Origin of the sequence: Microbacterium foliorum (assembly GCF_003367705.1) — a bacterium.
GTDB classification, from domain to species: domain Bacteria; phylum Actinomycetota; class Actinomycetes; order Actinomycetales; family Microbacteriaceae; genus Microbacterium; species Microbacterium foliorum.
The window spans coordinates 797,042-853,275 of record NZ_CP031425.1 but is presented as its reverse complement, the minus strand read 5'-3'; the positions used below and the strand labels follow the sequence as shown (position 1 = coordinate 853,275).

The following is a 56,234-nucleotide window of genomic DNA, read 5'->3' as shown; positions in this document are numbered from 1 at the left end:
CCGCCGCACATCAGGACCCCCGCCACCACGACCGCGACGACCGAGGCGGCACTGGCGGTCGCGCCGCCCGTCCCCGGCCCGTAGAAGGCGACGGAGAACGGGGTGAGGATGAGGAAGAGCAGCGCCGCCCCGACGATGTCGAGCACGAGCGCCGTGCGGGAGAGCGGGCGGATCACTCCCCCCACGCTACGCGGACGCGGATGCCCCCGCATCCGCCTGCAGATGTATCCGGCGGGTCAGGCGCGCGCGATGATCTCTCCGTGCGGCACGAGATACCAGCCGTCTCCGTCGTCGGCCCAGCGCGTCCATGCCTCGCTGATCGCCCGCAGGTCTGCGCCGGTCGCCATGCCGCCGTCGACGAGCTGCCGGGCGAGCGCGGACTCGAGGATGCGGTCGGCCCACATGCCGCCCCACCAGGCGCGGTCCTCGGGCGTGGCGTAGGTCCAGGCGGAGCCGGTCGCGGTGACATCGTCGAACCCGGCGGCCCGCGCCCAGGCGAGCAGGCGGCGGCCCGCGTCGGGTTCGCCGCCGTTCGCTCGTGCAGCTCGCCGATAGAGGTCGAGCCACGTGTCGAGCTCGGGAAGCATCGGGAACCAGGCGAAACCGGCGTAGTCGGCGTCCCGCGCGGCGACGACTCCGCCCGGCACCGTGACCCGACGCATCTCCCGGAGCGCCTGCACCGGGTCGCCGACATGCTGCAGCACCTGGTGCGCGTGGACGATGTCGAAGCTGTCGTCGGCGAAGCTCAGGGAGTGCACGTCTTCGACGCGGAAGTCGAGGTTCGTGAGCCCCCTGCTCGTCGCGAGGGCATGCGACAGCGAGAGTGCGTTCTCATCGATCTCGGTCGCCGTGACATGGCCCACCACACCGGCGAAGTCGACGGTGATGCTGCCCGGGCCCGCTCCGACGTCGAGGAGTCGTGCGCCCGACACGAGATGCGGTCGCAGGTACTCGGCGGAGTTCGCGATGGTGCGAGTGCTGTGCGAGCGGAGGACCGTCTCGTGGTGTCCGTGCGTGTAGGTGGCCATGCCCCAGTGTGACAGCCGCCTCGAGCGGACTCGAATCGGATCGAACGCGAAGAGGACCGACCGTCAGTCCAGCTCGGCGACGGCGCGCCTCATCGCCTCCCGGTCGGGCTTTCCCGAAGCGAGCACGTCGAGCTCGTCGACCAGGATCAGCCGCGCGGGCCTGGCGTGCTTGCCGAGCTCCTCGGCGACCATGTCGCGCGCGTGCGCGAGCTGCTCGGCTTCCGTGCGCCGCAGCGCCTCGCCACGGGGAGCGACGATCACCGAGGCCTCCCCCCAGCGCTCATCCTCGACACCCACGACGACCGCTCCGGTGAGCCCGGGCACGCGACGCACCAGCCTCTCGATGCGGTCGAGGGAGACGTTGATGCCACCCGAGACGATCACGTTGTCGGCTCGTCCGTGCACCCGCACCACGCCGTCGTCGAGAAGGCCGAGATCGCCGGTGTGGTACCAGCGGATGCCGTGTTCGTCTCGCGAGAAGTTCCTCGCCGTGAGCTCGCCGTCGCCCAGATAGCCCTCGGCGAGCATCGGGCCGGCGATGCGCAGCTCGCCGTCGACCGTGCGCACCCCGACGGTGTCGAGCGGCACTCCGTCGTACACGCATCCGCCGCTCGTCTCCGTGGAGCCGTAGGTGCGCACGAGCCGGATGCCGAGATCGGCGGCCCGCTCGCGCAGCGGCTCGGGCAGCGCCTGCCCGCCGACGAGGATCGCCCGATATGCCTGCAGGGCGGCGCGCACGGGCCGGTCGTCGGCCGCGTCGAGCAGTGTCGAGAGCTGCGCGGGTACGAGCGAGGTGTAGAGCTCGGGCAGGGAGTGCGGTGCGCTCGTCGTCGGTCGCAGCATCGACAGCGTCGACTCGGCGAAGGATGCGGGTGAGAATCGGCCGCTCAGCGTGACCGGCTGCGTGCCGGCGACCAGTGAACGCACGATGACCTGAAGCCCTGCGACGTAGCCCGCCGGCAGTGCGAGCAGCCAGCGGCCCGCGCCGATCCGCGCCGCCGTGGCCTCTGCGCTCGCCCGCAGCGCCTCGCCGCTGAGGGCGACGCGCTTGGGGATTCCACTCGACCCCGACGTGGCGATCACGACCGCCGTGCCTTCGGAGACCCAGCTCGGGGCGTCGCCGAGCATGCCGAATCCGAGCGCGGGCCCTCCGTCGAGCGCTCGCGCCAGATCAGCGAGGAGCTCCGAGGGGTCTTCGGCATCCGTCGATCTCAACGCGACCATGTGACTGCGCTCCGTCGTGTCGGGTTCAGTGTCGTGCCGGGTTCAGTAGTGCCAGGGGAACGAGGTCCAGTCCGGATCCCGCTTCTCGAGGAACGAGTCCCGCCCCTCGACGGCCTCGTCGGTGCCGTAGGCGAGCCGCGTGGCCTCTCCTGCGAACACCTGCTGTCCCACGAGCCCGTCGTCGACGGCGTTGAACGCGAACTTCAGCATGCGGATCGCGGTCGGCGACTTGGTGAGCACGGTGCGCGCCATCTTCAGTGCCTCGCGCTCGAGCTCCGCATGCGGCACGACGCGGTTCACGGCGCCGGCCTCGTACGCGCGCTGCGCCGAGTACTCCTCGGCGAGGAAGAAGACCTCCCTGGCGAACTTCTGCCCGGTCTGCCGAGCCATATATGCCGAGCCGTATCCGGCGTCGAAGCTGCCCACATCGGCGTCGGTCTGCTTGAACCGTGCCTCTTCGGCGGAGGCGATCGTGAGGTCGCACACGACATGCAGCGAGTGCCCGCCGCCCGCCGCCCAGCCGGGGACGACCGCGATGACGACCTTGGGCATGAAGCGGATGAGGCGCTGCACCTCGAGGATGTGCAGCCTGCCCGCGCGCGCCGGATCGTGCACGGTCGTCTCGTCGTCGGAGTACTTGTAGCCGTCGCGTCCGCGGATGCGCTGATCACCGCCGGAGCAGAAGGCCCAGCCGCCGTCCTTCGGACTCGGGCCGTTGCCCGTCAGCAGCACCGCCCCGATGCGGGGGTTCTGCCGCGCATCGTCGAGCGCGCGGTACAGCTCGTCGACGGTGTGCGGCCGGAAGGCGTTGCGCACCTCGGGGCGGTTGAACGCGATGCGGGCGACCCCTCCGTCGGTGCTCACATGGGCCGTGATGTCGGTGTAGTCCTCGGCACCGGGCGCGAGCACCCATTCGTCCGGGTCGAACAGGTCTGAGACGAATGCGCGGGTCACGGCATCCAGCCTATTCCCGACGGGGTTGCAGACGCAGACGGCACGGCGGATGCCCTGCCGAGGTCGTCTCAGAGCAGAATGAGCACATGCTCCCACCGCTCGCAGACCTGCTCAGCTCGGCCCGGATCGTCGCACTGCCCCTGCACACCCGGTTCCGCGGCGTCGATACCAGGGAGGCGCTGCTCTTCGAAGGACCGCAGGGGTGGGCGGAGTTCTCCCCGTTCCTCGAGTACGAAGATGCGGAGGCCGCGACCTGGCTCGCGGCCGCGATCGATTTCGCCTGGAACGTGCAGCCCGCACCGCTGCGGGAACGGATCGGCGTGAACGCGACGATCCCCGCGATCGAGGCCGCCCGCGTCGCCGAGGTCCTGGCGCGCTTCGCCGGATGCCGCACCGCCAAGGTCAAGGTCGCCGAACCGGGCCAGACGCTCGCCGACGACATCGCCCGCGTTCGGGCCGTGCGCGAGGCAATGGGCCCGGAAGGGCGCATCCGCGTCGACGCGAACGGACTGTGGAACGTCGACGAGGCCGAGCACGCCGTGCATGCCCTCAACGAGTTCGATCTCGAATACGTCGAGCAGCCCTGTGCCACCGTGCCCGAGCTCGCCGAGCTGCGCACCCGCGTGAAGTACATGGGCATCCCGGTCGCGGCAGACGAGAGCATCCGCAAGTCGTCCGACCCGCTCGCCGTCGCCCGGGAGAAAGCCGCCGACCTGCTGGTGATCAAGGCGCAGCCGCTCGGCGGCATCACCCACGCACTGCAGATCATCACGGCGGCAGGGCTCCCCGTCGTCGTCTCCAGCGCGCTCGACACGGCGATCGGGCTCTCCCAGGGTGCGGCCCTGGCGGCCGCGATCCCGGCGCTGGACTACGACTGCGGGCTGGGCACGGCATCCCTGTTCCTCGACGACGTCGCCGACCTGCGCCCGGTCGACGGGTCGATTCCGGCAGGTCGCGTGACGCCGGATGCCGACGCCCTCACCCGTCTGGCCGCATCGGCGGACCGTCGCGACTGGTGGCTCGACCGACTCGCACGCTGCTACGCCGTGCTCGAGGCCCGCTGACCGACCCTCAGCCGCCTGCATGCCTGCCAGCCAGCCAGCCGTCGCGTCGTCGCGTCACTCCGCGAGCAGCAGCTGCACCAGCCTGCCGAGCTCCTCGCTGCCCGAGTGACGGAGCTTGTCGGAGTCCTGCCCGGCCATCGCTCCGCGAACGGTCATGCCCTCCCAGATGAGCATGAGCATGCGCGCCGCGTCGTAGGCCGGGACCTTCAGCTCGAGTGAGCTCACCGACACGATGTCGCTGATGATGGTCGCGATGCTCGAGACCATCTCACGCTCCTGCGCGAGGTAGGCGGCCCCGAACTGCGCATCCCGCAGAGCGCGGATGCGGATCTCGCTCATCAGCATGACGTCGAGACGGTCCTCTTCCGCCGAATCCATGATCTGCTGCACGAGCTCGACCGGATCGCACCCCTCCGAGAGCCCTCCGTCGGCCGCGATCTCGTCGACGCGTCTGCGCACGGCGTTGATGCGCTGCTCGGCGACGCTTCCGGCGAGCATGAGGAAGAGCTCGTCCTTCGAGTCGAAGTTCGAGTAGAACGCCCCACGGGTGAAGCCTGCGCGATCGCAGACCGCCTCGACCGAGGCGCCGTCGAGACCGACCTCGGCGAAGAGCTGGGCTGCGGCGTCGAGAAGTCGCACGCGTGTGTTCTCGCGACTTCGGGTGGCGGGTGTCGTCATCGAATCCTCCTGCCTCTCATTCTCACACCCCGCACACAGGGTGCCGAGCGTCGATCACCTTACGATACATGTATGTATCGGATACAGTCGTGTATCCAAACCCGCATCTCCCGAGGAGCTCCGTGTCCACTCTCCTGTCCTCGCTCGGCCGCTGGTCGTACCGCCACCCGTGGCGCGTCCTCCTGTCCTGGCTGCTCGCGCTCGGCATCGCCGGAGCCGGAGCGCTCGTCCTCGGAGCCGGCACGGACAACTCCTTCTCGATCCCCGGCACCGAGTCGCAGGCCGGCCTCGAGCAGCTCAACCGCTCCTTCCCCGCCGTCAGCGGCACCAGCGCACAGATCATCGTGGTCGCCGCCGACGGCGATCACGTGACCGATGCCGAGTACCGAGGCGACATCGAGGATGCGGTCGACCGGCTCGCCGACCTCGACGACTCGGTGCTGTCGGCCACGTCGCCGTACGACGAGAACGTCAGCGGCATGATCAACGACGACGAGACCGCCGGCATCATCCGCCTGCAGTTCGACGGACAGGCGACCGACGTGTCGGACCAGACCCGCGACGACCTCCGCTCCGTCGTCGCGGAACTCTCGGACGAGCTTCCGTCGGGCTCGCAGACCTCGCTCGGCGGGGAGCTGTTCGCCACGTCCATCCCCGGCGTGACCCTCACCGAGGCCGTCGGCCTGCTGATCGCCCTGCTCGTGCTGATCGTCACGTTCCGCTCCTTCGTCGTGGCCGGGCTCCCGCTGCTCACCGCCGTGCTCGGCGTCGGCATCTCGATGGCGGGGATCTTCGCGGCCACGGCCTTCGCCACCGTCTCGTCGACCACCCCGCTGCTCGCACTGATGCTGGGACTCGCGGTCGGCATCGACTACGCGCTGTTCATCATGGCCAGGCACCAGGACCAGGTCCGCGACGGCGTCGACCCCGAGGAGTCGACCGCACGCGCCGTGGGCACCGCCGGCTCGGCCGTGGTCTTCGCCGGCGTCACCGTGCTGATCGCGCTGATCGGGCTCGGCTTCGCCGGCATCCCGTTCCTGACGACCATGGGCATCGCCGCGTCGGCCGCCGTCGCGGTGGCCGTCGCGATCGCCGTGACCCTCACCCCGGCACTGCTCGGGTTCATGAAGGGCCGCGTCGCCGGGCGCCCCCGCCGCGCGCCGAAGGCGAAGAAGGGCGCATCCGCCCCCGGCCCGCGCCGCCAGGCCAGCGACCGCTGGGTCACCGGGGTCACCAAGCGCCCGATCCTCGTCTCGCTCGCCGTGATCATCGGACTCGGCATCGTCGCCGTCCCCGCGCTGAGCCTGAATCTCGCACTGCCGAATGCCGGCGTGCTGCCGAAGGCCTCCGAGGCGCGCCAGACCTACGACCTCGTGGCCCAGGAGTTCGGCCCGGGGTTCAACGGCCCGCTCATCCTGACCGGAACCATCGTCACCTCGACCGATCCGCTGACCCTCATGCAGGACCTCGGCGACGACGTCGCGAAGATCGACGGCGTCAAGGAGGTCGCGCTCTCGACCCCCAATGAGACGGCGGACACCGGGATCGTGCAGCTGATCCCCGAGACCGCGCCCGACGATCCCGCGACCGCGGATCTGGTGCGCGAGCTCCGCGCCCATCACGACGAGTGGCTCAAGAAGTACGACATCGACCTCAAGGTCACCGGTTTCACCGCCGTCGGCATCGACATCTCCGACCAGCTCGGCAACGCACTTCTGCCCTTCGGCATCTTCGTGATCGGCCTGTCGCTGATCCTCCTCACGATCGTGTTCCGCTCGCTCTGGGTGCCGATCACCGCCGCCGCGGGATATCTGCTCTCGATCGTCGCCGGATTCGGCGTCGTCGGCGCGGTCTTCGAGTGGGGCTGGTTCGCCGATGCGCTGCACGTCGCGAAGGTCGGTCCGATCATCAGCTTCATGCCCATCATCCTCATGGGCGTCCTGTTCGGACTCGCCATGGACTACCAGGTCTTCCTCGTCTCGCGGATGCGGGAGGACTTCGTGCACGACCCCGATGGCAGGAGTCCCGACCGGGCGACCCGCCGCGCCGCCGCACTGCGGGCCGTGCGCAGCGGCTTCACGGGCTCGGCGAAGGTCGTCACCGCGGCGGGGCTCATCATGTTCGCCGTGTTCGTGGCCTTCGTGCCCGAGGGCGACTCGTCTCTCAAGCCCATCGCCCTCGGCCTCGCGGCGGGCATCGCGATCGACGCCTTCCTGGTGCGGATGACACTGATCCCCGCACTGATGGCGATCCTCGGCGAGCGCGCCTGGGAGATCCCGGCCTGGCTCGAGAGGATTCTGCCGAGCGTCGACATCGAGGGCGAAGCGGTCGAGCGCGAGCGCCACCTCGCGGAGTGGCCGGGCGATGACTCGGTGGTGGCCGCCGACGATCTGACGATCGAGGCTGCCGGCGTCGGTGGCCTGCACCTGCGCCTCGCTCCCGGCGGCTCCGCTGTGCTCACCGGGTCGTCCCCCGGTGCTCTGCGCGCCCTGTCGCTCGCGATCGCGGGCCGCCTCTCTGCAGATGGCGGGCGCCTGCGGGTGGCCGGCCATCTGCTGCCCGGCCGCGCGGCATGGGTGCGCGCCCACGTCGGCGCCGTCCTGACGACGGACACGGCCGATCTGTCCGCCGACCCCACCGAGGCGCTACGCGGTCGCCCGTCGGTGGTCGTCATCGACGGCGTCGATCGACTCTCCTCCGCCGAGCACGATCAGCTCGTCGCACGCCTGAGAGATGCACGCAGCTCGACCGCACTGCTGCTGACCTCGCTCGCCCCGCAGCTCGCCGAGCGACTGCTCGCGGACGCCGGGCGCACATCCGTCGCCGTGATCGACATCGACGCACCCCGACGCCCATCCGCTGCGCTGCCCGTCGCAGACGACTCCTCCGAATCGACCGAGGTGACCGCATGACCCTCCCCATCGAGCGCGCACGTTCGCGCAAGCCCATCACCTGGCTGACGATCCTCGGCATCCTGCTGCTGCCCGCGGCCGTCGGCGGCATCCTGGTCGCCGCACTGCAGAATCCGACCGAGCGTCTGGACTCGATGACCGCCGCGATCGTCAACCTCGACGAACCCGTCGAGATCGACGGGCAGCTGACGCCCCTCGGCAGGCAGCTCGCCTCAGGTCTGGTGGAGGGGTCGGACGACCTCGACTCGAACCTCACGTGGGTGATCTCGAACAAGGACGACGCCTCCGACGGACTCGCCGACGGCTCATATCAGGCCGTCATCACGATCCCGAAGGACTTCTCGAAGGCTGCCACCTCATCGGGTCAGGCGATCTCCGACGGCGGGGGCGAGGCGGCGTCCGACGCGCAGCAGGCCACCATCACGGTCACCACGCCCGACGACGGGCTCGTGGCCGACGACCTCATCACGAGCCAGATCGCGAACGTCGCCGCCTCCAGCATGGGCACCCTGCTCTCGGAGGCCACCACCGAGAACATCCTGGTCGGCTTCACGACCATCGGCGACCAGATCGGCGACGCCGCCGACGGCGCCGCCCAGCTCGCCACCGGCGCACGCGATGCCGCGACCGGTGCCACGGCGATCCCCGACGGCGCCAGCCAGCTCGCATCCGGTGCGTCCGAGCTCGGCACGGGGGCGTCCTCTCTCGCGTCCGGCCTCGACACCCTCTCGTCGAAGACGCGAGAAGCCGCCGCCGGCGCCGCGAACCTCGGACAGGGCCTGACCGCCGGGGCCACGGAACTGCAGAATCAGGCCGCAGGCGCTCAGCAGCTCGCCGCGGGATCCGCGCAGGTCGCCAGCGGTCTGCAGCAGCTCGCCGATGCGTGCGCGCCCAGCGGCTTCCCCCAGGCCTACTGCGATCAGCTCGTCGCGCTCTCGTCGGGAGCCACCCAGACGGATGCCGGTGTGCAGCAGCTCTCGACGCTTCCCGGCACCGTCGCCAGCCAGCTGAGCCAGGCCGGCGCCGGGGCGACGACGATCGCCGACGGACTGAACCAGCTCGCCTACCAGGGACTCGATCAGTCGGCCGACGGTGCCCGCGCACTGTCGAGCGGCGCAGGACAGCTCTCGAGCGGCGCCACAGATCTCGCGACCGGTGCCACCGACCTCGCCACGGGCCTCGACACCCTCGCGACGGGGACCGGAGATCTCGCGGGCGGACTGCGGACCGCGGCCGACTCGCTGCCGTCGTTCACCGACGCGCAGTCGACCTCGCTCGCCTCGGTGATCGCAGACCCGGTGGCCTCGAAGGGTGCCGACGAGTCGACGATCTTCGGTCCGACTGCGATCCCCCTGCTCACCGCGGTGGTGCTGTGGTTCGGTGCCCTCGCCTCGTTCCTGGTGATGCGCGCCCACACGGCGCGCACCCTGACCTCTCGACGGTCGTCGGCGGGGCTCGCCCTGCGCGCGTTCGCCCCGGCCGCCGCGATCGGCGCGGCACAGGGCGTGCTCGTCTCGCTCATCGTGCAGATCGTCGCGGGTTACGATGCCGGCGCGTGGTGGACGTTCGCCGGCACGGCCGTGCTGGCCGGAGTGGCCTTCGCCGCCGTCAACCAGGCATTGGTCGCCGTCTTCGGGGGAATCGGTCGCTGGGTGAGCGCACTCGTCGGCGTGCTGGCGATCGCCACGGGGCTCGTGTCGACCGTTCCCGGCTGGCTGTCCGGTCTCGCCGCGGCGCTGCCGACGGCGCCGGCCTTCAGCGGACTCATCGCCGGCAGCGGAAGCGCCCTCGCGGCGCTGATCGTCTGGGGTGTGCTGTCGCTCGTCGTGACGACGCTCGCAGTCACGCTGCGCCGCACGACCTCGGCCAGAGCCGCGTTCGCCGCCGCCTGACCATCCGTCCCGACCGTCCGTCCCGACCCGTCCGTCCTGACCTGTGCGGGCACGGCTTCGGATCTCCCCGGCTGACACGCCGCGCATCGTCCTCGATGCGCGGCGTGTCGCGTATCCGCTCCCGAATCCGTGCCCACCGCGGATGCCGTCGGACATCGGGCACCCCTCGACGCCCGTACGATCAGGAGATGCGCCGACCATTCATGTCCTCGCCCACACAGCTCGCTTCGCTGGAGGGGCAGCAGTACCTCGTGCTGCGGCCGACGAGGGCCGTCTCCGACGTGTACCGCGCTGAACAGCGGTCCGCCCTCGGCCGTGTCGACGCGCCGCACGCGCACACCGAGCACGTCACGCTTCGCGCCTTCCACGAACCCGAGCGACGCGAGGAGGTGCTCTCACTGATCCGCGAATGGGCGGTGGCACAGCATCCGATCGAGGTCATCGCCGAGGCCGTCGACGTCTTCCCGACGCCGTGGCAGGTGGTGATCCTGCGGCTGACGCGCACGTCGTCGCTCGTGTCGGCCTATGCGAAGCTCAGCACCGCGCTCGACGCCACCGACTTCCGCCGCCTCGATGAGCGCGACACCGCGGAGTGGACCTTCCACCTCTCCGTGATCTATGCGAAGACGCTCTCGGCCGCCGCCTGGTCGGAGCTGTCGCACAAGTCCCGTCGGTCGCTCAGCAAGCGCCCGGCGGAGACCATCTCGGAGGTGGAGTTCGTCTGGTACGAAGACGGCGTCGAGCATGCCGAGGTGATCCCGTTCGGACTCCGGTCGTTCCGATGACCGGGATCCGGACGCTCAGCTGAGGCCGGACGTCCAGCTGAGACTGGACGCTCAGCTGAGGCCGGAGTAGGCGTGCAGGCCCTTGAAGAAGACGTTGACGATCGTGAAGTTGAACAGCACGGCCGAGAATCCGACGATGGCGAGCCATGCCGATCTGTTGCCACGCCATCCGCGTGTCGCACGGGCGTGGATGTATCCGGCATAGAGCACCCAGATCACGAAGGTCCAGGTCTCCTTGACGTCGAAGCCCCAGAAGCGGCTCCACGCGTAGTACGCCCAGATCGACCCGGCGATGAGCGTGAACGTCCAGAGGATGAAGCCGATGATCGTGAACCGGTACGCCATGCTCTCGAGGCGCTCCGACCCGGGGAAGGTACGGAGGAATCCCGGCCCGGTCTTCTCCGCGCCCTCGGAGGTGAGGCGCTCGCGGCGCGACTGCATGAGCTGGATCACGGAGAGCGCGAAGGCGAGGGCGAAGAACGCGGTGCCCAGTGACGCCACGAAGACGTGGATCACCAGCCAGACGCTCTTGAGCGGATCCATCAGCGGCGAGACGTCGACGTAGAAGTTCGTCGCCGCGAGCCCGAGGAGCACCACGACGAGCCCGGTGATGAAGGTTCCGAGGAAGCGCAGGTCGACGCGCAGGAGCACCGCGAGGAACACCGCGACGATCAGCAGCGTGCCCATCATCGCGAACTCGTACAGGTTGGCCCACGGCACGCGGCCGGCAGCGAACCCGCGGGTGAGCGTCGCCGCGAGCTGGAAGATGAACGCCAGGATCGTGAGCGACGTGCCGATGCGCGCCATCACGAAGCGCTGCGGCGCGGAGTCGGATGCTGCGGTGCCCTTCGCGCCGCGCGCCGCGGACGAGCCACGCGCCCCGGCGCCGACGAGCTCGAACTCGCGGACGTTCGCCGAATCGGCCGACAGCTGGGATCGACGAGCGAGATCGAAGGCGTAGGCCACGAAGGCCGCCGCATAGATCGCGATCGACGTCCAGAGCAGGATCGGCGAGATCACTTCGAGGTCGAACATGGTGTCAGTCTACTTTCGGCGTGTCGGATGCGGGGCCGTCGGCCTCGCGCTCGGAGTCTGTCTGCGCGTCGGCGTCGACACGGTCGTCGGCCCCTGGCTCTTCCGCGGGCTCCCGCTCTTCCTCGGGCTCCGGCTCTTCCTCGGGCTCGGTCTCGGGCTCGGCGGCGGTGACGCCCGCTGTGTCCAGCAGTCTGGCGTGTCCTGCCACGAGGTCGTCGACCGCATGAGCAAGAGTCGGGTCCTCACCGCGGGCGAGGCCGGCGTACTCGAGCGAGACCACGCCGTCGGCGGCGGTCGCCTTGACCCAGACGCGGCGGCGCGGGATGAACAGAGCGAGCATCAGGCCGCCGAGCGCGAGGAGCGCGAAGCCGAGCACCCAGGGCCCCGAGGCGTCGCGGTGGATCTGCAGCGACGCGAACCGCTTGACCGACTGCGAGGCGTCGGTCGCCCCTGCGGGTGACTCGTCCTCGAAGGTCACGGTGCCCATGCCGTTCGGCAGATCAGCGGTCTGGCCGGGCGTCAGCTCGATCGACTCGAGGTCGGTCGAGCGCCCCGTGACCTTCGTCATCCCCGTGGTGTCGAGCACGTACACCGAGCGCGGGATGCCCTCGTTGATGCCGAGATCCCCCGTGTACACGTCGAGCGTGAGGGTCGGGTTCGTGAGCTCGGGGAAGGCCGAGAAGAACGCGCCGGTGTCGAGCACCCCAGTGGTCGGGTAGAAGAATCCGACGAGGCCGACCTGCTCGCTGAGACCGTCCGGGATCTTGAGGACTCCGAGAGAGGTCATGTTGTTGTCCTGCGGCAGGAACGGGGTGCTGTTGGTGAAGACGACATCGCCCTCGGGGTTGCGCACCGTGACCGTCGGGGCGTAGCCGTTTCCGAGCAGGAAGACGTTGTCATCGGCGACGCCGAGCGGTTCGTTGACCTTGACCGAGCCGGTGCGCTCGTCGCCGTTCTCCTGCACCGTGACGTTGGCCGAGAAGTCACCGGCCTGACCGGATCCGGGCTCGCCGAACGGCTGATAGGTCACGTCGAAGCTGTCGAGCCGCATCGAGTACGGCGCGAGCGCCCCGTCGCCGACAAAGCGACCGCGGTTCATCGAGTCGTAGTCGAGCAGCGTGTTCGCGAACGTCTCGCCCTCGACCAGCACGCGCTGGCCGGTGTACGCGAAGCCGCCGCCGACGCCGACCGTGATGAGCACACCGACCAGGGCGAGGTGGAACAGCAGGTTGCCGGTCTCGCGCCAGTAACCGCGCTCGGCCGAGACCGACGACGAGCGCTTGTCGTCATAGCGCTCGACCCGGTAGCCGAGAGCCTTGAGCTGCTTCTGCGCGATGTCGATCGACGCGGAGGCATCGGTCGCGGCATCCGTCGAGGTGCGCTCGACCGCACGGAAGTCGGCGAGCCGCTGCAGGCGGGCGGGCGTGCGCGGCGGCCGGGCCTGCAGCGCCTTGGCATGGTGCCTGATGCGCGGGATCACGCACCCCACGAGCGAGGCGAACAGCAGCAGGTAGATGGCCGAGAACCACGGCGACAGGTAGACGTCGAACAGCTTCAGGCCGTCGAGGACCGGGAAGAGATCGGGGTTCTCGCGCTCCCACTGGGTGACGCCGTTGGGGTCGGCCATCCGCTGCGGGAAGATCGAGCCGGGAATGGCGGCGATGGCCAGCACGAGGAGCAGGATCAGCGCGGTGCGCATCGACGTCAGCTGACGCCAGCCCCAGCGCAGCCAGCCCACCAGGCCGAGGCGGGGCTGGGTGATCGACTCTTCGCCGTCGACATGGTCGGACGGCCGGAGCGGATCGCTCGACCTCTCGGTTGTGGTGCTCACGGCATCCTTCCGATGCGTCTTCTTCCGATCGTCCTGATCAGAGCGGGAGGATGACACTGTTCATCACCGCCGTCAGTCTCGACATGATGTCGGTCCAGAGCCCCGTGACCATCAGCAGTCCCAGAGCGATCAGCAGCGCGCCGCCGATCACGTTGACCACGCGGATGTGACGGCGCAGGAATCCGATCGCCTTCGTCGCCCAGCCGAAGCCGAGCGCGACCAGCAGGAACGGGATGCCGAGGCCGAGCGAGTAGGCGAGTCCCAGGGACCCCGCGCGCACCGGGTCGCCCGCGTTGAAGCTCAGCGCGAAGATCGCGGCCAGCGTCGGCCCCATGCAGGGCGCCCACCCGACACCGAGGGCGACGCCGAGCAGCGGTGCGCCGATCAGTCCCGCCTTGGAATCGACGTGGAACCGCACCTCGCGCTGGGCGAAGCCGAAGAGGCCGAGGAACACCAGTCCCATCAGGATGATGACCCCGCCGAGGATGCGCGTGATGAGCTCGCCCCACTGGATGAGGAACACGTTGGCGATGCCGCCGAGCGCCGTCAACGAGACGAAGACGAGGCTGAAACCGAGGATGAACAGCAGGACGCCGACGACCAGGCGTCCGCGCGCGGGGGCGTCGACGGTCGAGGTCGGCGAACCGTTCGCCGGGCTAGGTGCACGCCGGGGCGCCACAGCTCCCCCGAGGAATCCCAGGTATCCGGGCACCAGCGGCAGCACGCAGGGCGAGAGGAACGACAGGAGTCCCGCGAGCATCGCCACGGGGATCGCGAGCCACAGGGCTCCCGATCCGATGATCGCTTCGGGGTTCACGCCGCTCCCGGGAGGATCACGAGTCCTCCGCGAGCGCGTCCTTGACGAGCGTCGAGAGGATCGACGTGCCGTCGATGGGCCCGATGATGCGCGCGGCGACCCTGCCCTGCTTGTCGAGCACCAGAGTCGTCGGCGTCGCCTGGATCGGCACGGAGGCCGCGAATGCGAGCTTCGCCTCGGCGGTGTCGACATCGATCAGGCTCGGGTAGGTCACGCCGAACTCGGCGGAGAACGCCTTGGCCGTGTCGGCCTGATCGCGGGTGTTGATGCCGAGGAAGGCGACGCCGTCGCCGCCCTGCTCCTGCCACACGGTCTCGAGGTCTTCGGCCTCGACGCGGCACGGGGCGCAGCCGGCGTACCAGAAGTTCACGACCGTGACCTTGCCCGCCAGCTCGGCGCTGTCGAAGTCCTCGCCGTCTTCCGTCACGCCGCCGAACGCCGTGACGGGCTCGCCGCGTTCCGCGACGGGGATCTCGACGATCGCGCCGTCGGCGGCCACGTATCCGGGGTTGTCTCCGCTGAGGAACGAGTCGTTCACGGGATCGGGAGCGCATGCGCTCAGACCGATGGCGAGCACCGCGGCGAGCGCGACACCGACCGACCGGCGGACGGGCCGGATGCGGGAGGGGCGGCCGCTGCGGATCGGAGGAACCGTCGAGGCGAGTGGCACGATTCCCAGTTTACGCGGGGGTTCCTATGCATGGGCCGGGCGCTCGTGCGGGTCCGGCGCGAGCCGGGATGACCCCCCTGTCAGAAGCGCGCCAGCACGTCTTCGACGCCGGCGCGGAAGCGCGGACAGCTCGTGATGTCGTGCGCCCGGCAGTTCATCGCGTGCTCGGTGATCTCCCGCGAGCGCCGCATCTCCTCCATCCGACGATCCAGGTCGTCGAGGTGCCGCTGCAGCACCTCGTGCCGACCCCGGGCGCTGTCGTCGAGCAGCACCGCGATCTGCTCGAGGGTCATGCCCGCAGCCTTGCTGCGCTGGATCACGGCGACCTGCACGACGTCGTCTTCGCCGTACCGCCGCCGGCCCGCGGCGTCGCGTGCGGGCCGCAGAAGCCCGACCGACTCCCAGTGCCTCAGCACGTTGGTCGGCAGATCGAACCGCGCGGCGACCTCGCCGACGGACCAGGGGTTCTGCGCGCTTGACTTCATGTTGACATGAAGTCACAGACTGAGCTCGAAAGCAAGCGAGCCCTTCGGAAGGACCCACATGTACGACGCGATCGTCATCGGCGCAGGACCCGCCGGCCTGCAGGCGGCACTCACACTCGGACGGATGCATCGGTCGACGCTGCTGCTGGACTCGGGCGAGTACCGCAACGGCACGGTGCAGCACATGCACAACGTGATCACGAACGACGGCGCGGCTCCCGCGGACTTCCGCGCCGTCGCCAGGACGGAACTCGCCGCCTACACGGATGTCGAGATCCGCGACGTCGGCGCGCAGAGCGTGACCCGCGCAGACGGAGGTGCCGACGGGGACTTCACGGTGCTCCTCACCGACGGCGACAGCGTCGAGGCCCGACGCGTCATCCTCGCGACGGGAGTCGCCGATGACCTCCCTGCCGTCCCCGGCCTGCAGCAGCTGTGGGGGCTGAAGGCCTTCGCCTGCCCGTTCTGCGACGGGCACGAGCACGCCGGCCGCCCGATCGGCATCCTCGGCCCCGTCGCGCGTGCCGAGCACCTGATCGGACTGCTCGGTCGCATCGTCGGAGACATCACGGTCTACCCGATCGACGAGCGCTTCACCGCGGAGGAGGCGCAGCTGCTCGAACGACTCGGCGCGACGGCGAGCACGGAGCCCGTGGCCTCCGTCGCCGCGGAGGACGACGGCGTGCGCATCTCGACCGCGTCCGGTGGCGAGCAGAGCGTGGCCGGCGTCTTCGTGGCATCCGGCACGCTCCGCCAGCGCGCGCCGTTCGTCGATGACCTCGCCCTGCGGATGCTGCCGTCCGGGTCGATCGAGATCGACGACTTCGGTCGCACCTCGCTGCCCGGGGTCTTCGCCGCCGGAGATCTCGCGCACCGAGCCTCGCTGCCGGGACCGATGGCCTCGGTGCTGCTGGCGTCCGCCGCCGGTCAGATCGCGGCGATCGGCGTCATCCAGTCACTCATCGCACACTGACCTGCACCTGCACCTGCACCTGCACCTGCATCCGCGCCGCTCGGCGGGCGGAGGGCGCGGTCAGACCGCCCCGACGTCGATCGCGCCGCCGGTCGCGGCGGGCTCCGCGTAGGCGACCTCTCGCCACACATCGCCGACGAGCTCGAACGAGGTGACGCTCGAGAGCGCGCATCGCCGGGTGCGAGGGTCGTGCTGCAACGGCAGACCCGCCACCCGGAGGTGCGTGATCCAGATCGGCGCCTGGTGCGACACCATCACCAGGTCGCCGCCGTCGACAGACCGCCAAGCCTCGGCCATCAGGCCCAGCATGCGTTCGGCGATCGAGGTGTACGGCTCGCCCCAGCTCGGCAGCGACGGCTGACGCAGGTGCCACCAGTTGAACGGGTTCATCAGCGAGCGCTTCATCTGCGTGCCCTCGAACACGTTCGTCGGCTCGATCAGACGGATGTCGATCTCGGGCACCAGATCGAATCGTGCGGCGAACGGTTCGGCGGATTCCTGCGCCCGCTCCAGCGGGGAGGCGTAGAGCGTCGTCACCTCCCGGCCGAGTCCGGCGACGTGGTCGGCGGCCGCCTGCGCCATCGTCCGACCGGCCTTGCTCAGTTGGTAATCGGGCAGCCGCCCGTAGAGGACGCGCTTCGGGTTGTGCACCTCTCCGTGGCGGACGAGGTGCAGTCGCGACGCCACCATGTCAGACCTGTCGGTAGCGGGACTCGCCGAAGCCCAGGATCAGATATCCGATGTACGGGAAGACGAACAGGAGGAAGAACGAGAACAGCCCGCCCTTGCCGAAGCGCTCGCCCATCCGGATGGCGACGAAGATGCCGAAGATGAACCCCACGATCGGGATCAGGTAGAGCAGTGCGAGCCATCCCGACATCCCGGCGATCTTCACGAGGAAGATGACGTTCACGAAGGGGACGAGCGCGAGGATGCCGGGGTATCCGGCCTTCGTGAAGACCTTCCAGAGGCCGATCACGACCAGGATGTAGAAGGCCAGGACGATCAGCCCCGAGGTTCCCGAGAAGATCGATGCGTACAGGTCGGAGATTCCGTTGGAGTCCATGCGTGCCTTTCCGTCGTGGCGATCCTACTGACCGATATGCCGCCGCAGGGGGAGGCAGGACGCCCGCGCCCGAGTCCCCGCACCCGCCCCCGTAGACTGGGCGGGTTCATCATCTCCCAGAACAGAAGGAATCCTCCGTGCTTCGCACCCACTCGGCAGGCTCACTGCGAGCCGAGCATATCGGTCAGACCGTCACCCTCTCGGGTTGGGTCGATCGCCGTCGTGATCACGGAGGAGTCGCGTTCATCGATCTGCGGGATGCATCGGGCATCGCCCAGGTCGTCATCCGCGACGAGGAGATCGCGCACCCGCTGCGCAACGAGTTCGTGCTCAAGGTCACCGGCGAGGTGTCGCGCCGCCCCGACGGCAACGCGAACCCGAACCTGCCGACCGGCGAGATCGAGCTCATCGCGACCGACGTCGAGGTTCTGAACGAGTCGGCCCCCCTGCCGTTCCAGGTGTCCACGGCTGTGGCCGACACCGAGACGGTGGGTGAAGAGGCGCGCCTCAAGTACCGCTACCTCGACCTGCGTCGCCCCGCCGCGGCATCCGCTCTGCGTCTGCGCTCGAACGTCTACAAGTCCGTGCGCGATGTGCTGCACGGCGAGGACTTCACCGAGGTCGAGACGCCGACCCTCACCCGTTCGACCCCCGAGGGCGCTCGCGACTTCGTCGTGCCCGCGCGTCTGCACCCGGGCAGCTGGTACGCCCTGCCGCAGTCGCCGCAGCTGTTCAAGCAGCTGCTCATGGTCGGCGGTGTCGAGAAGTATTACCAGATCGCGCGCTGCTACCGCGACGAGGACTTCCGCGCCGACCGCCAGCCGGAGTTCACGCAGCTCGACATCGAGATGAGCTTCGTCGACCAGGAAGACGTCATCACCCTGATGGAGTCGCTCATCCAGGCGATGTGGAAGACGATCGGCGTCGAGGTGCAGACCCCGCTGCCGCGCATGACCTACGCCGACGCGATGGCCAAGTACGGCTCCGACAAGCCCGACCTGCGCTTCGGACTCGAGCTGGTCGAGGCCACCGAGTACTTCGCCGAGACGCCGTTCCGCGTCTTCCAGGCCGAGTACGTGGGCGCCGTGCGCATGCCCGGCGGCGCCTCGCAGCCCCGCAAGCAGCTCGACGCGTGGCAGGACTGGGCGAAGCAGCGTGGAGCCCGCGGCCTCGCCTACGTGCTCTTCAACGAGGACGGCTCGCTCGGCGGCCCCGCCGCCAAGAACCTGTCGGAGGCCGAGCAGGCCGGACTCGCCGAGTTCGTCGGCGCCTCCGCCGGTGACTGCGTGTTCTTCGCCGCAGGGTCGACGAAGGAGAGCCGCGCGCTGCTCGGCGCCGCCCGCGTCGAGATCGGCCGTCGCCTGGGTCTGCTGAGCCCCGACGAGTTCGCGTTCACGTGGGTCGTCGACGCCCCGATGTTCGAGCCAGCAGCGGATGCCGTCGCATCCGGTGACGTCGCCGTCGGCGCCGGAGCCTGGACCGCCGTGCACCACGCGTTCACCGGCCCCAAGCCGGAGTTCCAGGACACGTTCGACACCGACCCCGGATCCGCTCTCGCCTACGCGTACGACATCGTCTGCAACGGCTCCGAGCTCGGCGGCGGATCGATCCGCATCCATCGCGAAGACGTGCAGAAGCGCGTGTTCGAGGTCATGGGCATCAGCGACGAGGTCGCGCAGGAGCAGTTCGGCTTCCTGCTCGACGCGTTCAAGTTCGGCGCTCCCCCGCACGGCGGGATCGCGCTCGGCATGGACCGCGTGCTGCAGCACCTGACGAAGACCGAGTCGATCCGCGACGTCATCGCGTTCCCGAAGTCCGGCAACGGCTTCGACCCGCTGACCGCCGCGCCGGCTCCGATCACGCCCGAGCAGCGCGCCGAGGCCGGCGTCGACTACGAGCCCGAGGACGACGAGGCCTGACCTCGCACCAGGAGGCCCTCTTCCGCTCACGCGGGAGGGGGCCTCTTCGCTGTGCGCCGCCGTGCCGCGGCGCGCCGTCTCACCGCAGGGCGGCGAGAGCGGGAGCGATGTTCTCGTTCCACACGTCGACGCCGAGCTTCGCGATCAGCACGACGACGACGGCGAGGAAGACGACGCGGATGAATCGCGCTCCCTTCGAGATCGCCATACGGGATCCGAGGTAGCTGCCCGCGACGTTCGCGACGGCGAGGATGCCGCCGAGCAGCCACAGCACCGCACCGTGCGGGATGAACAGCAGCAGGGCGCCGGCGTTCGTGGCGAGGTTCACGATCTTCGCCTTGGCGCTCGCCTGCAGAAAGTCGTAGCCGAGCAGCGCGACGAGCGAGATCACCAGGAACGTCCCGGTGCCGGGGCCGATGAGCCCGTCGTAGAAGCCGATCACGAGCCCCGACAGTCCGGCCATGATGTGGTGCCGGTGGCCGCTGAAGCGCAGCATCGTGGCGGCCCCCATCTGCGGCCGGAAGGCGGTGAACAGCGCGACGGCGAGAAGCGCCACGACGATGATCGGCTTGAACGCCGCAGCGGGCAGCACGGTGGCGACGGCCGCTCCCCCGAACGAGCCGACGAGGGCGATCACCGCCATCGGCAGAGCGGTGCGTATGTCGGGCTTCGCCCGCCGGTAGTACGTCACGCTGCTGGTGGCAGTGCCGAACACGGAGGCGAGCTTGTTGGTGGCGAGCGCCTGGATCGGTGACATGCCGGGGATCAACAGCAGCGCGGGCAGCTGCAGCAACCCGCCGCCACCCACGACCGCATCGATCCACCCCGCGGCGAATGCCGCGACGATCACGAGGATCAGCGTGCCCCAGGTGAGCTGCTCGAGCCCGAGCACACTGCCGATGTCCATCGGTCCAGGATGTCAGACTGAGAGCATGCTCGACGCTCTCGCCCTGCCCTTCCCCATCGATTCCCGAGCGGGCGCCGCGACCCTGCGCAGAGCCGTCGTCGACGACACGGATGCCGTGATCACCCTGCTCTCGGACGACCCGATCAGCGCATCGCGCGGCGACGTCGCGTCCGTCGAGGACCGCCCCGCCTACGCATCGGCTCTCGAGGAGATCCTCGCCGACCCGTCGAACGATCTGCTCGTGGTCGAGCTCGACGGAGCCGTCGTCGGCACCCTGCAGCTCACCTCGATCCCCGGCATGGCGCGACGCGGTGCGAGACGCCTGCTCGTCGAGGCCGTGCGCGTACGCAGCGATCTGCGCTCGTCGGGCATCGGCTCCGCCGTCATGCGCTGGGTCTCCGACGATGCGGCGCCGGCCCTGGGGGCGGCGATGGTGCAGCTCACCTCGGACGCCGCCCGCGCCGACGCGCATCGGTTCTACGAGCGACTGGGATACGTGGGCTCGCACGTCGGGTTCAAATATCAGGTGCCCCGCGGCTGAGGCCTGCTTCCATCCGCCACATCCCGGCCACCTCTCGTTCACCGGCCCAGGTCTGATCGGCAACCCGCGGCTCATAGTGTCCTCTCGCAACCCGAATCCGGCGCGCAACGCCGGGCACCGAGAGGATCCTGATGACCAACTTCCACCGCCGCGCGCGCATCGGCGCGGGCATCGCCCTGTTCACCGCCGCTGCGCTCGGTCTCACCGCCTGCGCCACAGGGGCAGAGACCCCCGCCGCCGCCGGCGAGGGCGATGCCGTCGACGCCGCCGCTGCGACGTCGGTCGACGACTTCGGCTCGTTCGCCGACCTCGAGACCGCCGCGAAGGCCGAGGGCCAGCTCAACGTCATCGCGCTTCCGCGGGACTGGGCGAACTACGGCGAGATCATCGATCTCTTCACCGAGAAGTACCCGGAGATCACGGTCAACGAGGCTTCGCCCGACGTCTCGAGCGCCGAGGAGATCCAGGCGGCGAAGACGAACGAGGGCCTGGACACCGCGCCCGACGTGTTCGACCTCGGTCTGGCGGTCGCCCTGCAGAACACCGACGTGTTCGCGCCGTACCAGGTGCAGACGTGGGACGAGATCCCGGAGGAGCTCAAGGAGCCGACCGGCCTGTTCGTCGGCGACTACGGCGGGTACATGTCGATCGGCTACGACTCGTCGAAGTTCGACGCCCCGAAGACCCTCGACGACCTGAAGGACGCGGCCTACAAGGGTGCGGTCGCCATCAACGGCGACCCTACGCAGGCAGGCGCGGCGTTCGCGGCCGTGGGCCTCGCGACCGTACAGTCCGACGGCACGCTCGACGACTTCCAGCCCGGCATCGACTTCTTCGCCGACCTGCAGAAGGCGGGCAACCTGCTCAAGGTCGACGTCACCACGGCGACCGTCGCGAGCGGCGAGACGCCGGTCGTCTTCGACTGGGACTACCTGAACGCCGCGCACGCGGCAGACAACAAGAACTGGAAGGTCGTCGTCCTCGACGGCACCGGATACGCGGGCTACTACAACCAGGCCATCAACAAGGATGCCCCGAACCCGGCAGCCGCACGCCTGTGGCAGGAGTTCCTCTACAGCGATGAGGTGCAGAACCTGTGGCTCAAGGGCGGCGCACGCCCCGCGCGCATGGAGGCCATGACAGAGGCCGGCACGATCGACGCCGACCTGGCCGCGGCCCTGCCCGAGGTCCCGAGCGAGACGGTCGTGCCGACCGAGGAGCAGTCGACGAACGCCGGCACGCTGCTCGGCGAGAAGTGGGCAGCGGCGGTCCAGTGACCACTGCCACCGCTGCGGGGGCGGATGCCACGGCATCCGCCCCCGTCTCCCCCGCAGCGCACAGCGCTGGGTCCGCGACGACGTCGCGGGCCCAGCGCTCCGCGCCGTCCGCCGCCTGGTTGGGGCTCGTGCCCTTCGCCGCGTATGTGCTGCTGTTCCTCGCCGTGCCGACCGTTCTGGCCATCGGCTCGGGGTTCTTCACGAAGGACGGCGCCTTCACCCTCGGCAACGTGTCGGCTCTGGTCGATCCCGTCGTGCTCACCACCTTCGCGAACTCCGCCGGGCTGTCGCTGCTGACCGCCGTGGTCGGCGCGATCGTCGGGGCCCTCGTCTGCTATGCCCTCCTCGGCATGAACCCCGAGGGCGTCGTCCGCTCGACGGTGGATGCCGCAGCGGGCGTGCTCGCCCAGTTCGGCGGTGTCATGCTCGCGTTCGCCTTCATCGCCACGATCGGCATCCAGGGCGTGCTGAAGCTGTTCCTGCAGGACGCGTTCGGCATCGACATCTTCGCGAACGGCACCTGGCTCTACGAGCTGCCGGGTCTGATCCTGCCTTACATCTACTTCCAGATCCCGCTCATGGTGATCACCTTCATGCCCGCCCTCGCCGCGCTCAAGCCGCAGTGGGCCGAGGCGAACCTCACGCTGGGCGGCACCCGCTCCAGCTTCTGGCTGCGCATCGGCATCCCGGTGCTCGCCCCGTCGTTCCTGGCCAGCCTGCTGCTGCTGTTCGCCAACGCGTTCTCGTCGTACGCGACCGCCGCCGCCCTCGCCAGCCAGGGTTCGCAGATCGTGCCGCTGCAGATCCGCGCGGCGCTGACGAGTGAGACAGTGCTGGGTCGAGAGAACCTCGCCGGCGCTCTCGCGCTCGGCATGATCGTCATCGTCGGAGTCGTCATGGCCCTCTACTCGCTCATCCAGCGTCGCGCAGCGAGGTGGCAGTCGTGAACCGTCTCGCTCCCTCCCCCGTGACCCGGTGGATCATCGGCATCCTCGTCGGAGCCTTCTTCGCGATCCCGCTGATCTCGACCTTTCTCTACACGCTGCGCCAGACCGACGGCAGCCTCGGCTTCGAACGCTGGGCGGCCCTGTTCGACCCGGCGAAGTCCGCCGCGATCCGACCGATCTGGATGGGGCTGGGCAACTCGCTCGTCCTCGCCCTCGTCACGGTGGCGATCGTTCTCCTGCTGCTCGCACCGACCATGATCCTGGTGAACCTGCGCTTCGGCAGGCTCCGCCCCGCCTTCGAGTTCGCCGTGCTGCTGCCGATCTCGATCCCCGCGATCGTGCTCGTGGTCGGGCTCGCACCCATCTACCTCCAGATCGGCCGCACGCTCGGCACCGGCACCTGGACGCTCGCCTTCGCCTACGGCATCACGGTTCTCCCGTTCGCCTATCGCTCGATCCAGGCATCGATAGACGCCGCCGATCTGCGCACGCTCGCCGAGGCCGCGCGTTCCCTGGGCGCGAGCTGGCCGACCGTGGTGCTCAAGGTCCTCGCACCGAACCTGCGTCAGGGACTGCTGGCGGCCTCGCTCATCTCGATCGCCGTCGTGCTCGGCGAGTTCACGATCGCCTCGCTGCTGAACCGCCAGGTGTTCCAGACCGCCATGGTCGTCGTGAACAAGCAGGATCCCTACGCTCCCGCGATCTTCACGCTGCTGGCTCTGCTGTTCGTCTTCCTGCTCCTGCTCCTCATCGGCCGCGTCGCCCGCGGCACCCGAAAGGCCCAGTCATGACCCTCCCCGAGACCGCCGACAACACGCTGCTCGCCGAAGCCGGCGAGGGCACTCGCGTGCAGCTGCAGGGCATCGTGAAGAGCTACTCCGGCACCACCGTGCTGCACGGCGTCGACCTCGACATCGCGCCGGGCGAGTTCGTGTCGCTGCTCGGCCCGTCCGGGTGCGGAAAGACGACCCTCCTGCGCGTGCTGGCCGGGCTCGAGGGCCTCGACGGCGGCGCTGTGCTCCTCGGCGGAAGCGACGTCTCCCGCGTGCCCACCAACAAGCGCGACATCGGCATGGTCTTCCAGTCGTACTCGCTCTTCCCGCATCTGCGGGTGGTCGAGAACACGGCCTTCGGTCTCCGCCGCCGTGGTGTCGGCAAAGCGGATGCCGCCGCGCGCGCCCTCGATGCCCTCGCCCTCGTCGGACTCGCCGACTTCGCCGATCGCTTCCCGCACCAGCTGTCGGGCGGGCAGCAGCAGCGCGTGGCGCTCGCCCGCGCATTGGTGACGGAGCCCAAGGTGCTGCTGCTCGACGAGCCGCTGTCGGCCCTCGACGCGAAGGTGCGTGTGCAGCTGCGCGACGAGATCCGTCGGATCCAGCTGCGCCTCGGCATCACCACCGTCTTCGTCACCCACGACCAGGAGGAGGCGCTGGCGGTGTCGGATCGGATCGCGGTGATGAACGCGGGCATGATCGAGCAGATCGGCACCCCCGAGCAGCTGTACACGTCGCCGTCGACAGCGGGAGTGGCGGCATTCGTCGGTCTCTCCAGCATCGTCTCCGGCGTCGCCGAGGGAGATCACGTCGTGGTGTGGGGACAGCGGCTGCCCCTGCGTTCGCCGGCCGACGGTCCCGTCGATGTGTTCCTTCGGCCCGAGAACGTGCACTTCGCGTCCGAGGCGGATGCCGCGACGGACGCGCTCGTGCAGGAGAGCACGTTCCTCGGCAGCATGCGCCGCACGCTCGTGCGCACCGAGTCGGGTGAGCTGGTGCGGCTGCAGCACGCCCCCGGCATCCACCCCGCGTTCGGCGATCACGTGCGGATCGCGGTCGCCCCCGAGCCGGTCGCCGTGCATCCACGGGGTTGAGCGAGCCCTATCGCTGGCCGGTACTCCGAGATACCGTGATGCTCGAGGGCCTCGTTCCCTCCTCACCGTCGAGAAAGGACACCTCATGGCAGGCAAGTTCGAGCTGTACACCGACAGCGCCGGTGGTCATCGGTTCCGGCTGAAGGCCGGCAACGGCGAGGTCATCGCGTCGAGCGAGAGCTACACCACGCTGTCCGCCGCGAAGAACGGCGTCGAGTCGGTGAAGACCAACGCGCCGGGAGCCACGGTCGTCGAACTCGACTGACCGCGACTCCGCACCGCACACACAGACCCCCTCCTGTACATCGCGCAGGAGGGGGTCTGTGTATGGTGAGGGCCGTTCGACCGCGGCTCAGAGCACGCGAGCCAGGAAGTCCTGCGTGCGCGGATGCTGCGGGTTGGCGAGCACCTCACGCGGGTCACCCTCTTCGACGATGTGTCCGCCGTCCATGAAGATCAGGCGCGACCCCACCTCCCGGGCGAAGCCCATCTCGTGCGTGACGACGAGCATCGTCATCCCCTCGTCGGCGAGCGAGCGCATGACCTGCAGCACTTCGCCCACCAGCTCGGGATCGAGGGCCGACGTCGGCTCGTCGAACAGCATCATGTCGGGATTCATGCACAACGCGCGGGCGATCGCGACGCGCTGCTGCTGGCCGCCCGACAGGTGACCGGGGAAAGCGTCCGCCTTCTCGGCGAGTCCGACACGCCCCAGCATCTCCTTCGCGATCTTCTCGGCCTCGGCCTTGGAGCGCTTCTTCACGCGCTGCTGCGCGATCATGAGGTTGCCCATCACATCGAGGTGCGGGAACAGGTTGAAGCTCTGGAACACCATGCCGATGCGTGTGCGCACCCGGTCGATGTCGACGTCGGGGTCGGTGATGTCGATCCCCTCGATCAGCACCTTGCCGCCTGTCGGCTCTTCGAGCAGGTTCACCGAGCGCAGCAGCGTCGACTTGCCGGAGCCGGAGGGGCCGATGATGCAGACCACCTCGCCCGCGGTGACGGTGAGGTCGATGCCTTTGAGCACCTCGTTGTCGCCGAAGCTCTTGACGAGCCCCTGCAGGTCGATCGCCGGAGCGTGGACATCAATCAGATCGGTGATCATCGCTGCTTCGCCATCCGTCGTTCCAGGTACGCGCTGAAGCGCGTGAGGGGGATCGTCACGATCAGGTACAGGATCGCCGCCATGATCAGCGGCGTCGCGTTCGTGTTCTGCGTCGCGGCGTCTCGGGCGAAGTTGGTGAGCTCCTTCGACCAGATGAACGTTCCCGCGACGAAGAGCAGCGACGTGTCCTTCAGCAGCAGCACGAACTCATTCGTGAGCGGCGGGATGATGATGCGGAATCCCTGCGGCACGATGATCCAGAACGTGGTCTTCATCGGAGACATGCCGAGCGAGCGCGCAGCCTCGGTCTGCCCCTTCGGGACCGCCTGGATGCCGGCGCGGATCGTCTCGGCCATGTACGCCGACGCGACGAGGATGAGGCCGACGAGACCGAGCACGACCGGACCGCCGAGGTCACGCCCCGAGATGCCCAGTGCGATCGGTAGGATGAAGGCCACGCCGAAGATCGTGAGGATCGCGGGAAGCCCGCGGAACAGCTCGATCCAGGCCGTGGCGATCCATCGGAACGGCCCGATGCTCGACAGCTTCAGCAGCGCGAGCACGACCCCCAGCAGGAGCCCGGCGACGAACGCGACAGCGGTGAACCACAGCGTGTTGACGAGTGCGGTCGTGATGATCCCGGGGAACATCTTCGCCGCGATCTCGGGGTTGAAGAACAGCGGCCCGATCTTCGCCCAGTCGGTGCTGACCGCCGCCCAGACGACGATCGCGATCAGCACCGCGTAGACGGTGTACCGGTACAGCTTGCTCTTCGTGGTGCGCCTCAACGCCATTGTCAAGGTCCTCTCTGTTCCAGCTCCAGTCCGGACCCGGTCACTTCACCGCAAGATACTTGTCAAAGATCTCCTGGTACGTGCCGTCATCCCGGAGATCCTGGAGAGCCGTATTGACCGCCTCAATGAGCGCATCTTTTTCGCCCTTTGCGAAAGCAAAGCCATAGGACTCATCGGTGGCGTAAGTCTCGACGATCTTGTATGCAGAGTCGGCCTGCTCGTGAACGTAGTTCACGGGCTGGTCCTGAAGGATGGCATCGATCTGCCCCGCCTGCATCGCCGGCCACAACTCGCCGTCGGAGGGGTACTGGACGAGCTCCGCGCCCTTGGCATTCTCGGTCGCGTACGACTCGCCCGTGGTGCCCTGCTGCACACCGACGTTCTTGCCCGACAGGTCGTCGATCGACTTAATGCCGGAATCGGTTCGGACCAACAGGGACTGCATCGAATCCACGTAAGGATCAGAGAAATCGATGTTCGCTTTGCGCTCGTCGTTGATCGTCATCGCCGACGCCCCGACATCGCAGGTGCCGGCCGCGAGCGTGGTGCCGGACTGCAGCGCGTCGAAGCCGACGTCCTGCACCGCGAGCTTCAGGTCGAGCTCCTTCGCGATCGCGTCGAGCAGGTCGATGTCGAAGCCGGTGTACCCGGTGCCGTTGTCGCCGCCCTCGAACTCGAAGGGCGCGTACGGGATGTCGGAGCAGACCGTGAGCGTGCCGGCCTCGACGAGGTCGTACTCGTCGCCCGCCGCCGGCTCACCGGATCCGCCGCTTCCTGCGCCGCCCGCACAACCGGCAAGGGCGAGGGTGGCGGTCGCGGCGAGCGCGATCCCGGCGATGATGTTGCGACGCTGCATGTCAGCTCCTGAAAAGTGAGGGGTGTGTTGCTCACGGGCGGGTAGGAGAACATCTAAACACGCGCGCTCCTGCCGAGCCCGCCCCGGGCAGTGTTCTGCGGATCACATTTGTGTTGCAAGTGTGACCGAATATGACGGCCGTGTTACAGCTCGGATCGCGACGCCGATCACGGTACCTGGAGCACCGATTGTTCACCTTGCCTGAGTATCCTCTGTGCCGAAAGCCCGAGCCGACGTGCTCCGGATTCAGAGGAGACCCGATCATGGCCAAGAAGACCGCAGCCCGCCGCGACGCCGAGGTGGCCATCGATGCCGCCGCACGTGCCGCGAAGGACGCCAAGAAGCTGATCAAGAACCTGCCGGCGAAGTCGGCGAAGAAGCTCAAGCCTCTCGTCGAGGACGCGAAGGACGCCTCGAAGGTCTCGAAGAAGAAGGTCGCCGATCAACCGAAGAAGGTCGCGAAGTCCGCCGTCGCCGCCACGGAGCGGCTGCAGAAGGCGAGTGCGAAGCTGCACGCCGCTGCCGAGGCGAAGACGGCGCCCGCGAACAAGAGCGAGAAGACGAAAGCTCCCGAAAAGAAGAAGTCCGCGAAGAAGACGGCCCCCGCATCCGCCTCCGTGGAGTCGGCAGCCGCCGCATCCGCCCCCGCGCCTTCGGCCCCGCAGACGCCGGCCGAGAACCCCGCTGCGCACGACCTGACCGCGCGGACAGTCGTCGAGCTCCGCGCACTGGCGCGCGCTCAGGGCCGCACCGGTTACTCGCGCCTGACCAAGGCCGCACTGCTCGATCTCCTTGCGCGCTGACGTGCAGGAGGCGCTGGATCGCGGCGCATACGCACCGCTCCCCCGCACCCTGATCGACGTTCTGCGAGACACGACGGCGCGGTACCCCGATGCCTCCGCGGTCGAAGACGGCGACGGCGCGCTCAGCTATGCCGAACTGCTCGCGCGGGTGTGGCGCACCGCGGCCATGCTCCGCGAGAACGGGGTGCGGCAGGGCGACCGGGTCGGCATCAGGATGACGTCGGGGCGCCGCGAACTGTACATCGCGATCCTCGGCACGATGGCGGCCGGCGCCGCCTACGTTCCGGTCGACGCCGATGACCCCCAGGAGCGCGCGGACCTCGTGTTCCGGGAGGCGGGCATCGCCGGCGCGATCACCGATGCGGGCTATCGCCCCGCAGAAGGGGTCGCATCCGCCGCGCTCTTCGACAGCGGGTCCCCTCACCCCAGCACCTCCGCGATCCCGGTCGTCGCCCCGCCGACCACCGACGACGACGCGTGGATCATCTTCACCTCGGGTTCGACCGGGGTGCCCAAGGGCGTGGCGGTGTCTCATCGCTCGGCCGCGGCCTTCGTCGACGCCGAGGCGCGCCTCTTCCTGCAGGAGGCGCCGCTCGGGCCGGGCGATCGCGTGCTCGCCGGACTGTCGGTCGCGTTCGATGCATCGTGCGAGGAGATGTGGCTGGCCTGGGGGCACGGGGCCTGCCTCGTGCCGGCACCCCGGGCGCTCGTGCGCTCCGGCGAGGACCTCGGCCCCTGGCTGCTCGGCCACGGCATCACGGTCGTGTCAACGGTGCCGACCCTCGCAGCGCTCTGGCCGCAGGATGCGATCGAGAACGTGCGGCTGCTGATCTTCGGCGGCGAGGCGTGCCCTCCCGAGCTGGTGGCGCGGCTGGCCTCCGAGGGGCGCGAGGTGTGGAACACGTACGGGCCGACCGAGGCGACGGTCGTCGCCTGTGCGTCTCTGATGGACGGCATCGGCCCCGTGCGCATCGGTCTGCCACTCGACGGCTGGTCGCTGGCCGTCGTCGACGCCGAGGGGCATCGGGTCGCCGACGGCGAGGCGGGCGAGCTCATCATCGGGGGTGTCGGGCTGGCGCGCTATCTCGATCCCGCCAAGGATGCCGAGAAGTACGCGCCCATGCCGACACTCGGGTGGGAGCGGGCCTACCGCTCCGGCGACGTGGTCCGCATGGAGCCCGAAGGACTGATCTTCCAGGGCCGCGCCGACGACCAGGTCAAGATCGGCGGCCGCCGCATCGAGCTGGGCGAGGTCGAGACCGCACTGCAGGCCCTCACCTCGGTGTCCGCCGCCGCAGTGGTCGTGCAGAAGACCGATGCCGGCCTTCCTCTCCTCGTCGGCTACGTGGTCCCGGACGAGGGCTTCGACCGGCAGACCGCCCGCTCCGAGCTCGCCGCGCTGCTGCCCGCCCCGCTGATCCCGCTGCTCGCGACCGTCGACGATCTGCCCGTGCGCACCTCGGGCAAGGTCGACCGCGCCGCACTCCCCTGGCCGCTGGACTCCGGCGACGCGGGAGACTCCTCGTTGTCGGGCACCGCCGCGTGGCTTGCCGAGCAGTGGTTCGCCGTGCTCGGCATCCGCCCGGACGACGACGATGCCGACTTCTTCCAGCTCGGCGGAGGCTCGCTCGCCGCCGCTCAGCTGGTGTCGCGCCTGCGCACCCGCGCCCCCGAGTTCACGATGACCGATGTCTACGACCTGCCGCGGCTGCGCCAGATGGCGGATGCCGTCGACGAGGAGGCCGACGACGACGACACCGAAGAACGGGTCTTCAGCCAGCCTGTTCCCACACCGCGGCGGATGCAGTGGGTGCAGACGATCGCCGGCCTGCCGCTGTTCGTGTTCACCGGCATCCGCTGGCTGCTCTTCCTCCTCGCCGCGAGCTGGATACTGCGGCTCTCGCCCGGATTCGAGTTCCTGCCCGATGTGCCCGTGTGGACCGTCATCGTCGGGCTGCTCGTGTTCGTGACCCCGCTGGGCAAGATGACGATCGCCGCGGTCGCCGCCCGACTTCTGCTCGCCGGGCTGCGCCCCGGCGACTACCCGCGCGGCGGCGGGGTGCACCTGCGGCTGTGGCTCGCCGAGCAGATCGCCCAGCAGGTGGATCCGGTCGGGCTGGCCGGCGCCCCCTGGGTCGTCTACTACGCCCGAGCCCTCGGCGCCCGCATCCACCGGGATGTGGACCTGCACACGGTGCCGCCGATCACGGGAATGCTCGACATCGGTCCCGGCGCCTCGATCGAACCCGAGGTCGACCTCACCGGCTATTGGATCGACGGCGACACCGTGCGCATCGGCGGCATCCGCATCGGCGCCGACGCGACCATCGGCGCACGCAGCACCCTCGCACCCGGCACGAAGATCGGTCGCGGAGCAGAGATCGCCCCGGGGTCGGCGGTGTTCGGTCGCGTGCGCGCGAAGCAGCGGTGGGCGGGCTCCCCGGCGGCTCGGATCGGCGGCACCTCGTCACCGTTCGCCCCCGGCCGCCCACCGACCAGGGTCCGGTGGCTGTGGGCGTACGCGGCCTCGTCGGCGCTTCTCGGCCTCCTCCCCGTCATCTCGCTGGCCGCCGGGGCCTGGATCCTGGCGCTCGGCATCCGAGGCTCCGACTCGCTGCTCGCGGCGGTCCCCGGCATTCTCGCGCTGCTGGTGCCCGCGGTGCTGCTGGCCGGTCTCGTGTTCGCCGGCCTGGTGCTGCTCTTCGTGCGCGTGCTCGGTCTCGGGCTCGCCGAGGGCGTGTACCCGGTGCGTTCGCGAGTCGCCTGGCAGGCATGGACGACCGAGCGCCTGCTCGATTCCGCCCGGACCTTCCTCTTCCCGCTGTACTCCAGCATCGTCACCCCGATCTGGCTGCGTGCACTGGGCGCCGACGTCGGTCGCGACGTCGAGGCGTCGACCGTGCTCCTCATCCCGACGCTCGCGACGATCGCCGACGGCGCGTTCCTCGCCGATGACACCATGGTGGCGACCTACGAGCTGCGGGGCGGGTGGATGCGGTTGCGCAGAGCGCGGATCGGCAAGCGCGCCTTCCTGGGCAACTCGGGCATGGCCGCAGGGGGCCACAACGTGCCGCGCGACGGCCTGGTCGCCGTGCTGTCGGTCGCTCCCCCCAAGGCCAAGGCCGGATCGTCCTGGCTGGGATCGCCGGCGGCGCGCCTTCGTCGGGTGGTCAACGACTCCGACCTCGAGCGCACCTATCGGCCGCGCGCGAGCCTGCGCCTCGCCCGTGCACTGTGGGAGTCGTGCCGCATCATCCCGGTGTTCGTCACCTGCGCGATCGGCCTCTCCGTGATGCTCGCTCTGGCCGCTGTCGTCGAGCACGGGGGCCTGGGCTGGGCCGTCGCCCTCTCGAGCGTCGTGATGCTGGCGGCCGGCGCGGTCGCCGCTCTCGTCACGACGATCGCCAAATGGCTCATCGTCGGGCCGATCCGCGCGGGCGAGCATCCGCTGTGGTCGAGCTTCGTGTGGCGCACGGAGGTGTCCGACACGTTCACCGAGATGGTCGCGGCCCCCTGGTTCGCCAACGCCGCCGCCGGCACGCCCGCTCTCGCGATCTGGCTGCGCTCGCTCGGCGCGAAGATCGGACGCGGCGTGTGGACCGACAGCTACTGGCTGCCCGAACCCGACCTCGTGACGCTCGGCGACGGCGCGACGGTCAACCGCGGATGTGTGGTTCAGACGCATCTGTTCCATGATCGAGTGATGAGCATCGACGCAGTGACCCTCGAGAACGGTGCGACCCTGGGTCCGCACAGCGTGATCCTGCCCGCGGCGACGATCGGGGCGGATGCCACGGTCGGCCCCGCCTCGCTCGTGATGCGGGGCGAGTTCGTGCCGGTCGGCAGCCGGTGGAGCGGCAATCCCATCGGTCCGTGGCGAGCGGTCAAGGTGCGCTCGTACCAGGCGACCGACGCATGACCGTCGACCCCTACACCCCGCACAGCGGCGATCGACGCTACGGGGTGCTGCACTACGACCTCGCGATCGACTACCGCGTCACGACCAATCGTCTGGTCGGCACGGCCACCATCCGACTGCGGATGCAGGAGTCGGCCGCGCACATCTCCTTCGACCTGATCGGCCTCAAGGCGACGAAGGTGCGCGTGACCGGAGACCGCGCCGCGTCCTTCCGCCAGGACGATCGGCGGCTGAAGGTGATCTTCGGGGCGGAGCGTGCCAGCGGCCGGGAGGTCACCGTGTCGATCGACTACACCGGAGCGCCGGGGCCGCGGCGCACCCGATGGGGTCTGCTCGGCTGGGAGGAGCTCGAAGACGGCGTGATCGTCGCCTCGCAGCCGACCGGCGCACCGACCTGGTTCCCGTGCAACGACATCCCCTCCGACAAGGCGACGTACCGACTCGCCTTCACCGCCGACCCCGAGTACACCGTCGTCAGCGGCGGTGCCGCCACCCGGTCGACGCAGCGCGGTCGCACCCGCTGGACGTTCGAGCAGCCGGTGCCGACGGCCACCTATCTGATGACGGTGCAGATCGGCCGGTACGACGACGACAGAGTCGCCCTCGGGGACACACCGGGACGTCTGTTCCACCCGCGCCCTCTGGCCGCACGCGTGCGAGCAGACTTCGCCGATCTCCCGGCGATGATGTCGGCGTTCGTCGAAGCCTTCGGCCCCTACCCGTACGAGTCCTACAAGGTGGTCATCACCCCCGATGCCCTCGAGATCCCTCTCGAAGCCCAGGGCATGGCGATCTTCGGCGCGAACCACATCGACGGGAGGGGCGGCAGCGAGCGTCTGATCGCCCATGAGCTCGCGCACCAGTGGTTCGGCAACAGCGTGGGAGTCGCCCGCTGGCAGGACATCTGGCTCAATGAGGGGTACGCCTGCTATTCGGAGTGGCTGTGGTCGGAGGCAGGCGGCGGTGCGACGGCGCACGCGAACGCCGTGGAGCATCACGCCCGGCTCCGGGCACTCCCGCACGACCTCGTGCTCTCGGACCCGGGCGCGGACGACATGTTCGACGACCGCGTCTACAAGCGGGGCGCGCTCACCCTGCACGCCCTGCGCCTGACGGTCGGCGACGAGCTGTTCTTCGCCCTCACCCGCGAGTGGACGAGTCGGTTCGCCGGTCTCGCGGTGACGAGCGACGACTTCCTCGGGCTGGTCGACGAGCTCGCCGGCGGGCAGGCTCGCGAGCTGGTCCGCTCGTGGATCGACGAGCGCGCACTGCCTGCACTCCCCTGAACCGGGCGAGCTCCCCTCAGCGGGGCGATCCGATCGCGAGGCTCAGCACATGGCCGGGCGGACCGGCGAGCGTGACGACGTCGATCGGGTCGCTGCGATCCGGAAGCACGGTCGACCACACCCCGGGTGCGGACGCATCCGATCGGACGCGCAGAGTCACCTCGGCAGGATCGATCGCGAACCCGCGGCCATCGGCCTTCACCGCAGCCTCGATGCGTGTCCAGGCCGCGAGATCGGGCGCGTCCGCAGGAAAGAGTGTCGCGATCTCGGCGAGACGGCCCGCGTGGGCGAGAGGTTCGACATCGACGCCCAGCGACGCGGATGCCGGCCCCACCGCCACTGCGACGAGATCATCGCCGTGGCTCACGCTCAGCGAGAGGCCGGGGGCCCGCGGTCTGCCGTGCGGTGCACCGCAGCGTCCGCAGGTGCTGTCGAGGGTCACGACACGCTCCCCGTCGTCGCGACGCAGGAGGTCGCGGATCAGCGCTCTACCGGCGAGGAACCCCTGCCGCTTGGCACCATCGAGCGGGAGCAGACGGTCATGCTGGCCGCGCCCCATCGCGAGGACGTCGGTGGAGTCGAATCCCTCGAGGCGCGAGGGAGTCGTCCATGCCACGGTCACGCCCTGCCAGGTGAGCTCCCCCACGGTGCCTCCGACTGCCCCTGCCGACGACGCCCCGTTCCGGGGCTGCGGCTCAGATCTCGATGTCGACGGCGGCCCGCGCGGCGACGACCGAGCGCACGTAGGCGACGACCTCTTCGTGTGCGGGGTGCACCTGGTACTCCTCGAGCGCCGCGACCGAGTCGAAGTCCGCGACGAGCGTGACGTCCCAGTTCGTGTCGGGGTAGGCGACGTTCGCCCCCGCCGAGATCGAGCGCAGCTGCGGCACCACGCCGTCGAGCGCGTTCAGCCGGCGCGCGACTTCGGAGGCCTGCTCGGCGCGGACGTCGGCGTCCTCGGCAGCCAGCTTCCACGAGACGATGTGACGGATCATCGGGGCTCCTTCTTCAGGGCGTCCTCGTTGACGGCGGCTTCGAGGGACTCCTTCAGGCGATCGGCGGACAGACGCCAGTGTGCGTGCAGCTCTCCGTCGATCAGAACGACGGGGATCTTCTCCCACCACAGCTCGTAGAGGGCCGGGTCGTCGGCGATCGACGCCTCGACGACCTCGATGCGCTCAGCCGCGGCGTCGGGAAGCTCGGCCACGACCGCATCGATGATCTCGGAGGCCACGTCGCACAGATGGCAGTCGGGCTTGCCGATGAGGGTCAGCGTGGTCACGCCGACGGCACCTCGATGTCGCGGCCCTGAGCGATCCATTCGCCCGTACCGCCCTCGACGTTCGTCGCGTCGTACCCGCGGGACTCGAGTGCCTCGACGACACGCGCCGACCGGCCTCCGGCCTGGCAGATCACGTCGAACGACTCGGCGGGGAGCTCTTCGAGCCTGTCGCCGATCTCCGACATCGGGATGTTGACCGCGCCGGGCACGTGCCCGGCGGCGAACTCGTGCACCTCCCGCACGTCGATGAGCGGGGTGTTCGAGCGCTCTGCGAGCTCGGTGACGGTGATCGACTTCATGGCATGCTCCTGCGACGAGGGGGAAACCGGGGGGAGAGACACAAAGCGCCCGTCCGGAGACAGGCGCTCGTGTCTGGTCGCTTACTTCTTGTTGCGACGCTGGTGGCGAGTCTTACGAAGCAGCTTGCGGTGCTTCTTCTTCGCCATGCGCTTGCGGCGCTTCTTGATGACAGAACCCACGGAAACCTCACTAAGTCAGTGGCTGGGTGTCGTCGGTGACGGACACCCGGGTACGGGCACGGAAAAAATGCCTCGGATCAGTCTAGCAAACCGGGGCGCCTTCACTGTACGCGATGCATCGTCGTAGATCGACGACGCACCGACGTGCGGTGGAGGGCCGCGATCGGATCAACCGACGTCGGCGATGGGTCGCTGCAGCGCGTCGGCCACAGCGGACTCCGGGACGCGGAAGCTGCGACCGAAGCGGATGGCCGGCAGCTCGCCGGCGTGCACCATCCGATAGACGGTCATCTTCGACACGCGCATGAGCTCGGCGACCTCGGCCACCGTCAGGAACCGGACATCAGGAACCTCGGGCATCCCACGTACCCCTTTCTGGATTTGTGCACACTCTATGGGTTATCTGGGACGCGTGTAAACCCGTGTGACTCATGTGATCAGTGAGACCCGCACCTCCGAGGGATTCGCCGTCGCCGCGGGCATCGAGAAGCCCAGGACCGCGATCTCAGCCCAGACATAGGATGTATGGCGGATCCGCCCAGTTTCGTCTGACAACCTCTGACCACGACTCACGATGGCACCGTCAGAGTCCACGCGGGCTGGGGCCCGCGGCCTCGCCCCTGATGAAGAGCCCCCCGGTTCGTCAGGGGCGATGTGCGTTCAGCCGCGGATGCGCGGTCGCACCGTCAGCCGCCGAATCGCTTGAAGGCCGAGTCCACCACGTGCTTGGCGGACGCGACAGCGCGTCCCACCACCTCGGCCGCGTGCGCGGCGCCGTCCGGGAGCGGCTGCCCGGGGTACTCGATGTCGGGCGCGTCGTCGCCGTACGCATCCATGAGGAAGGGGACCAGCCAATCGTCGACGACCTCGAGGGGTTCGACGGCGAGGCTGTAGAAACGGCGCTGGCCGTCTTCGCGGACGCTGACCAGTTCGGCTTCGCGCAGCACCTTCAGATGCTTCGAGACCGTGGGCTGGCTGATGCCCAGATCGGCGACGATCTGGCTGACGCTGGTGCCGGCATCTCCTTCGGTCGTGCGACGCAGGAGAAGCTGGAGGATGTCGCGCCTCGTACCGTCTGCGATCACGTCGAAGATGTCCGTCATGTGATCAGGGTAGTCGTCCCCGGCACGGAGTACCATGACGAAGGCTCGGCGAACGACGTCGTGCTGCCACGCACCGCGCGGAGAGAACGAAGGGGGACGCGATGTCGGGCATCGTTTCGGCGTCGTCGCCTCGACAGCGGCTCCAGAACGCCGCATCGTGGAGCAAGCACATCATCACGTCGTCGCCCTCGCGCTTCGCGATCGTGATCTTCGCGATGCTCATCCTCGTCTTCACCGTGCTGCTGTCGCTGCCGATCGCCTCCGCGACGCGCACGGTCACTCCGCTCGCGGACGCCCTGTTCACCGCGGTGTCGACGATCTGCGTCACGGGACTCGCGACGGTCGACATGGCGACCCACTGGTCTCCGTTCGGCCACGTGCTGATCTTCATCGGAGTGAACATCGGTGCTCTCGGCGTGCTGACGCTCGCCTCGCTCATGGGGATGCTCATCTCCAAGCGCCTCGGCCTGCGTGCGAAGCTCATGGCCGCCGGCGACACGAATCCGATGCGCGCCCACGGCGGCGTCGTGAACGAGAGCCAGACCGTGCGACTCGGCGAGGTCGGTCAGCTGCTCACGACCGTCGCCCTCTCGGCCCTCATCATCGAAGGCGCCCTCGCGATCCTGCTGTACCCGGCGCTCGTCATGGCCGGCGTCGAGCCGATCGCCGCGCTGTGGGAGGCGCCGTACTTCGCCGCGATGGCGTTCACCAACACGGGCTTCGCCCCCAACGCGGGTGGCGTCGCGGTGTTCGCCGACGACTACCTGGTGCTCTCCCTGCTCATGGTCGGCGTCTTCCTCGGCAGCATCGGCTTCCCCGTGATCTACACGCTCGCCAAGCACGTGTGGCACGTCAAGAAGTGGTCGCTGCACACCAAGCTCACGCTCGTCACCACCGTGCTGCTGTTCGTGCTGGGCGCCGTCGTCTTCCTGGTGCTCGAATACGCCAACCCGAAGACCTTCGGGTCGATGGACGCGGCCGATACGACCTTCCAGGCCTTCTTCCTGTCGGCGATGACGCGCTCCGGCGGCTTCAACGTCATCGAGATGGACGACCTGAACGGCTCGTCGCTGCTCGCGGCATCGATGCTGATGTTCGTCGGCGGCGGCTCGGCCTCCACTGCGGGCGGCATCAAGGTGACGACCCTCGCCGTGCTCGCCATCGCGGTCTGGTCGGAGGCGAAGGGTCGCCAGTCGGTCGAGGCGTTCGGACGCCGCATCCCCAGCGACGTGCAGCGCGTCGCGCTCAGCGTCGTGGCGTGGGGCGCGACGATCGTCGCGCTGTCGACGATCATCATCTCCCAGATCACCAAGGCCGACATCAGCCATGTGCTCTTCGATGTGATCTCGGCCTTCGGCACCGTGGGACTCTCGACCGGGTTGACGGCCGAGCTGCCCGATTCCGCCTCATACGTCCTCGCGACCACCATCTTCATGGGGCGCGTTGGTACAGTGACTCTCGCCGCGGCCGTCGCCGCGACGTCGCGAACGCAGTACTACTCACTGCCCGTGGAAAGGCCGATCGTTGGTTGAAGTCCTCCGGGGGGACGCTCCCGTCCTCGTCATCGGTCTCGGTCGGTTCGGCGCCGCGTGCGCGGGCGAGCTCGACCGTCTCGACCGCGAGGTGCTCGCGATCGACGACAACCTCGAACTCGTGCAGAAGTGGTCGGACCGGGTCACCCACACGGTGCAGGCCGACGCCAAGAACATCGACGCCCTGCGCCAGATCGGCGCACAGGACTTCCAGGTCGCGGTCGTCGCCGTCGGATCCTCGATCGAGGCATCGGTGCTGATCACCGCGAACCTCGTCGACCTCAAAGTGCCGCAGATCTGGGCGAAGGCCGTCTCGCAGTCGCATGGGAAGATCCTGGCCCGAGTGGGCGCGAACCACGTCATCTACCCCGAGCGCGAGGCCGGCGAACGTGTCGCCCACCTCGTCTCGGGCCGCATGCTCGACTTCATCCGCTTCGACGACGACTTCGTGCTGGCCAAGATGTACCCGCCGAAGTTCATCCGCGGCGTCGGTCTGAACGAGTCCGGCGTGCGCACCAAGTACAAGGTCACCGTGGTCGGCGTGAAGAGCCCGGGCAAGCCGTTCCGCTACGCCGAGGCGAACACCATCGTGACCAACCACGACCTCATCATCGTGTCGGGCACCAACAGCGACATCGAGCGCTTCGCGGCCCTCGACCGCTGAGCCGCTCCCCCGCGTCTCGCGTTCGCCTGTCGGGCATCGCCGTCAGGCGTCATCGTCGGTGATCGCCTGTCAGGCGTCGATGTCGAGCGTCAGGTCGACGACGTCATCGATCGTGACGCTCTCGCGATCCTGCAGCAGCTTCTTGATCGGCACGATGTAGCCGCCGTCCTTCGGCCAGAGGGCGGTCGCCACCGTGGTGCGCCCGATCGTCACCGATGCGGGGATCATGCCCCACCCGTAGGTGACGACGCTCGCCACCTCGCCGATCATCGCGCTCTCCTCGGGCGGCACGGTGACGAAGTGGAAGGGCGCGGGACCACGCCAGAACCAGATCGCCCCCGAGAACCGCAGCCGCATGTCAGGCTCCGGCGGCGAGCTCTCGTGCACGTGCGAGGGCCGCATCGGCCGCGGCCGCGAACGTACGGTCCAGGTGCGCGCCCTGCAGCACGGCGACCGCCCGCTCTGTGGTGCCCTTCGGGCTGGTGACGCGGCGACGCAGCTCGGCCGGCTCCTCCCCCGAGGCGTCGAGCAGCGCGGTGGCGCCGATGAACGTCTGCTCGACCATGAGTCGCGCGTCGGCCTCGCTGAACCCCAGGCCGACAGCGGCCTTCGTCAGCTCCTCGATCAGCAGGTAGACGTAAGCGGGACCCGAGCCCGAGATGGTCGAGAGCGCGTCGATCTGCGACTCGGGAACCTCGACGACAGCGCCCACGGTCGCGAAGAGGCGGTGCACGAGGGCGAGATCGTCGGCGGTCGCCGCGGCCCCCGCCGCCACACCGGTGACGCCCTTGCCGACCGTCGAGGGGGTGTTCGGCATCGACCGGATCACGCGCACCTCTGCCCCCAGGTTGTCGGCGAACGTCTGCAGGGTGACCCCAGCCGCGAGACTCACCACGATCGCGTCGTCGGCCAGGTGCGGTGCGATCTCCCGCAGCAGATCCGGCACCATGGCGGGCTTCACGCCGACCAGCACGATCCGGGCATCGGCGACCGCCTCGACGTTGCCGTCGGCGGTCTCCGACAGCGCGAGGCTCCTGACGCCGTCGAGGTCGGCGAACGCCGCCGCCTTCTCGGGCGTGCGGTTCGTGGCGGTGATGCCCCCGTCCACCGGGATGCCGGAGGCCACCACACCGCGGAGGATCGCACCTCCCATCGAACCGGCACCGACGAACGCGAGAGAGGGAAGGGAGTCAGCCATGCCGTCATCCTACGGCGGGCTCTTCCGGCATCCGCGGACCAGCCGATCTAGACTCGTCGCATGAGTGCATCGGGCGGCGGCAAGGCGATCATCGCGGCGTTCCTGGCGAATCTGGGCATCGCTCTGGCGAAGCTCCTCGCCTGGGCGCTCTCCGGCTCGGCATCGATGCTCGCCGAGGCGATCCATTCGGTCGCCGACTCCGGCAACCAGCTGCTGCTCATGCTCGGCGGCCGCAAGGCCCGACGCGAGGCCGACAGAGCGCATCCCTTCGGCTACGGACGCGAGCGCTACGTCTACGCGTTCGTGGTGTCCATCATCCTGTTCTCGGTCGGCGGCCTGTTCGCCATCTACGAGGCCATCGACAAGCTCACCCACCCGCATGAGCTCGACAAGACCTGGTGGTGGCTGCCGATCGTCGTGCTCGTGGTCGCGATCGGCCTGGAGTCGTTCTCGCTGCGCACCGCGGTCAAAGAGAGCAACCTCGTGCGCGACCGCGACCAGTCGTGGGTGTCGTTCGTCCGGCGCGCGAAGGCGCCTGAACTGCCGGTCGTGCTGCTGGAGGATGTCGGGGCACTGACCGGACTCAGCTTCGCGCTGCTCGGCGTCGGCCTGACGATCATCACCGGCAACCCCGTGTTCGACGCCCTCGGAACGCTGATGATCGGCATCCTGCTGGTGCTCATCGCGATCGTGCTCGGGGTCGAGACCAAGAGCCTGCTCGTGGGCGAGGGCGCCACCCCCGCCGATCACGACCGCATCGTCGACGCCATCAACGCCGGCGACGAGATCGAGAAGGTCATCCACATGAAGACCCTCTACCTGGGTCCGGATGAGCTCATGGTCGCGGCGAAGATCGCCCTCAACGCCGACAAGCCGCTGCGCGAGGCCGCCGACGACATCGACGCGATCGAAGCTCGCATCCGCGAGGCCGTGCCGATCGCCCGCGTGATCTACATCGAGCCGGACGTCTACCGTCCCGCGATCGATCCCGAGCCGTCGACCGACGTGTTCGTGCTCAAGTCCTCCGACTGACCCCGGCGCCGCGGCCGTGTGCGGCGCGGCGCCCGATCAGCGCCGGGCCGTCAGCGCCGCTGCTCGAAGAAGTCGCGCAGCAGCGCCGTGGCGGCTGCCTCCTCGACCCCGCCGATCACCTCGGCGCGGTGCGGCAGACGCCGGTCGCGCAGCACGTCGTACATCGACCCCGCGGCTCCGGCCTTCTCATCCCAGGCGCCGAAGACGACGCGCGCGATGCGCGACTGCAGGATCGCGCCGGCGCACATGACACAGGGCTCGAGGGTCACGACGAGGGTGTGGCCCTCGAGATTCCAGGTGCCCGCGGATGCCGCAGCCGAGCGCAGCGCCTCGACCTCGGCGTGCCCGGTCGGATCGTGGGTCGCCTCACGGGTGTTCCGCCCCTCCGCGACGATCCGCCCGGAAGGATCCAGCACGACGGCCCCGACCGGGATCTCCGCGGCGTCGGCCGCGGCCGCGGCGAGCGCGAGCGCATGGCCCATCGCGGTCAGGTCGGCGGCGGTCATGCGTCGAGCCTACGACAGCGCGCGGCGGAGGCCGCGGCATGCGATGTCGTGCGTGGGCGTCCGGCGCATTAGCCTGTATCCATGCGTGTCCACGTCGCCGACCACCCTCTCGTCACCCACAAGCTCTCGGTCCTGCGCGACCACCGCACTCCGTCTCCCGTCTTCCGGCAGCTGACCGAGGAGCTCGTCACCCTTCTGGCGTACGAGGCGACGAGAAACGTCAAGGTCAGCCCGATCGAGATCACCACACCGGTGACGACGACGATGGGTGTGAAGATCTCGGAGCCGCGTCCGATCGTCGTCCCCATCCTGCGCGCGGGACTCGGGATGCTCGAAGGGCTCGTCAAGCTGCTGCCGACCGCCGAGGTCGGTTTCCTGGGCATGGTCCGCGACGAGGAGACCTTCGAGCCGACCACCTACGCCGAGCGTCTGCCCGACGATCTGAGCGACCGCCAGTGCTTCGCCATCGACCCGATGCTCGCCACCGGCGGCTCGCTCGCCGCGGCGATCCAGTTCCTGTTCGACCGCGGCGCCAAGGACGTCACCGCGATCTGCCTGCTCGGCACCCCCGAGGGCGTGGCGGCCATCGAGGCGCTCGTCGGCGACCGCGACGTCACCCTGGTTCTCGGCGCTCTCGACGAGCGACTGAACGAGAAGGGGTACATCGTGCCCGGACTCGGCGATGCCGGAGACCGCCTCTACGGCACGGTCTGACCTGCCGCCCGCCTAGTCGAGCAGCGCGACTCCGAAGCCCGCGACCACGTCGCGCACCTCGGCGAGGTAGCGCTGCGCCTGCTCGGTGAGAGGGATGGCCGTGCGCCCGACCCACCCGATCTCGATCCGCTCGTCGACATCGAGCGGCACCGCGACGATCTCCGGGTCGAGGTCGTCGCTGATGATGCCGGTGGAGATCGTGTACCCGTCGAGGCCGATCATCAGGTTGAAGATCGTCGCGCGATCGGACACCCGGATCTCCTGCGCGCTCGAGAGGGTCGAGAGGATCTCCTCGGCGAAGTAGAAGGAGTTGTTCGCGCCCTGGTCGAAGGTGAGCCGCGGCAGCCCGACGAGATCGTCGAGGGTCGCGCGCTTCCTCGCGGCGAGGGCATTGCGGCGCGAGACGAAGATGTGCGGCTCCGCGAGGAAGAGCGGATGGAACGCCAGCCCCGAGTCACGCAGCAGCTTGTCGATGACGTTGCGGTTGAAGTCGTTGCGGAACAGGATGCCGAGCTCGCTGCGCAGCGTCCGCACATCCTCGATGATGTCCCACGTGCGGGTCTCCCGGAGCGAGAACTCGTACTCCGCCGCGTTCGTGCTCTTCACCATGCGCACGAACGCATCGACGGCGAAGGAGTAGTGCTGGGTCGACACCCCGAGGAGGCGACGCGACGGCGGACGACCCAGGTATCGCTGCTCGAGCAGCTCCGCCTGCTCGACGACCTGCCGGGCGTAGCCGAGGAACTCCACGCCGTCGCCGGTGAGCGTCACGCCGCGGGCCGAGCGCGACAGGAGCGTCCGCCCCACCCGGGTCTCGAGGTCCTTCATCGCCGCCGACATGGTGGGCTGGGCGACGTAGAGCAGGTCGGCCGCGGCCGTGATCGATCCCTCCGCGGCGACGTCGATGAAGTACTGGAGCTGCTGCAGCGTGATGCCGCTCGGTCGCCTAGGCATAGCGCAATCCTATAGGGACGCATAGTGGAGCCGAATTACCCGATGACCTCCGTGCGGCGGCACGATGAGAGCACAGCTCCTGAGAGGCCACCCGGCCTCGCCTCCTTCGGATTGGCTTCTTCATGGCGAACGACATCACGTTCAGCATCACCACCACCCGCTTCGACGAGGACTACGCACCCTCGGACGCATCGCGGATCACGACGAACTTCGCCAACCTCGCCCGCGGCGAGCGCCGCCAGGAGAACCTCCGCAACGCGCTGTCGATGATCGACCGTCGCTTCAACGACCTCGCGCGCGAGGACAACCCCGACGGAGACCGCTACAGGGTCGAGCTCGACATCATCTCGGTGCAGCTGCGCTTCTCCGACGGCGCGGACGAGGAGTTCCCGGTGCTCGAGGTGCTCGACGTGCACATCCTCGACCGGGTCACGGGCGCGCGCCACCAGGGCATCGTGGGGAACAACTTCTCCTCCTACCTTCGCGACTACGACTTCAGCATCGTCCTGCCTGCCGCCAACGCGGGCGGAGGCGGCTTCACGACGCCCGACGACTTCGGCGCACTGCACGGCAAGCTGTTCCAGCACTTCGTCGAGTCCGCCGCGTATCGGGAGCGCTTCCCGCAGTCGCCGGTCATCTGCATCAGCGTGTCGACCAGCCGGACGTATCGACGATCAGGCGTGGAGCATCCCGTGCTCGGTGCCGAGTACGTGCAGGATTCGTTCTCGCTCACCGACGAGTACTTCGGCAAGATGGGTCTGCAGGTGCGGTACTTCATGCCCCGCGGCAGCGTCGCCCCCCTCGCCTTCTACTTCCAAGGCGATCTGCTGAGCGACTACTCCGATCTGCAGCTCATCGGCACGATCAGCACCATGGAGACCTTCCAGAAGATCTACCGCCCCGAGATCTACCACGCGAACGGCCCCGCGGCCGAGGTCTATCGCCCGACCCTCGAGCACGAGGACTTCCAGCGCACGGACATCACCTACGACCGTGAGGAGCGGAGCCGACTGGCGGTCACCCAGGGACGTTACGCCGATGAGCATTTCGTCACCCCGCACCGTCGGGTGCTGGACGAGTGGGCCGCCTCCTACCCCGCCCTGGTCCGATGAGCGGCGCGGGATCGACGGCCGTGAACACGCTGCTGCCCACCTCGATCGTCGGCAGTCTGCCCAAGCCGGCGTGGTTGGCGAAGCCCGAGGTGCTGTGGTCCCCGTGGGAGCTGCAGGGTGATGCACTCGTGGAGGGCCGGCAGGATGCACTGCGCGCGGCGGTGCACGAGCAGCAGCGGCGCGGCATCGACATCGTGAGCGACGGCGAGCAGACCCGGCAGCACTTCGTGACCACCTTCATCGAGCACCTCGACGGCGTCGACTTCGAGAAGCGCGAGACGGTCCGCATCCGCGACCGGTACGACGCGAGCGTGCCGACAGTGGTGGGCGCGGTGAGCCGGCGCCAGCCGGTGTTCGTCGCGGACGCGGCCTTTCTGCGCCAGCAGACCGATCGCCCGATCAAGTGGGCGCTCCCCGGCCCGATGACGATGATCGACACCCTCTCCGACCATCACTACCGCAGTCGCGAGAAGCTGGCATGGGAGTTCGCCACCATCCTCAATCAGGAGGCCCGGGAGCTCGAGGCAGCGGGCGTGGACATCATCCAGTTCGACGAACCCGCCTTCAACGTCTTCTTCGATGAGACCAAGGACTGGGGCATCGCCGCGCTCGAGCGCGCGGCCGAGGGACTGCGCGCAGAGACGGCGGTGCACATCTGCTACGGATACGGGATAAAGGCGAACAACGACTGGAAGGCGACGCTGGGTGCGGAGTGGCGACAGTACGAGGAGTCGTTCCCCCTTCTGCAGCAGTCCTCCATCGACATCGTCTCTCTGGAGAGTCACAACTCCCACGTGCCGATCGATGTCATCGAGCTCATCCGCGGCAAGAAGGTCATGCTCGGAGCCATCGACGTCGCGCGCGAGCAGATCGAGACTCCGGAAGAGGTCGCCGACACCCTCCGGCGCGCCCTCGAGTTCGTCGATGCCGACCTCCTCATCCCCAGCTCCAACTGCGGCATGGCCCCCCTTCCGCGGGGCGTCGCGTTCGACAAGCTCAGCGCACTGTCGGCGGGGGCTCGGATCGTCCGCCAGGAGCTCGGCGTCGACGTCGGCGTCGGCGCAGGGGTGGGCGTGGGCTGACACCGGGTCTCGACACCGTGACGGCCGGCGATGTCGGTGCGGCGCATGTTCCGACGAGGGCCGGCTCTGATCACACCGTCAGGCGGTATCCGCGTTCCTCGCCGAGACGGAGGAAACCCGAACGAGCGAGTATCGGAGCCGATGTCGCGGTGCGTCCCTTGACGAGCGCCGTCTTCGCCCCGAGAGACGCGCTCACCCGCAGCCGTTCGGCGAGCACCGCACGATAGGCGCCCCTGCCTCGGGCCCGCTCGATCGTGGCGGCGCCCCACAGACGAGCGAACCCGTCGACGATCGTGCACCCGCCGGTGCTGACGGCCTCGCCGTCGAGGCGCGCGAGCACGCGGACGTGCGTTCCCGCCTCGAACGTCGAGGTGACCTCCTCGAACTCGACCCTCAGCCCCTCGTCGTCGAGTGGCTGCTGCTGCCATACCGGCACGTTGATCGCATCGACGTCGCGCACCTGATCGAGCGTCCGCACGATCTCGGCGGTGACGCCGTCAGGCACGTCCACGGTTGCTCCCTCGACAGGACAGGCGAACACCGCCACGGTGTCGATGTGTTCGGCACCGCGTCGGCGCAGCTCGGGCTCGAGGTCGGGCCGATCCGACGCGTTCGTCCAGAAGACGAGCTCGCTCTCGCCCCACGCCCGGGTGCGGTCCAGGGCCCGGTCGAGGACATCCGCCGCATCGGCCTCCGAGTCGACCTGGGACCCGCGCACCCCGCCGCCGAACCGTTCGGGGTGGCGCACCAGCTGCAGGTCCGTCTTCTCCTGCTCGCTGCCGCGCGGGAACCACACCCACTGCGCCGATGCGCGCAGGATCTCCTCGGTCGTGTGCAGGAGCTGCGCCCCGTGAACACCTGTCATGTCGTGACCACCTGTCATGCCGTGACCACCTGTCATGTCGTGACCACCAGTCAGCTCGCGGCACCGACGAGGCGGGCGAACGCGCTCATCCGCGCGACCCCCTCGGGAGTGCGCGGAAGGTCGTCGAGGAGCGCCGGAGAGTGGATCAGGTAGGCCGCGACCTGTGCTCGCGAGATCGCGACGTTGAGCCGGTTCTGCAGCAGCAGGAACTCCGGGCCGCGAGGAGCGTCCCGCCCGCTGGATGCGGCGAGAGAGGTGATCGACACCACCGCCTCCTTGCCCTGGAAGTTGTCGACGGTTCCGACCGGCACGTCCGGGAACCCGGCCTCGGCGAGTGCGTCATGCACCAGCTGACGCTGCGCGTTGTACGGCGCCACCACGATGATGTCGCTCTGGGCGAGCGGACGCACGGTCGCCGTCGCGTCGTTGTCGGTGAAGGCGCGGCCGACCAGGTCGGAGACGAGCGCGACGACCTGAGCCGCCTCTTCGGGCGACTCGGTGGCGTTGCCCCGATGCCGCAGAGGAACGACGTGCAGACCGGGATCGACGCCCTCGAGTTCCCGCCGCTCGGCGCCGGGAGCGGATGCGAGCTGCCCGGCGTACGCGAGCGTGGACACCGGCCGAGCCAGAAGAGGATGCATCCGCCAGGAGCGCGCCAGAAAGTAGCCCTGCTCGGGCCGCACGACCGCATCGCCGTCCATGACCCAGCCGAGTGCCGAGGTGTCGACCGGCTCCGGATGTGCGCCCTGACTGACCTGGGGAAGCTGCTGCGGGTCGCCGAGCAGCAGCAGCCGTTGCGCGCTCGCGGCGACGGCGATGGTCGAGGCGAGCGAGAACTGGCCCGCCTCGTCGACCACCAGCAGGTCGAGGCCGCCGCGATCGACGCGAGCAGTGTTGCTGAAGTCCCACGCCGTCCCCCCGACGACGACGCCGTGGTGCGCGTGCTCGCCGAGGAATGCCGCCATCCCGCTCTTGGGGATCGCGGTGTACGACGGGTCGATCGACGGATCCTTCGGAGCCTTGCCCACCTGCGCTGCGGGAACACCGTCGGCCACCACACGCTCGAGCAGGTTCTCGATGATCGCGTGCGACTGCGCGACCACCCCGATCCGTAGGCCATGCTCGGAGACGAGGCGGGCGATCACCTGAGAGCCGGTGTACGTCTTGCCCGTCCCGGGGGGCCCCTGCACGGCGATGTAGCTGCGGTCGAGGTCGAGGATGCCGCGAACGATCGCATCGATCGTGTCGCCGTCGCCCGTCGGCAGCGGCGCACCCGAGACCGTGCGAGGCGGGACACGACGAAGGATGTCGGTCGCCGCATCGCGCGGGAACGCCGGAGCCGCGGCGTGCACGGCATCGGCCCACTCGTCGATCGCGCCCTGCAAAGACACGACGCGGGGCGGAGCGGCCGGGGTGAGGGCGAGCGGCACCTCGCTCCAGGTCTGCCCCTGGATGGCCGTCTCGGTGATCAGGAAACCGTCGTCGAGCACCTCGGCGACGGTGACCGTGTGCGGCACGTGGACCGCACGCGAGGGCACCTCTGTGTCGAACGGCGCGGGCACCGCATAGAGGGCGAAGGGCTGCGCGCCGGCACCCAACGTCGTGCCCGGCGACACCTCTCCCCTGACCTCGACATCACGCGACATCACGCGTCGCCCCTCGGGCACGCTCCACTCGCGCACCACGCGCGACGCACCGCGATCGACGCGCACCACGTCACGCGTGCCGTCCCACATCGTGACCGGCTCGCGCAGCCGCTGGAAGTGCGACACCCAGAAGCTCTTGGCCTCGCGGGGGAAGTAGTCGATCGCCGCGGCGGCGATCCGGTGCACGAGCCCGTCGCCGCCGTCGGCGATGGCGCGCTCGGCGTCGGCGAGCAGCGCGACCGAGCGCGGAGACGGCTCGTAGATGACCTCGTCGGCCTCGTCGGGCGGGGCGGGGTTCACGCCCTCCTTCTTGGCGATCTCGATCAGCCAGTTGCGCAGACGCCTGGTCGACACGCAGTCGTACCGGTTGTAGTCGGCGAGGTCGGCGAACACCGCGTCTGCCTCCGCCCGTCGGCCCGCCGAGGCGAGCTCGCGGGCGGCGACGTACTGCACGATCGAGTCGTCGCCCTTCTGCACATCGCTCGTGCGAACGTCAGCTCCCATGTAGAGCGGCTCGAGCTTCTTGATCGAGTACGACCTCGACCCCACCCGCACGGTGCGCAGCACCACCGGATAGAGGTCGACGAACACGCCCTCGCGGAGCAGCCGATCGATCTCGGCCTCGCGCACACCGTGGCGAGCCGCCATCGCCACGAGGTGCGAGGTCTCATAGGGCGCGTAGTGGTAGATGTGCATGCCCGGATGAGCGGTGCGGCGGACCTTCACGAAATCCAGGAATCGTTCGAACGCCTCTCGTTCGGCGGCGAAGTCGTGCGCCCAGAGGGCCGTGTACTGATCAGCGTTGTCGACCCATCCGAACAGATAGTCGATGCCCCAGTGAGCCTGCCCGTCGGGCGCGGGTTCCGTATAGAGCGGGTCGCCCTCGAAGTCGAAGAAGATGTCGCCGTGACTCGGTACGGGCAGTGTGTGGATCGCCGCGGCGTAGTGCACGTCGTAGGTCGGCAGCCCCTCGGTGTCGGCCCGGATCTGCAGCCGTGCCTGCGCCCGCAGCGTCTCGAACGTGTCGGCGTTCATGCCGTCGGGCGGTGCGGCCGCCCCCGCCAGCGCGTCGATCGTCTCGATGCCGCCGGCACGCAGCCGCGCACGCTGGACGGGCCGCATACGCGCGACCATCAGCAGGTCGCGGTGCGCGATCACCTGCTCCTCGCAGGTGGCGCATCGGCCGCAGGCCACCACCTCGAGGTCGCCCCGATCATCACCCCACGCCAGGGCGGCGTCGGGAGACGGATCGTTGATCCGCCTGTCGGCGATCAGCGCTCGGAGGCGGGCACGGCGCACCTGGAACAGCGGGAGCAGATCGTCGACGGCATGTGTGCTGAGGGATCCGTCACCGAGGATGAGGTCGACGGAATCGGATCGCGGAACACCGAGCCGGTCGAGCTGGTCGACATATGCCGCCAGCTGCATGAGGGCCGTGACCCGAGCGGTGCGGGCGAGCTTGGAGTCCTGTACGCGCCAGCGTCCGTCGTCGTCACGCTTCAGGAAATCGGCGAATCCGACGAACTCGGGAGTCGCGAACGCCGCCTGGAAGACGACCGCCGCGTCGGATGCGAGCGCCTGGATCGTCTCGTCGACGGCGGCCGCGAGCGCCACGGCATCGACGGACGACACCTTCTCGATGCGGTGCACCCGACCATCGCCGAGGTCGTCGATGTAGCGAGACAGGACGTTCTGCTCGTGCACGTCTCCGAGCTCGGCGGCGCGGGCGAGCGTGGCGTTCTCAGGCTCCACGACCGCGTGTACGCGCCCCAGCTTGGCGTCGATCGCTCGGCACCAGGCGAATTCGCATTCCGCGGCTGCCTTGAGGTCGCTCGCGCTCCAGATGACGCGCTGCGCCTGAGTGTCGATCCGCACGATTCTCCCGTTCCTTCGGATGCTTCGACACTAGCCGCGGCATCCGACACGGGATCACGACCGAACCGGTGTCAGCGCCACCAGGTGTCGTCGGGGGTGACCGGGAGGTTCCGCTTGTGCTGGGTGGCGAGGTAGCGCGACTCGATCCGTCCCGCGACGTCGGGGTCCACCTGGCGGCCTTCGAGGAAGTCGTCGATCTGCTCGTAGGTGAGCCCCAGCTCATCCTCGTCGGCGCGACCGGGCTGACCGTCGAGGAGGTCGGCGGTCGGGACCTTGAAGGCGAGCCGGTCGGGGGCTCCGAGACGCAGCAGCAGCGAGCGGCCCTGGCGCTTGCTCAGGCCGGAGAGAGGCAGGATGTCGGCGGCACCGTCTCCGAACTTCGTGTAGAAGCCGGTCACCGCCTCGGCGGCATGATCCGTGCCGATCACCAGGAGACCGTCGTGGCCGGCGAGCGCATACTGCGTCACCATGCGCACCCGGGCCTTGATGTTGCCGCGATTGAAGTCGCTGATGTCGCTGGTGACGGCGAACTCGATATCTTCCTCGACGCCGTCGACGCCGTTCTGGATGTTCACCTCGACCGACGCGTCCGGTGCGATGAACTCGAGCGCGGCCGCGGCGTCTTCGGCGTCCTTCTGCACCCGATACGGCAGCCGCACGGCCAGGAACTTCGCCTCGCCGCCCTCGGCTCGCACACGCTCGACGGCGATCTGGGCGAGCCGCCCGGCGAGTGTGGAATCCTGGCCGCCGGAGATACCGAGGACGAACCCCTTCGCTCCGGTCGCATCGAGGTAGTCGGCGAGGAACTGCACCCGTCGCTCCACCTCGGCCTCGGGGTCGATCTCGGCCACGACACCGAGCGCTTCAGAGATCTGCTTCTGCAGGGACACGTATTCCTCCGGTCTACTCGACGTCAGTATGCTCCTCCAGTGTTACATCGGGATGAACCGAGCGCACGCCCTCGGGTTCGTGACGCGCGATCCACCTGGCAGGATGGCGGGGTGAAACTTCTCGTCGCAGCCATGGCCTCCGAACTCGCAGCCTTCCCGGAGGAGCTCGAGGGATTCGACCGGCTCGTGACGGGCGAAGGCAAGATGCAGGCCGTCTACGCGCTCACACGCGCGCTCGGCGCCAGGGAGTATTCCGAGGTGGTGGTGGTCGGTACCGCGGGCGGCATCGACGCCGAGCTCGAGGCCACCGTGCACGAGATCGGCAGCGCTCTGCAGCACGATGTGTTCGACCTCGACGGCGTCGCCGGCCAGCACGTATCGCTCCCCGCCCGGGTGTCGACAGGCCGGGAGGGCGTGCTGATCGCCACCGGTGACAGCTTCGTCGGCGATGCGGGCATCACGGCCGTCATCCGTCCGTCCGGTGCGGGACTCGTCGATATGGAGACCTATGCCTACATCTGGGTCGCCCAGCAGTTCGGCGTGCCGATCCGTGCGTTCCGCGCGATCTCCGATCGGGCGGAGGACGGTGCTCTCGTCGACTTCCGCGAGGCCATCGCGCGGTGCAGCGTCCAGCTGCGCGAGGTGATCCGTCGCGAGTACGGCGTCTGACGGCCGGCGCATCGCGTGCCCGCGTCCGCCCGGCTCGTGCCCGCGGGGCGCGCTGACGCCGGCGTCAGCGCGACTCGATGACGCTGGGCCCCTCCGAGGTGGCGCGCACCCGGAGTTGCGCCGGGATCTGCTCCTGCATCGCCTCGACATGGCTGATGACCCCGACCGTGCGTCCGCCCTGGCGGAGCTCGTCGAGCGTGCGCATGGCGACCTCGAGGGTGTCGCCGTCGAGCGAGCCGAACCCCTCGTCGATGAAGAGGGTGTCGAGGCGGATGCCGCCCGCCCGCGCGGTGACGACCTCGGCGAGGCCGAGAGCGAGGGCCAGGGAGCTCAGGAAGGTCTCGCCCCCGGAGAGCGATTGCGCGGGCCTCGTCTGCCCGGTGAAGGCGTCGAAGACCACGATCCCGAGACCTGAGGCCGCACCGCGCGCTGCGAGAGCGTCGGAGTGGCGCAGCTGATAGCGCCCGGTCGACATGTCGCCGAGGCGACGATTGGCCGCGTCGACGATCTCTTCGAGCTCTGCGGCGAGGACGAAGGTCTCGAGCGTCATCTTGCGCGTGTTGGCCCCGCGCCCCGCGATGGTGTCGGCGAGATCACGGAGGACCTCGTATTCCCCGGCGTCGTCTGCGGTGCGCGCATGCTCCGACGCGGCCGCGTCGATCGCCGCCCCGAGCTGCTCGGCCATCGCGGTCGCGCGGCTGGCCTCGTCGACGGCCGTCGTCCATCGCCGCCGCGCCGCCTGCGACTCCTGCTCGGCGGGATGAAGGTCGATCGGCTCCTCCGGCAGCGTCCGCAGCTCGAGGTCGAAGAGGATCTCCCGCTCCTTCTCCCGTTGCACGGAGTGGGCGGAGACTCGAGCCTCGAGCGCCTGCTGGTCCGACGGCGAGCGCAGCGCTCGCTCGACCGACGCCACGTCGTCGAACACGGACTCATCGATCGCGGCGTCCCGTTCGGCGGTCGCGATCGATGCGGTCTCGTCACGGCGCGCACGTTCGGCCACGGCGTCGGCCAGGGCATGCGCGGCCGCCACCTCGGCGGTCGTCGCGGCCAGCCGCTCGGCCACCGACGCGAAGTCCCCGCGGGCTTCGGTGATCGCCGCCCGCGTCTCGTCGACCCGCTGGGTCAGCAGAGCGTGCGTCTCGCGAGCGGAGGCGAGAGAGGCCTCGTCGGCATCGCGTTCGTCGTCGAGACGACGGATCCGCTCGATCAGTGCGTCGCGTTGCTCGTCCAGCTGGCGCACGCGCTCGACCGCCGACCGGCTCTGCGCGAGGGCTTCCGCCGCCCGCGTCTGCTCGGTGGCGGAGGCCTCGGCATCACGGCCGTCTGCTTTCGTGAGAGCCGCCGCCTGCTCGAGACGGAGAGATGCTGCAGCGTCTCCCGCGGCGCGCTCCCGCTCGGCCAGACGATCGCGTTCGGCCTCAGCGCGATCGATGTCCTCGGCCGACACGGGGTCTGCATGCTCGGCCGGTGCCGGATGCTCGATCGACCCGCAGACCGGGCACGCCTCGCCCTCCCGCAGCGCGGTCGCCAGCTCACCGGCGAACCCGTCGAGACGACGCTGCCGTAGCTGCGCGAGCGTCGACTGCGCGCCGGCCAGCATTGCGCTGGCGTCGGCGAGGGCGCGGTCGGCGACGACGAGCTCGGCCTCGAGACGCGCGACCTCGAGTGCCGCCGCACGACGGGTGGCAGCCGCACGTTCTGCAGATGCGAGATCGTCGGCGCGGTCGGCGAGGCGTCTGGCTTCGTCGCGTTCGGTCGTGACCTGCTCGAGTCGGGCGGGCACGGTCCGCCGCTCCGCCTCGCTCTCCTCCCTGTGGAGCAGGAGAGCGTCGAGCGCTTCGGTCGCCGCCACGAGCTCGGCGTCGAGCTGCGGCGCGGAGAGCTCCCACTGCGACGCGCGCTCCCAGGCGCCGGTCTGCCTGGTGCGCTCCTCCGCCCACTCGGCGAGGTCCGGCGCATCGATGTCGTATGCTTCCCAGACTGTGCGCGCCCGTGATTCCACGTTCCGGGCGAGTACCGCCGCCGCCTCGGCCGTCGTCGCCGCGTTGATCGGCGCACGCAGGATCTCGGCGGCCCTCGCGTTCTCCCACTCGGCACGCGCCTGAGCGATCTGCGGTTCTTCGGCATCGAGACGGGCGAGCGCCGCTCGTGCTCGATCGCGCTCGACCTGTGCGCGCTGGTCGTCGCGGAGCGCTGAGAGTGCGGCATCGGCCGCGCTCGACATCTTCTCGGCGTCGGCGCGCTCGGCCGCGCGGCGTTCGGCCCGGTAGTCGGCTCTGGCCTTCGCCTGTCGCAGTCGAGCCAGGCGCTCCTCCGTGGTCACCGCGGGCGCGACGGGCTCGGAGGGACCCCGCGTGCTGTCGGCGGTGCCGCCACCGAGCTCAGCGCCGAGCTCAGCACCGAGCTCAGCGCCGACCTCAGCAACGACCTCAGCGCCGAGCTGGCCGGTGGCCACGATCCGCTCGCCCTCGTCGAGACGTGCGGCCACTGTCGCCAAGCGGGAACCGAGTGCCCGCTCCGCCTCTCTGCGCCTCTCGTCGAACCGCGCCTGCACGTCTTCGAAGCGTTCCGTGCCGAACAGTCGTCGAAGCAGCGCCTGGCGATCCTTGCTGCCCGCGAGCAGGAATTCGGAGAACCGGTTCTGGGCGAGCAGGATCACCTGCAGGAACTGCTCGCGACTCAGCTGCAGAATCCCGTCGAGCTCGTGTGCGGCCTCGCGCTCCTTGGCCGCGAGTCCGATCCATTCCCCGCCGACGAGCACGTCGAGCTGCACGGCTGCGGGCTGGACTGTCAGCCCTCCTCCTCGCTTCTTGGGCCGCTCGTAGTCCGGAGACCTGGTGACCCGATAGCGTCCGGCCGACGTGCTGAACTCCACGACGACCTCTGTCGGGTCATCCGGTTCGCAGTGGTCGCTCCGCAGCCGTTTCTCGCCCCCTTCGTACCGGGGAACACCGCCATAGAGTCCGAAGCACACAGCATCGAGGATGCTGGACTTGCCGGCGCCCGTGCGACCGGCGATGAGGAAGATGCCGTCGTCGGCGAAGGCGTCGAAGTCGACCACCTGGCGTGCTCGGAAAGGGCCGAATCCCTCGACCTCGAGGCGGTGCAGCTGCATCAGAGGATCCTCGTCGCCGTCCGGGCGTCGTCGTGAGAGGTCATCGCCGGATCAGATCAGCGCGTCGGCACGGACGCGGTCGTCGAGCACCTCTCGGATCAGCTCACCCTCGCGCTCGGTCGGCCCGTGTCCAGAACGGACGTGCTCGAGGAAGGCCTCGATGCGCTCGGGGTCGGTGACCGCACCGCGCAGCCGGTCGGCGTAGGACCGCTCGATCACCCGCTCGGTCTCGGCGGGCTGGTGCATGACCATGGCGCAGTACGGGTAGCGCTCGCGCAGACGCCGCATCGGCTCGGTCTGTGCGAGGGAGTCGGTGTAGACGGCGCACACCCAGTCGTCGGCGTGCGCTGCCACATTCTCGTCGGAGAGGATCTCGTCGAGCGCGCCGGTGAGCGTCACGAGGCGGCGGGGCACCGGCAGATCGAGCCACGTGACCGAAGCCAGACCTGCCGCGTCGAGATCGACCAGCCACGACCCGCGGGGCTTGCTCTGCTCGCCGAAGCTGTAGTGCAGAGGTGCGCCCGAATAGCGCACGCGCTCGCTGATCTGCTGGCGGCCATGGATATGGCCGAGCGCCACGTAGTCGGGCCCGTCGAACACCGAGAGCGGCACGACGTCGAGACCGCCCTGCCGCACCTCGCGCTCGAGACCGATCGTGGCGTCGACGCCGGCGGAGAAGCAGTGCGCGATGGCGACAGACCGACCGGGGTGCGCGGCCATGCCCGCGCGGACCAGATCCATCGCATGGGCGAGGGTCTGCGCCTGCGTGCGCAGGTCCACCCCGCTCCAGTGCTGACGGACGATCGCGGGCTCGAGATACGGGATGCCGTAGAACTGCACCGGACCGTCGGCATCCGTCAGCGTCACCGGGGTGCCGATCGCGCGGGGATCGGTCAGCACGTGGATTCCGTCGCGCAGCAGGCGCGCCTGGAATCCGAGGCGAGCGGCCGAGTCGTGGTTGCCGCTCGTGACGATCACCCTGGCGCCCGTCTCGTGCAGAGCCACCAGAGCGTCGCCGAGCAGGGTGTACGCGCCTCCCGCCGGAGTCGCGGAGTCGAAGACGTCGCCCGCGACGATCACGACGTCGACCGCGTTCTCGCGCACCTGTTCGGTGAGCGCCCCGAGCACCTCGGCCAGCGCGTCCATGGTCGAGTTGCCATGGAAGGTGCGGCCGATGTGCCAGTCGGAGGTGTGCAGGATTCGCATACTCACACGCTACGAAGTGCCACCGACATTCGGTCCGAGGCGTGCCGCAGCACCCGTTCCTGAGCGTCGATCTCTTCGGATCCGGCCAGGAACGGGCGCGGCGAGCACGTCAGTGAGCGCCGACCGCCGTTCCCGGATGCAGCGGCGCCGGCGCGTCCTTCGGTGCGGATCATCAGCGCGGCGATAACGGCGGCCGCGACCATGAAGATCGACGCGACGATGAGGATCCAGCCGTACGCGCCCCGACGGGAAGGTGACGGTCAGCAGCGCGAGCGCCGCCGGGGCGATTGCGAGCGGAAGGTCCCCTGACCCACCCTCGTCACGATGATCGGCACGTGGTGATGCGACATGCGCGATGCGCGATCACATGTGCGGGGTGCGGGGCTGCGCGATGCGAATCAGGGCTGCCCTCCGCCCGACATGGGCCGGAATTGCCCCTCCGGCTGGGGGTGTGCCCGCCTCGTCGTGACTACCGACTTCCGCTCGCTACTCCTTCAGTTCATGTATCCAGTTCGCCTGCTGGATCCGGTTGTCGAGTTCGCGCAGCTCCTGCGCGACGGCGTCGGCGCGCGAGCGCAGCTCGGCGACGGGGAGCGCGGAGATCTGCCGCAGCTCCGAACGCATCTGCCGGAGGAACTGGTCGTTCGCCCCCGATGCCGCAGCGGCGGCGTC

56 protein-coding genes (2 of these 56 running past the window's edge) are annotated in these 56,234 nt (G+C 69.3%); 22 read left to right on the top strand and 34 right to left on the bottom strand.

Going from position 1 to position 56,234, the window contains the following annotated elements; genetic code table 11:
* The 4 genes from DXT68_RS03890 to DXT68_RS03875 all read right to left on the bottom strand — a co-directional run.
* Positions 1–176: the 5' end (the start) of an ATP-binding protein gene (locus tag DXT68_RS03890; protein WP_045254713.1), read on the bottom strand. It extends 1,000 nt beyond the left edge of the window; only the first 176 of its 1,176 coding nucleotides appear in the window; it begins with the start codon at positions 174–176; its stop codon lies off the left edge, out of view.
* Between the two features lie 60 nt (positions 177–236).
* Positions 237–1,028, bottom strand: a complete 792-nt coding sequence (locus DXT68_RS03885) for a class I SAM-dependent methyltransferase (protein WP_045254714.1) — start codon at positions 1,026–1,028, stop codon at positions 237–239.
* A 63-nt stretch (positions 1,029–1,091) separates the two neighbouring features.
* Positions 1,092–2,252, bottom strand: coding sequence for an AMP-binding protein (locus DXT68_RS03880; protein ID WP_045254715.1), 1,161 nt, complete (start codon positions 2,250–2,252; stop codon positions 1,092–1,094).
* Positions 2,253–2,294: 42 nt separating this feature from the next.
* The gene (locus tag DXT68_RS03875; protein ID WP_045254716.1) at positions 2,295–3,206 is read right to left on the bottom strand and encodes a 1,4-dihydroxy-2-naphthoyl-CoA synthase; all 912 of its coding nucleotides are present in this window, start codon (positions 3,204–3,206) and stop codon (positions 2,295–2,297) included.
* A gap of 86 nt (positions 3,207–3,292) precedes the next feature.
* Between DXT68_RS03875 and DXT68_RS03870 the strand changes: the two genes are divergently transcribed.
* Entirely contained in the window at positions 3,293–4,270 is a 978-nt protein-coding gene (locus DXT68_RS03870; RefSeq protein WP_045254717.1) for an o-succinylbenzoate synthase, read from the top strand.
* A 54-nt stretch (positions 4,271–4,324) separates the two neighbouring features.
* On the opposite strand, the gene DXT68_RS03865 is transcribed toward DXT68_RS03870, so the two are convergent.
* A complete protein-coding gene (locus DXT68_RS03865) occupies positions 4,325–4,948 on the bottom strand; it encodes a TetR/AcrR family transcriptional regulator (RefSeq protein WP_045254718.1) in 624 nt (207 codons plus the stop codon).
* Between the two features lie 122 nt (positions 4,949–5,070).
* Here DXT68_RS03865 and DXT68_RS03860 point away from each other — a divergent pair, with 122 nt between their 5' ends.
* The 3 genes from DXT68_RS03860 to DXT68_RS03850 all read left to right on the top strand — a co-directional run bounded on the left by DXT68_RS03860 (position 5,071) and on the right by DXT68_RS03850 (position 10,537).
* Complete coding sequence (locus DXT68_RS03860; protein ID WP_045254719.1) at positions 5,071–7,860, top strand: MMPL family transporter; 2,790 nt, start codon at positions 5,071–5,073, stop codon at positions 7,858–7,860.
* Positions 7,857–9,752 (top strand): YhgE/Pip domain-containing protein, encoded by a 1,896-nt coding sequence (locus DXT68_RS03855; protein WP_045254720.1) that lies wholly within the window; start codon positions 7,857–7,859, stop codon positions 9,750–9,752. Before DXT68_RS03860 ends, DXT68_RS03855 begins: the two co-directional genes overlap by 4 nt.
* Positions 9,753–9,940: 188 nt before the next feature.
* Positions 9,941–10,537 (top strand): 2'-5' RNA ligase family protein, encoded by a 597-nt coding sequence (locus DXT68_RS03850; RefSeq protein ID WP_244268203.1) that lies wholly within the window; start codon positions 9,941–9,943, stop codon positions 10,535–10,537.
* Positions 10,538–10,588: 51 nt separating this feature from the next.
* Here DXT68_RS03850 and ccsB read toward each other — a convergent pair whose 3' ends face one another.
* The 5 genes from ccsB to DXT68_RS03825 all read right to left on the bottom strand — a co-directional run bounded on the left by ccsB (position 10,589) and on the right by DXT68_RS03825 (position 15,375).
* Entirely contained in the window at positions 10,589–11,572 is a 984-nt protein-coding gene (gene ccsB / locus DXT68_RS03845; RefSeq protein WP_045254722.1) for a c-type cytochrome biogenesis protein CcsB, read from the bottom strand.
* A 4-nt stretch (positions 11,573–11,576) separates the two neighbouring features.
* Positions 11,577–13,403, bottom strand: coding sequence for a cytochrome c biogenesis protein ResB (resB, locus tag DXT68_RS03840; RefSeq protein ID WP_167541601.1), 1,827 nt, complete (start codon positions 13,401–13,403; stop codon positions 11,577–11,579).
* 37 nt (positions 13,404–13,440) lie between these two features.
* Entirely contained in the window at positions 13,441–14,220 is a 780-nt protein-coding gene (locus DXT68_RS03835; RefSeq protein WP_045254723.1) for a cytochrome c biogenesis CcdA family protein, read from the bottom strand.
* A gap of 16 nt (positions 14,221–14,236) precedes the next feature.
* Positions 14,237–14,890, bottom strand: a complete 654-nt coding sequence (locus DXT68_RS03830; RefSeq protein WP_082068974.1) for a TlpA family protein disulfide reductase — start codon at positions 14,888–14,890, stop codon at positions 14,237–14,239.
* A gap of 80 nt (positions 14,891–14,970) precedes the next feature.
* Entirely contained in the window at positions 14,971–15,375 is a 405-nt protein-coding gene (locus tag DXT68_RS03825; protein WP_045254724.1) for a MerR family transcriptional regulator, read from the bottom strand.
* Positions 15,376–15,433: 58 nt separating this feature from the next.
* On the opposite strand from DXT68_RS03825, the gene DXT68_RS03820 reads away from it, so the two are divergent.
* Complete coding sequence (locus DXT68_RS03820) at positions 15,434–16,348, top strand: NAD(P)/FAD-dependent oxidoreductase (protein WP_045254725.1); 915 nt, start codon at positions 15,434–15,436, stop codon at positions 16,346–16,348.
* Between the two features lie 60 nt (positions 16,349–16,408).
* Here DXT68_RS03820 and DXT68_RS03815 read toward each other — a convergent pair whose 3' ends face one another.
* Positions 16,409–17,038, bottom strand: a complete 630-nt coding sequence (locus DXT68_RS03815; protein WP_045254726.1) for a histidine phosphatase family protein — start codon at positions 17,036–17,038, stop codon at positions 16,409–16,411.
* Between the two features lies 1 nt (position 17,039).
* Positions 17,040–17,414, bottom strand: coding sequence for a DUF5684 domain-containing protein (locus DXT68_RS03810; protein WP_045254727.1), 375 nt, complete (start codon positions 17,412–17,414; stop codon positions 17,040–17,042).
* Positions 17,415–17,551: 137 nt separating this feature from the next.
* On the opposite strand from DXT68_RS03810, the gene aspS reads away from it, so the two are divergent.
* Positions 17,552–19,333, top strand: a complete 1,782-nt coding sequence (aspS, locus tag DXT68_RS03805) for an aspartate--tRNA ligase (protein WP_045254728.1) — start codon at positions 17,552–17,554, stop codon at positions 19,331–19,333.
* A gap of 79 nt (positions 19,334–19,412) precedes the next feature.
* Here the strand turns inward: aspS and DXT68_RS03800 are convergent, their stop codons facing one another.
* Complete coding sequence (locus DXT68_RS03800; RefSeq protein ID WP_045254729.1) at positions 19,413–20,240, bottom strand: sulfite exporter TauE/SafE family protein; 828 nt, start codon at positions 20,238–20,240, stop codon at positions 19,413–19,415.
* 25 nt (positions 20,241–20,265) lie between these two features.
* On the opposite strand from DXT68_RS03800, the gene DXT68_RS03795 reads away from it, so the two are divergent.
* The 6 genes from DXT68_RS03795 to DXT68_RS03770 all read left to right on the top strand — a co-directional run bounded on the left by DXT68_RS03795 (position 20,266) and on the right by DXT68_RS03770 (position 25,137).
* Positions 20,266–20,781 (top strand): GNAT family N-acetyltransferase, encoded by a 516-nt coding sequence (locus DXT68_RS03795; RefSeq protein ID WP_045254730.1) that lies wholly within the window; start codon positions 20,266–20,268, stop codon positions 20,779–20,781.
* A gap of 131 nt (positions 20,782–20,912) precedes the next feature.
* On the top strand, positions 20,913–22,058 hold the full coding sequence (locus DXT68_RS03790) for an ABC transporter substrate-binding protein (RefSeq protein WP_045254731.1): 1,146 nt from the start codon (positions 20,913–20,915) through the stop codon (positions 22,056–22,058).
* Positions 22,055–23,005 carry an ABC transporter permease gene (locus tag DXT68_RS03785; protein ID WP_244268204.1) on the top strand — a complete coding sequence of 317 codons (951 nt, stop codon included), beginning with the start codon at positions 22,055–22,057 and terminating at the stop codon, positions 23,003–23,005. Before DXT68_RS03790 ends, DXT68_RS03785 begins: the two co-directional genes overlap by 4 nt.
* Positions 23,002–23,796 carry an ABC transporter permease gene (locus DXT68_RS03780; RefSeq protein ID WP_045254733.1) on the top strand — a complete coding sequence of 265 codons (795 nt, stop codon included), beginning with the start codon at positions 23,002–23,004 and terminating at the stop codon, positions 23,794–23,796. Before DXT68_RS03785 ends, DXT68_RS03780 begins: the two co-directional genes overlap by 4 nt.
* On the top strand, positions 23,793–24,872 hold the full coding sequence (locus DXT68_RS03775; RefSeq protein ID WP_045254734.1) for an ABC transporter ATP-binding protein: 1,080 nt from the start codon (positions 23,793–23,795) through the stop codon (positions 24,870–24,872). Before DXT68_RS03780 ends, DXT68_RS03775 begins: the two co-directional genes overlap by 4 nt.
* Positions 24,873–24,957: 85 nt before the next feature.
* Positions 24,958–25,137, top strand: a complete 180-nt coding sequence (locus DXT68_RS03770) for a YegP family protein (protein ID WP_045254735.1) — start codon at positions 24,958–24,960, stop codon at positions 25,135–25,137.
* Positions 25,138–25,224: 87 nt separating this feature from the next.
* Here DXT68_RS03770 and DXT68_RS03765 read toward each other — a convergent pair whose 3' ends face one another.
* The 3 genes from DXT68_RS03765 to DXT68_RS03755 are packed head-to-tail and all read right to left on the bottom strand — an operon-like array spanning position 25,225 to position 27,630.
* Complete coding sequence (locus tag DXT68_RS03765; protein WP_045254736.1) at positions 25,225–25,980, bottom strand: amino acid ABC transporter ATP-binding protein; 756 nt, start codon at positions 25,978–25,980, stop codon at positions 25,225–25,227.
* A complete protein-coding gene (locus DXT68_RS03760; RefSeq protein ID WP_045254737.1) occupies positions 25,977–26,774 on the bottom strand; it encodes an amino acid ABC transporter permease in 798 nt (265 codons plus the stop codon). The genes DXT68_RS03765 and DXT68_RS03760 overlap by 4 nt, the downstream gene beginning before the upstream one ends.
* Before the next feature lie 40 nt (positions 26,775–26,814).
* Positions 26,815–27,630, bottom strand: coding sequence for a basic amino acid ABC transporter substrate-binding protein (locus DXT68_RS03755; RefSeq protein ID WP_045254738.1), 816 nt, complete (start codon positions 27,628–27,630; stop codon positions 26,815–26,817).
* A gap of 263 nt (positions 27,631–27,893) precedes the next feature.
* Between DXT68_RS03755 and DXT68_RS03750 the strand changes: the two genes are divergently transcribed.
* The 3 genes from DXT68_RS03750 to DXT68_RS03740 are packed head-to-tail and all read left to right on the top strand — an operon-like array spanning position 27,894 to position 33,638.
* A complete protein-coding gene (locus DXT68_RS03750) occupies positions 27,894–28,433 on the top strand; it encodes a hypothetical protein (RefSeq protein ID WP_045254739.1) in 540 nt (179 codons plus the stop codon).
* Positions 28,423–32,352 carry a Pls/PosA family non-ribosomal peptide synthetase gene (locus tag DXT68_RS03745; protein ID WP_244268205.1) on the top strand — a complete coding sequence of 1,310 codons (3,930 nt, stop codon included), beginning with the start codon at positions 28,423–28,425 and terminating at the stop codon, positions 32,350–32,352. The genes DXT68_RS03750 and DXT68_RS03745 overlap by 11 nt, the downstream gene beginning before the upstream one ends.
* Positions 32,349–33,638, top strand: coding sequence for a M1 family metallopeptidase (locus DXT68_RS03740; protein ID WP_045254741.1), 1,290 nt, complete (start codon positions 32,349–32,351; stop codon positions 33,636–33,638). Before DXT68_RS03745 ends, DXT68_RS03740 begins: the two co-directional genes overlap by 4 nt.
* A 16-nt stretch (positions 33,639–33,654) precedes the next feature.
* Here DXT68_RS03740 and DXT68_RS03735 read toward each other — a convergent pair whose 3' ends face one another.
* The 7 genes from DXT68_RS03735 to DXT68_RS03705 all read right to left on the bottom strand — a co-directional run bounded on the left by DXT68_RS03735 (position 33,655) and on the right by DXT68_RS03705 (position 36,502).
* Positions 33,655–34,284 (bottom strand): 4'-phosphopantetheinyl transferase family protein, encoded by a 630-nt coding sequence (locus DXT68_RS03735; RefSeq protein ID WP_052677779.1) that lies wholly within the window; start codon positions 34,282–34,284, stop codon positions 33,655–33,657.
* A 49-nt stretch (positions 34,285–34,333) separates the two neighbouring features.
* Positions 34,334–34,633: a Dabb family protein gene (locus tag DXT68_RS03730; RefSeq protein WP_045254742.1), complete on the bottom strand. Its 300-nt coding sequence runs from the start codon at positions 34,631–34,633 to the stop codon at positions 34,334–34,336.
* Positions 34,630–34,920 (bottom strand): glutaredoxin family protein, encoded by a 291-nt coding sequence (locus DXT68_RS03725; RefSeq protein WP_045254743.1) that lies wholly within the window; start codon positions 34,918–34,920, stop codon positions 34,630–34,632. The genes DXT68_RS03730 and DXT68_RS03725 overlap by 4 nt, the downstream gene beginning before the upstream one ends.
* Positions 34,917–35,219, bottom strand: coding sequence for a rhodanese-like domain-containing protein (locus tag DXT68_RS03720; protein WP_045254744.1), 303 nt, complete (start codon positions 35,217–35,219; stop codon positions 34,917–34,919). Before DXT68_RS03720 ends, DXT68_RS03725 begins: the two co-directional genes overlap by 4 nt.
* An 81-nt stretch (positions 35,220–35,300) precedes the next feature.
* On the bottom strand, positions 35,301–35,399 hold the full coding sequence (locus DXT68_RS03715; protein WP_003792170.1) for a 30S ribosomal protein bS22: 99 nt from the start codon (positions 35,397–35,399) through the stop codon (positions 35,301–35,303).
* Positions 35,400–35,567: 168 nt separating this feature from the next.
* The gene (locus tag DXT68_RS03710) at positions 35,568–35,759 is read right to left on the bottom strand and encodes a helix-turn-helix domain-containing protein (protein ID WP_042538977.1); all 192 of its coding nucleotides are present in this window, start codon (positions 35,757–35,759) and stop codon (positions 35,568–35,570) included.
* A gap of 326 nt (positions 35,760–36,085) precedes the next feature.
* Positions 36,086–36,502, bottom strand: coding sequence for an ArsR/SmtB family transcription factor (locus DXT68_RS03705; protein ID WP_045254958.1), 417 nt, complete (start codon positions 36,500–36,502; stop codon positions 36,086–36,088).
* Positions 36,503–36,603: 101 nt separating this feature from the next.
* Here DXT68_RS03705 and DXT68_RS03700 point away from each other — a divergent pair, with 101 nt between their 5' ends.
* Together DXT68_RS03700 and DXT68_RS03695 are read left to right on the top strand one after the other, a co-directional pair.
* Complete coding sequence (locus tag DXT68_RS03700) at positions 36,604–38,034, top strand: TrkH family potassium uptake protein (protein WP_045254745.1); 1,431 nt, start codon at positions 36,604–36,606, stop codon at positions 38,032–38,034.
* Positions 38,027–38,698 carry a potassium channel family protein gene (locus tag DXT68_RS03695; protein ID WP_045254746.1) on the top strand — a complete coding sequence of 224 codons (672 nt, stop codon included), beginning with the start codon at positions 38,027–38,029 and terminating at the stop codon, positions 38,696–38,698. The genes DXT68_RS03700 and DXT68_RS03695 overlap by 8 nt, the downstream gene beginning before the upstream one ends.
* A 69-nt stretch (positions 38,699–38,767) precedes the next feature.
* Here DXT68_RS03695 and DXT68_RS03690 read toward each other — a convergent pair whose 3' ends face one another.
* Together DXT68_RS03690 and proC are read right to left on the bottom strand one after the other, a co-directional pair.
* Positions 38,768–39,055, bottom strand: a complete 288-nt coding sequence (locus tag DXT68_RS03690) for a DUF1905 domain-containing protein (RefSeq protein ID WP_045254747.1) — start codon at positions 39,053–39,055, stop codon at positions 38,768–38,770.
* 1 nt (position 39,056) lies between these two features.
* The gene (proC, locus tag DXT68_RS03685) at positions 39,057–39,896 is read right to left on the bottom strand and encodes a pyrroline-5-carboxylate reductase (RefSeq protein ID WP_045254748.1); all 840 of its coding nucleotides are present in this window, start codon (positions 39,894–39,896) and stop codon (positions 39,057–39,059) included.
* 60 nt (positions 39,897–39,956) lie between these two features.
* On the opposite strand from proC, the gene DXT68_RS03680 reads away from it, so the two are divergent.
* Positions 39,957–40,928, top strand: a complete 972-nt coding sequence (locus tag DXT68_RS03680) for a cation diffusion facilitator family transporter (protein WP_045254749.1) — start codon at positions 39,957–39,959, stop codon at positions 40,926–40,928.
* Positions 40,929–40,978: 50 nt separating this feature from the next.
* Here the strand turns inward: DXT68_RS03680 and tadA are convergent, their stop codons facing one another.
* Positions 40,979–41,434 (bottom strand): tRNA adenosine(34) deaminase TadA, encoded by a 456-nt coding sequence (gene tadA / locus DXT68_RS03675; protein ID WP_045254750.1) that lies wholly within the window; start codon positions 41,432–41,434, stop codon positions 40,979–40,981.
* Between the two features lie 81 nt (positions 41,435–41,515).
* Here tadA and upp point away from each other — a divergent pair, with 81 nt between their 5' ends.
* A complete protein-coding gene (gene upp, locus DXT68_RS03670; RefSeq protein ID WP_045254751.1) occupies positions 41,516–42,148 on the top strand; it encodes a uracil phosphoribosyltransferase in 633 nt (210 codons plus the stop codon).
* A 12-nt stretch (positions 42,149–42,160) separates the two neighbouring features.
* On the opposite strand, the gene DXT68_RS03665 is transcribed toward upp, so the two are convergent.
* Positions 42,161–43,102 carry a LysR family transcriptional regulator gene (locus DXT68_RS03665; protein WP_045254752.1) on the bottom strand — a complete coding sequence of 314 codons (942 nt, stop codon included), beginning with the start codon at positions 43,100–43,102 and terminating at the stop codon, positions 42,161–42,163.
* A 122-nt stretch (positions 43,103–43,224) separates the two neighbouring features.
* Between DXT68_RS03665 and DXT68_RS03660 the strand changes: the two genes are divergently transcribed.
* Complete coding sequence (locus DXT68_RS03660; RefSeq protein WP_045254753.1) at positions 43,225–44,214, top strand: putative oxygenase MesX; 990 nt, start codon at positions 43,225–43,227, stop codon at positions 44,212–44,214.
* A 20-nt stretch (positions 44,215–44,234) separates the two neighbouring features.
* Entirely contained in the window at positions 44,235–45,296 is a 1,062-nt protein-coding gene (locus DXT68_RS03655; protein ID WP_045254959.1) for a methionine synthase, read from the top strand.
* Between the two features lie 70 nt (positions 45,297–45,366).
* Here the strand turns inward: DXT68_RS03655 and DXT68_RS03650 are convergent, their stop codons facing one another.
* From DXT68_RS03650 to nadE, 3 genes are all read right to left on the bottom strand, one after another.
* Positions 45,367–46,161 carry a hypothetical protein gene (locus tag DXT68_RS03650; protein ID WP_045254754.1) on the bottom strand — a complete coding sequence of 265 codons (795 nt, stop codon included), beginning with the start codon at positions 46,159–46,161 and terminating at the stop codon, positions 45,367–45,369.
* Positions 46,162–46,211: 50 nt separating this feature from the next.
* Positions 46,212–49,682 carry a TM0106 family RecB-like putative nuclease gene (locus DXT68_RS03645; protein WP_082068975.1) on the bottom strand — a complete coding sequence of 1,157 codons (3,471 nt, stop codon included), beginning with the start codon at positions 49,680–49,682 and terminating at the stop codon, positions 46,212–46,214.
* Between the two features lie 71 nt (positions 49,683–49,753).
* The gene (gene nadE / locus DXT68_RS03640; protein WP_045254755.1) at positions 49,754–50,572 is read right to left on the bottom strand and encodes an NAD(+) synthase; all 819 of its coding nucleotides are present in this window, start codon (positions 50,570–50,572) and stop codon (positions 49,754–49,756) included.
* 111 nt (positions 50,573–50,683) lie between these two features.
* On the opposite strand from nadE, the gene DXT68_RS03635 reads away from it, so the two are divergent.
* A complete protein-coding gene (locus DXT68_RS03635; RefSeq protein ID WP_045254756.1) occupies positions 50,684–51,241 on the top strand; it encodes a phosphorylase family protein in 558 nt (185 codons plus the stop codon).
* A gap of 64 nt (positions 51,242–51,305) precedes the next feature.
* Here DXT68_RS03635 and DXT68_RS03630 read toward each other — a convergent pair whose 3' ends face one another.
* From DXT68_RS03630 to DXT68_RS03615, 4 genes are all read right to left on the bottom strand, one after another.
* Positions 51,306–54,356, bottom strand: a complete 3,051-nt coding sequence (locus DXT68_RS03630; protein WP_045254757.1) for an AAA family ATPase — start codon at positions 54,354–54,356, stop codon at positions 51,306–51,308.
* A 51-nt stretch (positions 54,357–54,407) separates the two neighbouring features.
* The gene (locus tag DXT68_RS03625; protein ID WP_045254758.1) at positions 54,408–55,562 is read right to left on the bottom strand and encodes an exonuclease SbcCD subunit D; all 1,155 of its coding nucleotides are present in this window, start codon (positions 55,560–55,562) and stop codon (positions 54,408–54,410) included.
* A 2-nt stretch (positions 55,563–55,564) separates the two neighbouring features.
* Entirely contained in the window at positions 55,565–55,765 is a 201-nt protein-coding gene (locus tag DXT68_RS03620) for a hypothetical protein (protein ID WP_045254759.1), read from the bottom strand.
* Between the two features lie 283 nt (positions 55,766–56,048).
* Positions 56,049–56,234, bottom strand: the 3' end of a protein-coding gene (locus DXT68_RS03615) for a DIP1984 family protein (RefSeq protein ID WP_045254760.1). Its footprint extends 282 nt past the window's final position; 186 of the gene's 468 nt are visible here — the last part of the coding sequence; the start codon falls outside the window, past its right edge — the gene reads right to left on this strand; it ends in the stop codon at positions 56,049–56,051.

Bases quoted from the DNA above. Each gene is read 5' to 3' on its own strand.
- DXT68_RS03880 (WP_045254715.1), bottom strand. From the start codon at position 2,252: ATGGTCGCGTTGAGATCGACGGATGCCGAAGACCCCTCGGAGCTCCTC.
- DXT68_RS03740 (WP_045254741.1), top strand. From the start codon at position 32,349: ATGACCGTCGACCCCTACACCCCGCACAGCGGCGATCGACGCTACGGG.
- DXT68_RS03750 (WP_045254739.1), top strand. From the start codon at position 27,894: ATGGCCAAGAAGACCGCAGCCCGCCGCGACGCCGAGGTGGCCATCGAT.
- DXT68_RS03710 (WP_042538977.1), bottom strand. From the start codon at position 35,759: ATGCCCGAGGTTCCTGATGTCCGGTTCCTGACGGTGGCCGAGGTCGCC.
- tadA (WP_045254750.1), bottom strand. From the start codon at position 41,434: ATGACCGCCGCCGACCTGACCGCGATGGGCCATGCGCTCGCGCTCGCC.
- proC (WP_045254748.1), bottom strand. From the start codon at position 39,896: ATGGCTGACTCCCTTCCCTCTCTCGCGTTCGTCGGTGCCGGTTCGATG.
- DXT68_RS03775 (WP_045254734.1), top strand. From the start codon at position 23,793: ATGACCCTCCCCGAGACCGCCGACAACACGCTGCTCGCCGAAGCCGGC.
- DXT68_RS03765 (WP_045254736.1), bottom strand. From the start codon at position 25,980: ATGATCACCGATCTGATTGATGTCCACGCTCCGGCGATCGACCTGCAG.
- DXT68_RS03720 (WP_045254744.1), bottom strand. From the start codon at position 35,219: ATGAAGTCGATCACCGTCACCGAGCTCGCAGAGCGCTCGAACACCCCG.
- DXT68_RS03630 (WP_045254757.1), bottom strand. From the start codon at position 54,356: ATGCAGCTGCACCGCCTCGAGGTCGAGGGATTCGGCCCTTTCCGAGCA.
- DXT68_RS03815 (WP_045254726.1), bottom strand. From the start codon at position 17,038: ATGGTGGCGTCGCGACTGCACCTCGTCCGCCACGGAGAGGTGCACAAC.
- DXT68_RS03620 (WP_045254759.1), bottom strand. From the start codon at position 55,765: ATGGTCGCGGCCGCCGTTATCGCCGCGCTGATGATCCGCACCGAAGGA.
- DXT68_RS03885 (WP_045254714.1), bottom strand. From the start codon at position 1,028: ATGGCCACCTACACGCACGGACACCACGAGACGGTCCTCCGCTCGCAC.
- DXT68_RS03680 (WP_045254749.1), top strand. From the start codon at position 39,957: ATGAGTGCATCGGGCGGCGGCAAGGCGATCATCGCGGCGTTCCTGGCG.
- DXT68_RS03755 (WP_045254738.1), bottom strand. From the start codon at position 27,630: ATGCAGCGTCGCAACATCATCGCCGGGATCGCGCTCGCCGCGACCGCC.
- DXT68_RS03690 (WP_045254747.1), bottom strand. From the start codon at position 39,055: ATGCGGCTGCGGTTCTCGGGGGCGATCTGGTTCTGGCGTGGTCCCGCG.
- DXT68_RS03865 (WP_045254718.1), bottom strand. From the start codon at position 4,948: ATGACGACACCCGCCACCCGAAGTCGCGAGAACACACGCGTGCGACTT.
- DXT68_RS03660 (WP_045254753.1), top strand. From the start codon at position 43,225: ATGGCGAACGACATCACGTTCAGCATCACCACCACCCGCTTCGACGAG.
- DXT68_RS03795 (WP_045254730.1), top strand. From the start codon at position 20,266: ATGCTCGACGCTCTCGCCCTGCCCTTCCCCATCGATTCCCGAGCGGGC.
- DXT68_RS03850 (WP_244268203.1), top strand. From the start codon at position 9,941: ATGCGCCGACCATTCATGTCCTCGCCCACACAGCTCGCTTCGCTGGAG.
- DXT68_RS03730 (WP_045254742.1), bottom strand. From the start codon at position 34,633: ATGATCCGTCACATCGTCTCGTGGAAGCTGGCTGCCGAGGACGCCGAC.
- DXT68_RS03625 (WP_045254758.1), bottom strand. From the start codon at position 55,562: ATGCGAATCCTGCACACCTCCGACTGGCACATCGGCCGCACCTTCCAT.
- DXT68_RS03820 (WP_045254725.1), top strand. From the start codon at position 15,434: ATGTACGACGCGATCGTCATCGGCGCAGGACCCGCCGGCCTGCAGGCG.
- DXT68_RS03650 (WP_045254754.1), bottom strand. From the start codon at position 46,161: ATGACAGGTGTTCACGGGGCGCAGCTCCTGCACACGACCGAGGAGATC.
- DXT68_RS03705 (WP_045254958.1), bottom strand. From the start codon at position 36,502: ATGACGGACATCTTCGACGTGATCGCAGACGGTACGAGGCGCGACATC.
- DXT68_RS03855 (WP_045254720.1), top strand. From the start codon at position 7,857: ATGACCCTCCCCATCGAGCGCGCACGTTCGCGCAAGCCCATCACCTGG.
- DXT68_RS03800 (WP_045254729.1), bottom strand. From the start codon at position 20,240: ATGGACATCGGCAGTGTGCTCGGGCTCGAGCAGCTCACCTGGGGCACG.
- upp (WP_045254751.1), top strand. From the start codon at position 41,516: ATGCGTGTCCACGTCGCCGACCACCCTCTCGTCACCCACAAGCTCTCG.
- DXT68_RS03810 (WP_045254727.1), bottom strand. From the start codon at position 17,414: ATGGACTCCAACGGAATCTCCGACCTGTACGCATCGATCTTCTCGGGA.
- DXT68_RS03700 (WP_045254745.1), top strand. From the start codon at position 36,604: ATGTCGGGCATCGTTTCGGCGTCGTCGCCTCGACAGCGGCTCCAGAAC.
- DXT68_RS03870 (WP_045254717.1), top strand. From the start codon at position 3,293: ATGCTCCCACCGCTCGCAGACCTGCTCAGCTCGGCCCGGATCGTCGCA.
- DXT68_RS03665 (WP_045254752.1), bottom strand. From the start codon at position 43,102: ATGCCTAGGCGACCGAGCGGCATCACGCTGCAGCAGCTCCAGTACTTC.
- DXT68_RS03790 (WP_045254731.1), top strand. From the start codon at position 20,913: ATGACCAACTTCCACCGCCGCGCGCGCATCGGCGCGGGCATCGCCCTG.
- DXT68_RS03825 (WP_045254724.1), bottom strand. From the start codon at position 15,375: ATGAAGTCAAGCGCGCAGAACCCCTGGTCCGTCGGCGAGGTCGCCGCG.
- ccsB (WP_045254722.1), bottom strand. From the start codon at position 11,572: ATGTTCGACCTCGAAGTGATCTCGCCGATCCTGCTCTGGACGTCGATC.
- DXT68_RS03760 (WP_045254737.1), bottom strand. From the start codon at position 26,774: ATGGCGTTGAGGCGCACCACGAAGAGCAAGCTGTACCGGTACACCGTC.
- DXT68_RS03770 (WP_045254735.1), top strand. From the start codon at position 24,958: ATGGCAGGCAAGTTCGAGCTGTACACCGACAGCGCCGGTGGTCATCGG.